General features: G+C 52.5%; 53 protein-coding genes, 2 tRNA genes and 1 pseudogene (1 of these 56 cut by a window edge). 35 read left to right on the top strand and 21 right to left on the bottom strand.

All coding sequences use genetic code 11. The features are described from left to right. Window positions 1–358, bottom strand: partial view of an AI-2E family transporter YdiK gene (gene ydiK / locus LA337_12820; protein UBI14086.1) — the 5' end (the start) only. The gene continues 752 nt to the left of window position 1, outside the view; 358 of the gene's 1,110 nt are visible here — the first part of the coding sequence; its start codon is at window positions 356–358; its stop codon lies beyond the left edge, outside the window. Window positions 359–571: 213 nt separating this feature from the next. On the opposite strand from ydiK, the gene LA337_12815 reads away from it, so the two are divergent. From LA337_12815 to LA337_12805, 3 genes are all read left to right on the top strand, one after another. Beyond that, window positions 572–3,628: an FAD-binding oxidoreductase gene (locus tag LA337_12815; protein UBI14085.1), complete on the top strand. Its 3,057-nt coding sequence runs from the start codon at window positions 572–574 to the stop codon at window positions 3,626–3,628. Next, window positions 3,625–4,035: a 1,4-dihydroxy-2-naphthoyl-CoA hydrolase gene (gene menI / locus LA337_12810; protein ID UBI14084.1), complete on the top strand. Its 411-nt coding sequence runs from the start codon at window positions 3,625–3,627 to the stop codon at window positions 4,033–4,035. Before LA337_12815 ends, menI begins: the two co-directional genes overlap by 4 nt. A gap of 76 nt (window positions 4,036–4,111) precedes the next feature. After that, the gene (locus LA337_12805; GenBank protein UBI14083.1) at window positions 4,112–4,300 is read left to right on the top strand and encodes a YdiH family protein; all 189 of its coding nucleotides are present in this window, start codon (window positions 4,112–4,114) and stop codon (window positions 4,298–4,300) included. A gap of 67 nt (window positions 4,301–4,367) precedes the next feature. Here the strand turns inward: LA337_12805 and LA337_12800 are convergent, their stop codons facing one another. Next, window positions 4,368–5,219: an MBL fold metallo-hydrolase gene (locus LA337_12800; protein ID UBI14082.1), complete on the bottom strand. Its 852-nt coding sequence runs from the start codon at window positions 5,217–5,219 to the stop codon at window positions 4,368–4,370. Between the two features lie 122 nt (window positions 5,220–5,341). Here LA337_12800 and LA337_12795 point away from each other — a divergent pair, with 122 nt between their 5' ends. The 8 genes from LA337_12795 (at window position 5,342) to LA337_12760 (ending at window position 13,351) form a co-directional block, all read left to right on the top strand. Beyond that, the gene (locus tag LA337_12795) at window positions 5,342–6,217 is read left to right on the top strand and encodes a LysR family transcriptional regulator (GenBank protein UBI14081.1); all 876 of its coding nucleotides are present in this window, start codon (window positions 5,342–5,344) and stop codon (window positions 6,215–6,217) included. Window positions 6,218–6,702: 485 nt separating this feature from the next. Then, entirely contained in the window at window positions 6,703–7,071 is a 369-nt protein-coding gene (gene sufA / locus LA337_12790; GenBank protein UBI14080.1) for a Fe-S cluster assembly scaffold SufA, read from the top strand. A gap of 8 nt (window positions 7,072–7,079) precedes the next feature. Then, window positions 7,080–8,567 carry a Fe-S cluster assembly protein SufB gene (gene sufB / locus LA337_12785; GenBank protein ID UBI14079.1) on the top strand — a complete coding sequence of 496 codons (1,488 nt, stop codon included), beginning with the start codon at window positions 7,080–7,082 and terminating at the stop codon, window positions 8,565–8,567. A gap of 17 nt (window positions 8,568–8,584) precedes the next feature. Then, complete coding sequence (gene sufC, locus LA337_12780; protein UBI14078.1) at window positions 8,585–9,331, top strand: Fe-S cluster assembly ATPase SufC; 747 nt, start codon at window positions 8,585–8,587, stop codon at window positions 9,329–9,331. Next, window positions 9,306–10,577, top strand: coding sequence for a Fe-S cluster assembly protein SufD (sufD, locus tag LA337_12775; protein ID UBI14077.1), 1,272 nt, complete (start codon window positions 9,306–9,308; stop codon window positions 10,575–10,577). Before sufC ends, sufD begins: the two co-directional genes overlap by 26 nt. Further along, complete coding sequence (gene sufS, locus LA337_12770) at window positions 10,574–11,794, top strand: cysteine desulfurase SufS (protein UBI14076.1); 1,221 nt, start codon at window positions 10,574–10,576, stop codon at window positions 11,792–11,794. Before sufD ends, sufS begins: the two co-directional genes overlap by 4 nt. 12 nt (window positions 11,795–11,806) lie before the next feature. Then, entirely contained in the window at window positions 11,807–12,223 is a 417-nt protein-coding gene (sufE, locus tag LA337_12765) for a cysteine desulfuration protein SufE (protein ID UBI14075.1), read from the top strand. Window positions 12,224–12,346: 123 nt separating this feature from the next. Continuing rightward, window positions 12,347–13,351 carry a L,D-transpeptidase family protein gene (locus LA337_12760; protein ID UBI18459.1) on the top strand — a complete coding sequence of 335 codons (1,005 nt, stop codon included), beginning with the start codon at window positions 12,347–12,349 and terminating at the stop codon, window positions 13,349–13,351. Window positions 13,352–13,418: 67 nt separating this feature from the next. Here the strand turns inward: LA337_12760 and lpp are convergent, their stop codons facing one another. Next, window positions 13,419–13,655: a murein lipoprotein Lpp gene (gene lpp / locus LA337_12755; protein UBI14074.1), complete on the bottom strand. Its 237-nt coding sequence runs from the start codon at window positions 13,653–13,655 to the stop codon at window positions 13,419–13,421. Window positions 13,656–13,964: 309 nt separating this feature from the next. Continuing rightward, window positions 13,965–15,377, bottom strand: a complete 1,413-nt coding sequence (gene pykF, locus LA337_12750) for a pyruvate kinase PykF (GenBank protein UBI14073.1) — start codon at window positions 15,375–15,377, stop codon at window positions 13,965–13,967. A gap of 578 nt (window positions 15,378–15,955) precedes the next feature. Here pykF and LA337_12745 point away from each other — a divergent pair. The 3 genes from LA337_12745 to LA337_12735 are packed head-to-tail and all read left to right on the top strand — an operon-like array spanning window position 15,956 to window position 18,473. Beyond that, entirely contained in the window at window positions 15,956–16,978 is a 1,023-nt protein-coding gene (locus LA337_12745) for an ATP-binding cassette domain-containing protein (protein UBI14072.1), read from the top strand. Then, the gene (locus LA337_12740; GenBank protein UBI14071.1) at window positions 16,971–17,639 is read left to right on the top strand and encodes an ABC transporter permease; all 669 of its coding nucleotides are present in this window, start codon (window positions 16,971–16,973) and stop codon (window positions 17,637–17,639) included. The genes LA337_12745 and LA337_12740 overlap by 8 nt, the downstream gene beginning before the upstream one ends. A 21-nt stretch (window positions 17,640–17,660) precedes the next feature. Next, window positions 17,661–18,473 (top strand): methionine ABC transporter substrate-binding protein, encoded by an 813-nt coding sequence (locus LA337_12735; GenBank protein ID UBI14070.1) that lies wholly within the window; start codon window positions 17,661–17,663, stop codon window positions 18,471–18,473. 94 nt (window positions 18,474–18,567) lie between these two features. Here LA337_12735 and ttrA read toward each other — a convergent pair whose 3' ends face one another. Genes ttrA through ttrB form a run of 3 tightly spaced genes read right to left on the bottom strand, consistent with a single transcriptional unit; the run spans window position 18,568 to window position 23,401 of the window. Continuing rightward, complete coding sequence (gene ttrA, locus LA337_12730) at window positions 18,568–21,633, bottom strand: tetrathionate reductase subunit TtrA (protein ID UBI14069.1); 3,066 nt, start codon at window positions 21,631–21,633, stop codon at window positions 18,568–18,570. Beyond that, window positions 21,626–22,648: a tetrathionate reductase subunit TtrC gene (gene ttrC, locus LA337_12725; protein UBI14068.1), complete on the bottom strand. Its 1,023-nt coding sequence runs from the start codon at window positions 22,646–22,648 to the stop codon at window positions 21,626–21,628. The genes ttrA and ttrC overlap by 8 nt, the downstream gene beginning before the upstream one ends. Next, the gene (gene ttrB, locus LA337_12720) at window positions 22,649–23,401 is read right to left on the bottom strand and encodes a tetrathionate reductase subunit TtrB (protein UBI18458.1); all 753 of its coding nucleotides are present in this window, start codon (window positions 23,399–23,401) and stop codon (window positions 22,649–22,651) included. Between the two features lie 208 nt (window positions 23,402–23,609). On the opposite strand from ttrB, the gene LA337_12715 reads away from it, so the two are divergent. The 9 genes from LA337_12715 (at window position 23,610) to ydhT (ending at window position 32,543) form a co-directional block, all read left to right on the top strand. Next, entirely contained in the window at window positions 23,610–25,343 is a 1,734-nt protein-coding gene (locus LA337_12715; GenBank protein UBI18457.1) for a sensor histidine kinase, read from the top strand. Beyond that, window positions 25,318–25,902 carry a two-component system response regulator TtrR gene (gene ttrR, locus LA337_12710; protein ID UBI14067.1) on the top strand — a complete coding sequence of 195 codons (585 nt, stop codon included), beginning with the start codon at window positions 25,318–25,320 and terminating at the stop codon, window positions 25,900–25,902. Before LA337_12715 ends, ttrR begins: the two co-directional genes overlap by 26 nt. A 92-nt stretch (window positions 25,903–25,994) precedes the next feature. Then, window positions 25,995–26,204 (top strand): fumarate hydratase FumD, encoded by a 210-nt coding sequence (gene fumD / locus LA337_12705; GenBank protein UBI14066.1) that lies wholly within the window; start codon window positions 25,995–25,997, stop codon window positions 26,202–26,204. 482 nt (window positions 26,205–26,686) lie between these two features. Further along, window positions 26,687–27,313, top strand: coding sequence for a ferredoxin-like protein (locus LA337_12700; protein UBI14065.1), 627 nt, complete (start codon window positions 26,687–26,689; stop codon window positions 27,311–27,313). A gap of 120 nt (window positions 27,314–27,433) precedes the next feature. Continuing rightward, entirely contained in the window at window positions 27,434–29,536 is a 2,103-nt protein-coding gene (locus LA337_12695) for an aldehyde ferredoxin oxidoreductase (protein ID UBI18456.1), read from the top strand. 10 nt (window positions 29,537–29,546) lie between these two features. Further along, window positions 29,547–30,212: a YdhW family putative oxidoreductase system protein gene (locus LA337_12690; protein UBI14064.1), complete on the top strand. Its 666-nt coding sequence runs from the start codon at window positions 29,547–29,549 to the stop codon at window positions 30,210–30,212. A gap of 64 nt (window positions 30,213–30,276) precedes the next feature. Next, the gene (locus LA337_12685; GenBank protein ID UBI14063.1) at window positions 30,277–30,945 is read left to right on the top strand and encodes a 4Fe-4S dicluster domain-containing protein; all 669 of its coding nucleotides are present in this window, start codon (window positions 30,277–30,279) and stop codon (window positions 30,943–30,945) included. After that, complete coding sequence (locus tag LA337_12680) at window positions 30,942–31,727, top strand: thiosulfate reductase cytochrome B subunit (protein UBI14062.1); 786 nt, start codon at window positions 30,942–30,944, stop codon at window positions 31,725–31,727. Before LA337_12685 ends, LA337_12680 begins: the two co-directional genes overlap by 4 nt. Window positions 31,728–31,730: 3 nt before the next feature. Next, complete coding sequence (ydhT, locus tag LA337_12675) at window positions 31,731–32,543, top strand: protein YdhT (GenBank protein UBI14061.1); 813 nt, start codon at window positions 31,731–31,733, stop codon at window positions 32,541–32,543. A 9-nt stretch (window positions 32,544–32,552) separates the two neighbouring features. Here ydhT and LA337_12670 read toward each other — a convergent pair whose 3' ends face one another. The 4 genes from LA337_12670 to LA337_12655 are packed head-to-tail and all read right to left on the bottom strand — an operon-like array spanning window position 32,553 to window position 35,658. Then, the gene (locus LA337_12670; protein ID UBI14060.1) at window positions 32,553–33,230 is read right to left on the bottom strand and encodes an amino acid ABC transporter permease; all 678 of its coding nucleotides are present in this window, start codon (window positions 33,228–33,230) and stop codon (window positions 32,553–32,555) included. Next, window positions 33,220–34,005: an amino acid ABC transporter permease gene (locus tag LA337_12665; GenBank protein ID UBI14059.1), complete on the bottom strand. Its 786-nt coding sequence runs from the start codon at window positions 34,003–34,005 to the stop codon at window positions 33,220–33,222. The genes LA337_12670 and LA337_12665 overlap by 11 nt, the downstream gene beginning before the upstream one ends. Continuing rightward, the gene (locus LA337_12660) at window positions 34,005–34,823 is read right to left on the bottom strand and encodes an amino acid ABC transporter ATP-binding protein (GenBank protein ID UBI14058.1); all 819 of its coding nucleotides are present in this window, start codon (window positions 34,821–34,823) and stop codon (window positions 34,005–34,007) included. Before LA337_12660 ends, LA337_12665 begins: the two co-directional genes overlap by 1 nt. Window position 34,824: 1 nt before the next feature. After that, complete coding sequence (locus LA337_12655; GenBank protein ID UBI14057.1) at window positions 34,825–35,658, bottom strand: ABC transporter substrate-binding protein; 834 nt, start codon at window positions 35,656–35,658, stop codon at window positions 34,825–34,827. Window positions 35,659–35,963: 305 nt separating this feature from the next. Between LA337_12655 and LA337_12650 the strand changes: the two genes are divergently transcribed. Next, window positions 35,964–36,872, top strand: coding sequence for a LysR family transcriptional regulator (locus tag LA337_12650; GenBank protein UBI14056.1), 909 nt, complete (start codon window positions 35,964–35,966; stop codon window positions 36,870–36,872). 37 nt (window positions 36,873–36,909) lie between these two features. On the opposite strand, the gene LA337_12645 is transcribed toward LA337_12650, so the two are convergent. After that, window positions 36,910–37,050: a hypothetical protein gene (locus LA337_12645; GenBank protein UBI18455.1), complete on the bottom strand. Its 141-nt coding sequence runs from the start codon at window positions 37,048–37,050 to the stop codon at window positions 36,910–36,912. Window positions 37,051–37,382: 332 nt separating this feature from the next. On the opposite strand from LA337_12645, the gene LA337_12640 reads away from it, so the two are divergent. Next, window positions 37,383–38,864: an APC family permease gene (locus LA337_12640; protein UBI14055.1), complete on the top strand. Its 1,482-nt coding sequence runs from the start codon at window positions 37,383–37,385 to the stop codon at window positions 38,862–38,864. Between the two features lie 21 nt (window positions 38,865–38,885). Here the strand turns inward: LA337_12640 and LA337_12635 are convergent, their stop codons facing one another. Together LA337_12635 and LA337_12630 are read right to left on the bottom strand one after the other, a co-directional pair. Further along, window positions 38,886–39,584 (bottom strand): hypothetical protein, encoded by a 699-nt coding sequence (locus LA337_12635; GenBank protein UBI14054.1) that lies wholly within the window; start codon window positions 39,582–39,584, stop codon window positions 38,886–38,888. Between the two features lie 24 nt (window positions 39,585–39,608). Further along, complete coding sequence (locus tag LA337_12630; GenBank protein ID UBI14053.1) at window positions 39,609–40,334, bottom strand: GntR family transcriptional regulator; 726 nt, start codon at window positions 40,332–40,334, stop codon at window positions 39,609–39,611. Between the two features lie 315 nt (window positions 40,335–40,649). On the opposite strand from LA337_12630, the gene LA337_12625 reads away from it, so the two are divergent. The 4 genes from LA337_12625 to LA337_12610 all read left to right on the top strand — a co-directional run bounded on the left by LA337_12625 (window position 40,650) and on the right by LA337_12610 (window position 45,755). Next, window positions 40,650–42,077 carry a gamma-aminobutyraldehyde dehydrogenase gene (locus LA337_12625; GenBank protein ID UBI14052.1) on the top strand — a complete coding sequence of 476 codons (1,428 nt, stop codon included), beginning with the start codon at window positions 40,650–40,652 and terminating at the stop codon, window positions 42,075–42,077. Window positions 42,078–42,088: 11 nt separating this feature from the next. After that, window positions 42,089–42,562, top strand: a complete 474-nt coding sequence (locus tag LA337_12620; GenBank protein UBI14051.1) for an ester cyclase — start codon at window positions 42,089–42,091, stop codon at window positions 42,560–42,562. Between the two features lie 88 nt (window positions 42,563–42,650). Continuing rightward, window positions 42,651–44,543: an NAD(P)/FAD-dependent oxidoreductase gene (locus LA337_12615; GenBank protein UBI14050.1), complete on the top strand. Its 1,893-nt coding sequence runs from the start codon at window positions 42,651–42,653 to the stop codon at window positions 44,541–44,543. Between the two features lie 3 nt (window positions 44,544–44,546). After that, window positions 44,547–45,755 carry a cytochrome c gene (locus LA337_12610; GenBank protein ID UBI14049.1) on the top strand — a complete coding sequence of 403 codons (1,209 nt, stop codon included), beginning with the start codon at window positions 44,547–44,549 and terminating at the stop codon, window positions 45,753–45,755. Window positions 45,756–45,798: 43 nt separating this feature from the next. Here the strand turns inward: LA337_12610 and LA337_12605 are convergent, their stop codons facing one another. Further along, the gene (locus tag LA337_12605) at window positions 45,799–47,274 is read right to left on the bottom strand and encodes a PLP-dependent aminotransferase family protein (GenBank protein UBI14048.1); all 1,476 of its coding nucleotides are present in this window, start codon (window positions 47,272–47,274) and stop codon (window positions 45,799–45,801) included. A gap of 105 nt (window positions 47,275–47,379) precedes the next feature. On the opposite strand from LA337_12605, the gene puuE reads away from it, so the two are divergent. From puuE to LA337_12575, 6 genes are all read left to right on the top strand, one after another. Then, complete coding sequence (puuE, locus tag LA337_12600) at window positions 47,380–48,642, top strand: 4-aminobutyrate transaminase (protein UBI14047.1); 1,263 nt, start codon at window positions 47,380–47,382, stop codon at window positions 48,640–48,642. 214 nt (window positions 48,643–48,856) lie between these two features. Further along, the gene (locus tag LA337_12595; protein UBI14046.1) at window positions 48,857–50,989 is read left to right on the top strand and encodes a TonB-dependent siderophore receptor; all 2,133 of its coding nucleotides are present in this window, start codon (window positions 48,857–48,859) and stop codon (window positions 50,987–50,989) included. A 9-nt stretch (window positions 50,990–50,998) separates the two neighbouring features. After that, window positions 50,999–52,009, top strand: coding sequence for an ABC transporter substrate-binding protein (locus tag LA337_12590; protein ID UBI14045.1), 1,011 nt, complete (start codon window positions 50,999–51,001; stop codon window positions 52,007–52,009). A gap of 158 nt (window positions 52,010–52,167) precedes the next feature. Continuing rightward, window positions 52,168–53,223: an ABC transporter substrate-binding protein gene (locus tag LA337_12585; GenBank protein ID UBI14044.1), complete on the top strand. Its 1,056-nt coding sequence runs from the start codon at window positions 52,168–52,170 to the stop codon at window positions 53,221–53,223. Beyond that, complete coding sequence (locus tag LA337_12580; protein ID UBI14043.1) at window positions 53,210–54,214, top strand: iron ABC transporter permease; 1,005 nt, start codon at window positions 53,210–53,212, stop codon at window positions 54,212–54,214. Before LA337_12585 ends, LA337_12580 begins: the two co-directional genes overlap by 14 nt. Continuing rightward, a complete protein-coding gene (locus LA337_12575; GenBank protein UBI14042.1) occupies window positions 54,211–54,963 on the top strand; it encodes an ABC transporter ATP-binding protein in 753 nt (250 codons plus the stop codon). The genes LA337_12580 and LA337_12575 overlap by 4 nt, the downstream gene beginning before the upstream one ends. Here the strand turns inward: LA337_12575 and LA337_12570 are convergent. The 6 genes and pseudogenes from LA337_12570 to LA337_12545 all read right to left on the bottom strand — a co-directional run bounded on the left by LA337_12570 (window position 54,950) and on the right by LA337_12545 (window position 57,489). Then, on the bottom strand, window positions 54,950–55,672 hold the full coding sequence (locus LA337_12570) for a substrate-binding domain-containing protein (protein ID UBI14041.1): 723 nt from the start codon (window positions 55,670–55,672) through the stop codon (window positions 54,950–54,952). The two genes, LA337_12575 and LA337_12570, sit on opposite strands and share 14 nt — an antisense overlap. Window positions 55,673–55,856: 184 nt before the next feature. Further along, window positions 55,857–55,933: transfer RNA gene (locus tag LA337_12565), tRNA-Val, on the bottom strand. Between the two features lie 4 nt (window positions 55,934–55,937). Continuing rightward, window positions 55,938–56,014 (bottom strand) — tRNA-Val (locus LA337_12560). Between the two features lie 199 nt (window positions 56,015–56,213). After that, on the bottom strand, window positions 56,214–56,696 hold the full coding sequence (locus LA337_12555; protein ID UBI14040.1) for a glutathione peroxidase: 483 nt from the start codon (window positions 56,694–56,696) through the stop codon (window positions 56,214–56,216). 168 nt (window positions 56,697–56,864) lie between these two features. Beyond that, window positions 56,865–57,123: pseudogene (locus LA337_12550) on the bottom strand (hypothetical protein). 33 nt (window positions 57,124–57,156) lie between these two features. Further along, entirely contained in the window at window positions 57,157–57,489 is a 333-nt protein-coding gene (locus LA337_12545) for an EmrE family multidrug efflux SMR transporter (GenBank protein UBI14039.1), read from the bottom strand. Between the last annotated feature and the right edge of the window lie 182 nt (window positions 57,490–57,671).

Here is a 57,671-nt window from a genome sequence, read left to right as displayed (position 1 = left end):
CGACCAACGGAATACTGTTCAACCACGCCAGATCCGGCAACGTCATATCGCCAGCGGTTACGGCATGGATCAACGGCCCGCTGCCATCAACAATGCTATTCACCAGCAGCGCGATAGGAATGATAAACAACAGCACCAGCAGCAGGGTCATTACCAGCACGGCCAGTGAGCGGCGTCCCCAAAGTAATTTTTGTAAGCGTAGCAGGATCGGCCAGGTTGCAATGACCACCGTACCTGCCCATGCAAAACCGAGGATAAAGGGTTGAACAATCCAGAGACAGGCCACAATCATGATGGCTAAAAACAGCACCGATAGCAGCACTTGTGCAATATCCCTGGGCTGACGGAAATTTACCATAAATACTTTTCACCTTTGTCTTTGCGCCAGAACGTTGACGCGACGTGAACACTTAAATGACACCCTGTAATGATGAGCAATTTCAGCGGTTTTGAACAGGCGGATTCTGCCTGTAAATCTGCTGAGCGTATTAGAAAAAAATGTGATACAACAAACAAAGCAACACGCAAACGATTAAATTCACAACACAGACCGCAGGAAAGGGTCACTATAATGATTCCACAAATTTCTCAGGCGCCAGGTGTCGTTCAACTGGTGCTCAATTTTTTGCAGGCGCTGGAGCAGCAAGGATTTACGGGCGATACGGCAACGAGCTATGCCGATCGCCTGACAATGTCGACGGATAACAGTATTTATCAGCTGCTTCCTGATGCTGTTGTTTTCCCGCGTTCAACCGCAGATGTGGCGCTGATCGCCCGTCTGGCGGCGGAACCTCTTTTCTCTTCGCTGATTTTTACCCCGCGCGGCGGCGGCACCGGGACCAACGGTCAGGCGCTGAATCAGGGCATTATTGTTGATATGTCCCGCTATATGAGCCGCATTATAGAAATCAATGTGCAGGAAGGCTGGGTGCGGGTCGAAGCCGGGGTGATTAAAGACCAGCTCAACCAGTTTCTGAAACCTTACGGCTATTTCTTTGCTCCCGAATTATCCACCAGTAACCGGGCAACGTTGGGGGGGATGATCAATACCGACGCATCCGGACAAGGTTCGTTGGTTTACGGTAAAACCTCCGATCACGTGCTGGGTATCCGCGCGGTGCTGATGGGCGGCGATATTCTTGATACTCAGCCAATGCCGGTCGAACTTGCCCAAACGCTGGGTAACAGCAATACCACTATTGGCCGCATCTACAAGACGGTTTATGAGCGTTGCCGCGATAACCGACAGTTGATCATTGATAAATTCCCCAAACTTAATCGCTTCCTGACCGGTTACGATCTACGGCACGTCTTTAACGATGAGATGACCGAATTTGATTTAACCCGCATTCTTACCGGCTCTGAAGGTACGCTGGCGTTTATCACCGAAGCCCGTCTGGACATCACGCCGCTGCCCAAAGTCAGACAACTGGTTAACGTTAAGTACGACTCTTTCGACTCGGCGTTGCGTAATGCCCCGGTGATGGTGGAAGCTCGCGCGCTGTCGGTAGAAACCGTCGACTCTAAAGTGCTTAATCTGGCGCGGGAAGATATCGTCTGGCACTCGGTAAGTGAATTGATTACCGATGTTCCTGATAAAGAGATGCTGGGTCTGAACATTGTGGAGTTTGCCGGTGACGACGAAGCATTGATTGATTCGCAGGTCAGCGCACTGTGTGAACGTCTGGATGGCTTAATCGCTCGTCAGGAAGCGGGCGTCATTGGCTGGCAGCTATGTACCGAACTGGCGGGTGTAGAACGAATTTACGCTATGCGTAAAAAAGCCGTTGGTTTGCTGGGGAATGCTAAAGGTGCCGCGAAGCCGATTCCGTTTGCCGAGGATACGTGCGTCCCGCCTGAACATCTGGCTGACTATATTGCCGAGTTCCGCGCGCTGCTCGACAGCCACAGTCTCAGTTACGGCATGTTTGGTCACGTAGACGCAGGCGTGCTGCACGTCAGACCCGCGCTGGATATGTGCGACCCGCAGCAGGAAGTGCTGATGAAACGCATTTCTGACGATGTCGTCGCGTTGACGGCAAAATATGGCGGACTGCTTTGGGGCGAGCATGGAAAAGGTTTTCGTGCAGAATACAGCCCGGCGTTCTTCGGTGAGGAGCTGTATAGCGAACTGCGTAAAGTAAAATCGGTCTTTGATCCGCAAAACCGACTGAATCCGGGGAAAATCTGTCCACCTGAAGGCGTAGATGCGCCGATGATGAAAGTGGACGCGGTGAAGCGCGGAACGTATGACCGTCAGATCCCGCTGGCCGTACGCCAGGAGTGGCGCGGGGCGATGGAGTGTAACGGTAACGGGTTGTGCTTTAACTTCGATGCGAAAAGCCCCATGTGTCCGTCGATGAAAATCAGCCTCAACCGTATTCATTCACCAAAGGGGCGGGCCACGCTGGTGCGTGAATGGCTGCGTCTGCTGGCCGATCGCGGGATTGACCCGGTACAGCTGGAGAAAGAGCTACCGGAAAAACGCGCCAGTTTACGTACGCTGATTGCCCGTACCCGCAACAGCTGGCATGCGCGCAAGGGGGAATACGATTTCTCGCACGAAGTAAAAGAGGCAATGACCGGCTGTCTGGCGTGTAAAGCCTGTTCCACACAGTGTCCGATTAAAATCGATGTCCCGGAATTCCGCTCGCGCTTCCTGCAAATGTACCACACGCGTTATCTGCGACCGTTGCGCGATCATATGGTGGCGACCGTTGAGAGTTATGCGCCGTTAATGGCGCGGGCGCCCAAAACGTTTAACTTTTTCATCAACCAGCCGCTGGTGCGGAATCTGGCTAAAAAGCACATCGGTATGGTCGATTTACCGCTGCTGTCTGCGCCATCGCTTCAACGTCAGATGGTTGGTCATCGTTCCGCCAATATGACGCTGGAACAGCTCGAGTTGCTCAGCATTGAGCAAAAAGCCCGTACGGTGCTGGTGGTGCAGGATCCATTTACCAGCTATTACGATGCGCAGGTGGTGGCTGATTTTATACGCCTGGTTGAAAAGTTGGGTCTGCAGCCGGTATTGCTGCCTTTCTCGCCAAACGGCAAAGCTCAGCATATTAAGGGTTTTTTAAACCGTTTTGCCAAAACAGCGAAAAAGACATCCGAGTTTCTCAACCGGGTGGCGAAGCTGAACATTCCGATGGTGGGGGTCGATCCGGCGCTGGTGCTCTGTTATCGCGATGAATACAAGCTGGCGCTCGGGGAAAAGCGGGGTGATTTCCATGTGCTGCTGGCTAACGAATGGTTATCGACAGTCCTCGAGTCACAGCCAGCAGTCACAATCGGCGGCGAACCGTGGTACTTCTTTGGACACTGTACTGAGGTGACGGCACTGCCGGGCGCGCCTGCGCAGTGGGCGGCTATCTTTGCACGCTTTGGCGCCAGACTGGAGAATGTCAGCGTGGGTTGCTGTGGAATGGCGGGCACTTATGGTCACGAAGTGAAGAATCATCAGAATTCACTGGGGATCTATGAGCTATCATGGCACCAGGCAATGCAACGATTGCCGCGTAACCGTTGCCTGGCTACTGGATACTCCTGTCGCAGCCAGGTCAAACGCGTTGAAGGCACGGGCGTTCGCCATCCATTACAGGCACTGCTGGAGATTATAGGATGATCTGGAAACGTGAAGTTACACTCGAGGCGCTCAATGCTATGGGTGAAGGAAACATGGTGGGGCTGCTCGATATTCGTTTTGTGCACATTGGCGATGATACGCTGGAGGCCACGATGCCGGTGGATCACCGTACCAAACAACCTTTTGGTTTGCTGCACGGCGGCGCGTCCGTAGTGCTGGCGGAAAGTATTGGTTCGGTGGCTGGCTACCTGTGTACCCAGGGGGAACAGAAAGTCGTGGGCCTGGAGGTTAACGCCAACCATATTCGCTCCGCGCGGGAAGGGCGCGTCAGAGGGGTATGTCGCGCGGTACATACCGGCTCTCGTCATCAGGTGTGGCAAATCGAAATCTTCGATGAGCAGGGACGATTGTGCTGCACGTCGCGTCTGACAACCGCAATTTTGTGATGCATATTGCTTTTGGTCATTATCTGCACAGGGAATGTGTTATACTGTGCAGGTTTTGAACACAAGCGAGGATGATATGTCTACCCAATTAGACCCGGCCCAACTGGCAATAGAATTTTTACGTCGTGATAAAACCGATCTTTCACCGGCTCAGTACCTGAAAAGACTGAAACAACTTGAGCTGGAGTTTGCTGATCTGTTGGCGCTCTCTTCAACTGAATTGAAAGAAGAGATCTATTTTGCCTGGCGCATGGGCGTTCATTGATTCCGGTATGCTTATCGTAATAAAACCCCGACACGCGTTCGGGGTTATTTTTTGCCTTAGATCTTAATTACCACTTCATCTCACCGCTATTAACCTTCGCACTTAGCTCCAGAGAACTTGCGTCCGCAAGACCCGGCCATGCTGCGGTCATGGTTTTAATCACATAGTCTGAACCTTTCTTCGCCCCCAACGCCTGCTCAAACGACTGTAAATAGTCATGTGTGAAGCGAATGGCCTTATCGCCCGCAGGGCGTTCGCCAATGTAATGGCCCGGAACTACCTGAGTAGGCTGTAAATTCTGCATTTCGCTCAGTACGCTACGCCATGCGCTACGTTGTTCTGCAGACTGTGTATCCGCCGTCCAGACGTGAATCCCGGAAGCCACGCCGGTCCCGCCAATAATGGCACGGTTCGCCGGGATCCAGACATAGGCTGCATAATCGTCAGGATGACGCAGTTCCAGCGTTTCGCCATCAATCGTGAAATGCGTTTGCGTGGTCGCCTGTGGAACGGTGAGCGATGTTGGCGCGCCGTCCTTCATTTGCGGACCCCAGAACTGCAGCTTAGCCTCTTTGGTGGCGCGGATATGGTCTACTACGTGCGGTGTTGCCAGAACTTTAACCTGCGGGAACGCGTTGACGATGGGCTGCAGACCGAAATAGAAATCCGGATCGCCGGAAGTGATCACGATAGCCTTCAGCGTTTTACCGCTGGCGCGAATCATCTGCACCAGTTGTTCGCCATCTTTGGTGCTGAACTGGGCGTCAAACAAAATCGCCTCTTTGGGGCCAGACACCAGCGTCGAAGAGACTGGGAAAATAGCCTTATCCTGCGGATTATAGACGTCGAGCTGTAGCGGTGCGGCAAAAGCTGAAGACGCAAACAGAGGTAATAACAGGGCCAGAGATTTAACTTTCATACCAGGTAACCTTATGCAGGGAATTGTCTTTTGATAGTTCCCGTATTTTAAGCATATTCGTATCTGTTAGAATTCCCTCATTAGGACATGCTGAGTTTCATAAAACGATCGGATGGGGTGCAATGGACAGAGTGATGGCGGCAACGGTATTCAACCATATCTGTGATTTGGGCAGTCTGAGTGCCGCCGCGCGCGCATTGGGGCTGTCACGCCCGATGGTCAGTCGATATCTCGACGAGATGGAGAAATGGGCGGGGACAAGGCTTATCCATCGTTCGTCGCGCCGTTTGACGATCACGCCAGCGGGTGAAGAGGCATTACTGAAAACACGTTCTCTGGCGCAACTTTCGCTGGATATTGGCGCCGCCAGCGCCGCACAAACGCCGTCCGGCACGTTACGTGTGGCCTGTGCACATTTTACTGCCTTGCATATCTTAGCGCCGGTTCTGCCCGCTTTTCTGGCGAGGTATCCGCAACTGCGTATCGAGGTGGAGATCAATAACCAACCGGTAAGCCTCGTGGGAGAACGTATCGATGTGGCGATCCGTATAACGGAAAACCCCGAGCCAGGGACTATCGCCCGTCGCCTTGGCGACTGTAAATCGGTGCTCTGTGCGTCTGTTGATTATCTGCATCAGCATGGCACTCCAGAGAATATCGATGATCTTACGCAGCATAATTGTCTCTACTACAGCGGTTTTGCTGGAAAATCCTGGCACTTTCTGGATGCCCAGGGCCAGGCTGTCTCTGCTGCAATCAGAGGTAATTTGAGCGCCGGGATCTCTTCGCTACTTTGTGAGTCGGCGTTGGCGGGAATAGGCGTTGCGTTGGTGCCTGAACTGGAGGCGCGGGAAGGGCTGGCACAGAGAAAACTGATTAGACTATTGCCCGAGCTTCAACCTAAATGCCTGCCGATATATGGTTTATACCTTTCTCGAGAGCATCAGCCAGCAGGGTTGCGCCTGTTGCTGGATGCGCTTAGTGAACCAGAGTGCTAACCGGGTGGCTAAACGTGCTTATAAAATAGTCAAACCGCCATTAGTGTTAAAAAAAACTGTTCAGTGTATGAGATTCTTCTTATCGCCCCTTCAAGAGCTAAGCCATCGTGAGTGCCGGAGATAAGCGCCGGATGGGGCCGGAACCCTTAAGCCTGCCAGCAAGCAGACTTAAGGGTTTTTTGTTTGTTCATTATTAGAATTGTATTTTCCTCCGGTCATCCCCACCTATCTCTTAAATAGACATTATCTATACATCTTTTAATATTTGACCTGCCTGAACGATTGGATTTTTATAATCCATTGTTAATCAATGTATTGAACAAAAAATTCCATCCCTGTAAACCCACGCTGCAGGGTCTATGCTTAGTAAAAGTAGTCAAAAAGGGCGATTAACCCGAATGCCCCTGCTGTTGAGGGGTTGAAGTGATAATCATTATCACTAACATGGTGTTATAGCTTCAAAGCTAGTGACTCGAGGTAACTCTATGGAATTGCATTCAGGAACATTTAACCCGGACGATTTTGCCTGGCGTGGACTGACGTTAACGCCAGCGGCTGCGGCGCATATCCGCGAGCTGGTAGCAAAGCAACCCGACATGTTGGGCGTGCGTTTAGGCGTGAAGCAAACGGGATGTGCGGGATTCGGCTACGTGCTGGACACCGTCCGCGAGGTCCAAAAAGACGATCTGTTGTTTGAAACGGATGGCGCCAGACTTTATGTGCCGTTACAGGCGATGCCGTTTATCGACGGTACAGAGGTCGATTTCGTTCGCGAAGGATTAAATCAGTTATTTAAATTTCATAACCCGAAAGCCCAGAACGAATGCGGCTGTGGCGAAAGTTTTGGGGTATAGGCGGTACTATGTCTCGTAATACTGAAGCAACTGACGATGTCAACACCTGGGCTGGCGGGCACCTTAATTATAAAGAGGGCTTCTTCACCCAACTGCAAACTGATGAGCTGGCGAAAGGGATCAACGAAGATGTCGTGCGTGCGATTTCGGCAAAACGAAATGAACCCGACTGGATGCTGGAATTTCGCCTGAATGCCTTTAACGCATGGCTCTCCATGGAAGAGCCGCACTGGCTGAAAGCGCATTACGACAAACTGAATTACCAGGAGTATAGCTATTACTCCGCGCCGTCCTGCGGCAATTGCGATGAAACCTGCGCATCTGAGCCGGGAGCGGTACAGCAAACGGGGGCGAATGCGTTTTTAAGCAAAGAGGTTGAGGACGCATTTGAACAGCTTGGCGTGCCGGTCCGCGAAGGCAAAGAGGTGGCGGTTGATGCCATTTTTGACTCGGTGTCGGTAGCGACCACCTATCGTGACAAACTGGCGGAACAGGGCATTATTTTCTGTTCGTTCGGTGAGGCGATTCACGATCACCCTGAGCTGGTAAAACAGTATCTGGGCACGGTCGTACCAGGTAATGACAATTTCTTTGCCGCGCTGAATGCGGCGGTGGCATCCGACGGTACGTTTATCTATGTACCGAAAGGTGTGCGTTGCCCAATGGAACTGTCGACCTATTTCCGTATCAATGCGGAAAAAACCGGGCAGTTTGAACGCACCATTCTGGTTGCGGATGAGGGCAGCTACGTCAGCTATATCGAAGGCTGTTCAGCCCCGGTGCGTGACAGCTACCAGCTGCATGCCGCGGTGGTGGAGGTCATCATCCACAAAGATGCCGAAGTGAAATACTCGACCGTACAAAACTGGTTCCCTGGCGATGGTAACACCGGCGGCATTTTAAACTTCGTTACCAAGCGCGCTCTGTGCGAAGGTGAAAACAGCAAAATGTCGTGGACGCAGTCGGAAACCGGCTCAGCCATTACGTGGAAATACCCAAGCTGCATTCTGCGTGGCGACAACTCTATCGGCGAATTCTATTCCGTTGCGCTAACCAGTGGTCACCAGCAGGCCGATACCGGCACCAAGATGATCCACATCGGCAAGAACACCAAATCGACCATTATCTCGAAAGGGATCTCCGCCGGACACAGCCAGAACAGCTATCGCGGTTTGGTGAAGATCATGCCGACCGCCACCAATGCCCGCAACTATACCCAATGCGATTCGATGCTGATCGGCGCGGATTGTGGGGCGCACACCTTCCCGTATGTCGAGTGTCGTAACAATAGCGCCCAGCTTGAGCACGAAGCCACAACGTCGCGTATTGGTGAAGACCAGCTGTTTTACTGCCTGCAGCGCGGCATCAGCGAAGAGGATGCCATTTCGATGATCGTGAATGGTTTCTGTAAAGACGTGTTCTCTGAACTGCCGCTGGAATTTGCCGTGGAAGCGCAAAAACTGCTCGCCATAAGCCTTGAACACAGCGTCGGTTAAAAATTTAAGGAAAGCACATGCTAAGCATCAAAGATTTACAGGTCAGTGTGGAAGATAAGACGATCCTGCGTGGTCTCAGCCTTGAGATTCGCCCCGGAGAAGTCCACGCCATTATGGGACCGAACGGTTCCGGGAAAAGTACGCTTTCCGCCACGCTGGCCGGACGTGATGACTACGAAGTCACCGGCGGGACGGTAGAATTCAACGGTAAAGATTTACTGGAACTGTCACCGGAAGACCGGGCCGGTGAAGGGATCTTTATGGCATTTCAGTATCCGGTGGAAATCCCCGGGGTCAGTAATCAGTTTTTCCTGCAAACGGCGCTGAATGCGGTGCGCAGCTACCGTGGCGAGGAGTCGCTGGACAGGTTTGACTTCCAGGATCTGATGGAAGAGAAAATCGCGTTGTTGAAGATGCCGGAAGATCTGCTGACGCGTTCGGTAAACGTCGGTTTCTCCGGCGGCGAGAAAAAGCGTAATGACATTTTGCAAATGGCGGTACTGGAGCCTCAACTGTGCATTCTTGACGAGTCGGACTCCGGGCTGGATATCGACGCGCTGAAAATCGTCGCCGATGGCGTGAACTCGCTGCGCGATGGGCAACGTTCATTCATTATCGTCACCCACTATCAGCGCATCCTGGACTATATCAAACCCGATTATGTTCACGTTCTCTACCAGGGGCGAATTGTGAAGTCTGGCGATTTCTCGCTGGTCAAACAACTGGAGGAGCAAGGTTATGGCTGGCTTAGCGAACAGCAGTAACGTGCTGCAACAGTGGCATCATCTGTTTGAGACGCAAGGGGAGACGCGCTCGCATCATGCCCAGCAGCATCTGCAACAGATGCTACGTCTGGGACTGCCAACGCGTAAGCATGAGGACTGGAAATACACGCCGCTGGAGGGATTAACCAACAGCCAGTTTGTCAGCCATGTCGCTGAAATAACGTCAGCCCAGTGTGAAGCGTTAGCGCCGGCTATTGATGCTGTCCGACTGGTGTTTGTCGACGGGCAATTCTCTCCGACGCTCAGCGACAGCGCGGAGGGTAGCGGTTTTGAGATTGTCGTTGACGATGTGCGCCAGACGCTGCCTGCGGCTGTACAACCGGAAGTCTTTCTGCACCTGACGGAAAGCCTGTCCCGCAGCGTGACGCACATTCAGGTGAAGCGTAACCAGCGCCCCGCGAAACCGTTGCTGCTGCTGCACATTACTCAGGGACTGACGGGCGATGAGGTAAATACGGCGCACTATCGCCACCATCTGGAGCTGGCGGAAGGCGCAGAAGCCACCGTTATTGAGCATTATGTCAGTCTCAGCGAGCTTCGTCATTTTACCGGTGCGCGCTTAACGATGAACGTCGCGGCGAATGCGCATTTGCGCCATATCAAACTGGCATTTGAGAATTCGCTCAGCCACCATTTCGCCCATAACGATATTCAATTGGGCGCAGATGCCACCGCCGCCAGCCACAGCTTTTTACTCGGTGCTGCGGTGTTGCGCCATAACACCAGCACCCAGCTTAATGGTGAAAACACCACGCTTCGGCTTAACAGCCTGGCGATGCCAGTGAAAAATGAAGTCTGCGATACACGGACCTGGCTTGCGCATAACAAAGGATATTGCAACAGCCGCCAGCTGCATAAAACGATTGTCAGCGATAAGGGCCGGGCGGTATTTAATGGCCTGATCAACGTCGCCCAGCACGCTATTAAAACCGATGGTCAGATGACCAACAATAATTTGCTGCTCGGTAGACTGGCAGAAGTGGACACCAAGCCACAGCTGGAAATCTATGCCGACGACGTGAAATGCAGTCACGGAGCGACGGTAGGGCGGATTGACGATGAGCAGATGTTCTATCTGCGTTCACGCGGGATCGGCCAGCAGGATGCTCAACAAATGATTCTCTATGCGTTTGCCGCTGAGCTAACGGAAGCCCTGGGCGAGGAAACGCTGAAACAATTGGTACTGGCGCGGATCGCCCAACGCTTGCCGGGAGGCGTAGCATGACATTTCCCATTGAAAAAGTGCGGGCCGATTTTCCGGTCCTGGCGCGTGAAGTGAACGGTTTACCGCTAGCCTATCTGGACAGCGCCGCCAGCGCGCAAAAGCCTAATCAGGTGATTGATGCCGAAGCCGAATTTTACCGTCATGGCTATGCAGCGGTCCACCGCGGGATCCATACGCTGAGCGCGCAGGCCACAGAAAAAATGGAGAATGTACGCAAGCTCGCCTCGCTGTTTATTAACGCCCGTTCAGCTGAAGAGCTGGTGTTCGTGCGTGGTACCACGGAAGGTATCAACCTGGTGGCGAACAGTTGGGGCAGCAGCAATGTGCGGGCGGGCGATAACATTATCATCAGCGAAATGGAGCATCACGCCAATATTGTACCCTGGCAGATGCTGTGTACCCGCGTAGGCGCAGAACTGCGCGTCATTCCACTCAATACAGACGGTACGTTGCAGCTGGAAACGCTACCGACGCTGTTTGACGATCGCACGCAACTGCTGGCGATTACCCACGTATCTAACGTGCTGGGCACGGAAAACCCGTTGGGTGAGATGATTGAGCTGGCGCATCAATACGGCGCAAAAGTGCTGGTGGATGGCGCACAGGCGGTTATGCATCATCAGGTGGATGTGCAGGCGCTGGATTGCGACTTCTATGTTTTCTCCGGGCACAAGCTTTACGGGCCAACCGGTATTGGCGTTCTGTATGCCAGAGAGTCGCTGCTGCAGGAAATGCCACCCTGGGAAGGCGGTGGTTCGATGATTGCGACAGTAAGCCTGAGCCAGGGGACGACGTGGGCCAAAGCCCCCTGGCGGTTTGAAGCCGGAACGCCAAACACCGGGGGCATTATCGGGCTTGGCGCGGCGATTGAGTACGTTTCAGCGCTGGGGCTTATTGAAATCAGCGAATATGAACAGTTCATGATGCGCTATGCGCTGGAACAACTGGCGGAAGTGCCGGATTTGACGCTTTACGGTCCGGATAACCGCCTGGGGGTGATTGCATTTAACCTCGGCAAACATCACGCCTATGACGTCGGGAGTTTTCTCGATAACTATGGGATCGCCGTGCGGACGGGACATCACTGTGCTATGCCGCTAATGGCCTACTACAACGTTCCCGCTATGTGTCGTGCGTCGATCGCCATGTACAACACCCACGAAGAAGTGGATCGCCTGGTAACGGGTCTCAAGCGTATTCATCACTTACTGGGATAACAGGGAGGCGTTATGGCTGCGCTACCGGACAAAGAAAAGTTGTTGCGTAATTTTCTGCGTTGCGCGAATTGGGAAGAGAAATACCTGTACATTATTGAACTGGGTCAGCGTCTGCCGGCATTAAACGACGACGATCGTAATGCGGAAAATAGCATCCAGGGATGTCAAAGTCAGGTATGGATTGTTATGCGTCAGAATGGCGAAGGTATTATTGAATTACAGGGCGACAGCGATGCGGCAATTGTGAAAGGGCTTATCGCTGTGGTATTCATTCTGTATGACCGCATGACGGCTCAGGATATTGTGAACTTTGATGTGCGTCCGTGGTTTGAAAAAATGGCGCTCGCACAGCATCTCACACCGTCCCGGTCACAGGGGCTGGAGGCGATGATTCGGGCGATTCGCGCCAAAGCTGAAACTCTTAGCTAAACTGATAAAACACGTCAACTTTCAGACCGTCTTGAAAGCGTTCGTGTAGGGCAACGCAGTGACTCGTAGGCCGGATCGGGCGCTTGTCGCCGTCCGGCAAGAACGCCAGGGGGGTGAGTGAGTATGAAACGCGCGTCTGTTATTACGTTAATGCTAATCGGCGCTTACAGCGCTATTCAGGCCGCATGGGCGGTCGATTATCCTTTGCCCCAGGCGAACAGCCGTCTTGTTGGGCAAAACCAAACCTACACCGTGCAGGAAGGCGATAAAAACCTCCAGGCGATAGCCCGTAAGTTTGATACCGCCGCAATGCTGATCCTTGAAGCCAACAATACCATTGCCCCCGTACCTAAACCTGGAACGCTGATTACTATTCCCTCGCAATTACTGCTGCCGGATGCGCCACGCGAAGGCATTATTGTGAATCTGGCGGAATTACGTCTGTATTACTTCCCGCCGGGAGAGAATATTGTTCAGGTATTCCCGATTGGTATCGGTTTGCAGGGGCTGGAAACGCCGGTAATGGAAACCCGGGTTGGGCAGAAAATCCCCAATCCGACCTGGACCCCTACAGCAGGCATCCGTAAACGCTCTCTGGAGCGCGGCATCACCTTACCGCCGGTAGTACCCGCCGGGCCAAATAACCCGTTAGGACGCTTTGCACTGCGTCTGGCGCATGGAAACGGTGAATACCTGATCCATGGCACCAGCGCGCCGGACAGCGTGGGCCTGCGCGTGAGTTCTGGTTGTATTCGTATGAACGCGCCGGATATCAAAGCACTGTTTGCCCAGGTCCGTACAGGTACGCCGGTCAGGGTGATTAATGAGCCGATAAAATATTCGATTGAGCCGAACGGCATGCGGTATGTCGAGGTGCACCGACCGCTGTCGCCGGAAGAGGAGCAAAACGTCCAGACCATGCCGTATGTGCTGCCAGCCGGTTTTACCCAGTTTAAAGACAGTAACGCCGTGGATAACAGCCTGGTGGAAAGAGCGTTGTACCGTCGCGCGGGCTATCCGGTCACCGTGACTGCCGGGCAAGCCTCGGTCGTTAACAATGGAGCGGAAGTGAAGTCTGCACAGAATGGCGCGCCGGGAGAGGGCGCAGAGGTGCGTATTACGCAATAACAGGGAAGGAAATTCGGGGCAAAAAAAATGGCGCACAATGTGCGCCATTTCTATTACACAGATACTATTACTTGCGGTATTTAGTAGCTGCGTTGTCCAGACGCTGGTTAGCGCGAGCTGCGTCATCTTTAGCAGCCTGAACGTCGGAACGCATTGCGTTCACGTCGTTGCTCAGCTGGTCAACTTTAGCGTTCAGAGTCTGAACGTCAGAAGACAGCTGATCGATTTTAGCGTTGCTGGAGCAACCTGCCAGCAGAGTAGAACCCAGGATTACCGCGCCCAGTACCAGTTTAGTACGATTCATTATTAATACCCTCTAGATTGAGTTAATCTCCATGTAGCGTTACAAGTATTACACAAAGTTTTTTATGTTGAGAATATTTTTTTGATGGGAATGCACTTATTTTTGATCGTTCGCTCAAAGAAGCATCGAATTGTGCAAAAACAGCTAAAAACCCGAGTGAAAACAGAAAGCTTCCATCGGATTCATCTTAGATAATCACGGATTAGATAGTGAAATCCGATTTGATTTTTTATTAATTGTGGCTATCGATAAAATAAAAAAAGCGCCACCAGGGCGCTTTTTTAAGCAAATTAATTCGTGTTGGAATTATTACAGTACGTGAACGGATGCGGTGTTAGTCGTGCCGCTCGGAACCAGTGCGCCGGAAACCATAACCACAACGTCACCTTTCTGAGCCAGACCGCTTTCCAGAGCGACTTCTTTACCCAGGCGATAGAAATCATCGGTAGAGCTGATTTCTTTAACCACTTGTGCAACAACGCCTTTGCTCAGCACCAGCTGACGCGCGGTCGTTTCGTTGGTGGTCAGCGCCAGGATGGTGGCATCCGGGAAGTATTTACGTACTGCGCGAGCAGATTTACCGCCCTGGGTAGCGACGACGATTAACGGCGCGTCCAGTTTTTCTGCAGTTTCAACCGCGCCACGGCAAACGGCTTCGGTGATGCGCAGTTTGCGGCTGTCGTTATTGAAGTCCAGACGACTGGTCATCACGCGGTCAGTACGCTCACAGATGGTCGCCATGATGGTGACGGCTTCCAGCGGGTATTTACCTTTTGCAGACTCGCCAGACAGCATTACTGCGTCGGTACCGTCGAGGATGGCGTTTGCTACGTCACCGGCTTCAGCGCGGGTAGGACGTGGGTTTTTGATCATGGAGTCCAGCATCTGGGTCGCAGTGATAACGACTTTACGTGCACGGATACATTTTTCGATGATCATCTTCTGCGCGAAGATAACTTCTTCTACCGGGATCTCAACGCCCATATCGCCACGCGCAACCATGATGCCGTCAGACGCTTCGAGGATTTCGTCGAAGTTGTTCAGGCCTTCCTGGTTTTCGATTTTGGAGATGATCTGGATGTTTTCGCCGCCGTGCGCTTTCAGGTGCTCACGGATTTCTACGACGTCAGAACGTTTACGGATAAAGGAGGCAGCAACGAAGTCAACGCCTTGCTCGCAACCGAAGATAAGGTCCTGTTTGTCTTTTTCAGCCAGGGCTGGCAGTGCGATGGAAACGCCCGGCAGGTTAACACCTTTGTTTTCGCCCAGGTCGCCGTTGTTCAGCACTTTACAGATAACTTTGTTACCTTCGATGGCGGTAACTTCCATGCCGATCAGACCATCGTCAACCAGAACGGTATTGCCGACGGACAGATCTTTAGTGAAGCCTTCATAAGTAACAGCAACGATTTCGTTGTTGCCTACGACAGATTTGTCGGTGGTGAACGTGAAGGTCTGGCCCGCTTTCAGGGAAACGTCGTTACCGCCTTCCAGTTTAATGGTACGGATTTCCGGACCTTTGGTGTCGAGCAGGATTGCGGCTTTCTTACCGGTTTTGCTCATGACGTTGCGCAAATTTTTGATGCGCTGACCGTGTTCTGCATAGTCGCCGTGGGAGAAGTTCAGACGCATGACGTTCATGCCCGCGTCCAGCATTTTGGTTAACATCTCTTCGGATTCGGTTTTCGGACCGATGGTGCAAACAATTTTCGTCTTTTTCATGACAGTCTTAGTCTTTAAGTTGAGAAGGATATGGAAATCTGGCTCCCGCCGCGCACGGACGGGAAGCTAAACCTGAGTTACGAAAGTTGTGATGCCTCGCTCTAAGGATAGGTGACATCGAAAGAGCGTGCAGAGGAATGTGTGCTTGTGTTTCAGCCCAACGGGATGGTGAGTTTTGTAGTCGTTGAGTTTTACAGGTCAATGTGCTGAAACCATTCAAGAGACAATTGGCGCGCATTATACGCTGAAAATTATCAAAAAGGAAAATGGAAACAGCGTTTCAAAACACATCTGTGCAGTTTTACAAAAATTATTCATTAATTTGTTCAGCTGTATGGATAAAGAAGCTGTTCGCAGCAGCGGTTTGTTGCGCAACAGGTCGTTATTGTCGTCCCACTGTCTGAATTTTTGGCATTTAACGCCGTCCAGGTAAGCATATTTCTAAAAGTTATATCAAATGCGTTTTAATTCATTTTAAAAGCCAATTCTACTGATTACACTCGTTTGGACATCCATACTGCTAAACAGCCAAAAGCGCTAGCAGAAGAACAATAAGCAGCAGCGGATACCCAAACGACATGATTGTCCTGAAAAATATTTCGAAAGTGTTTACGCCAGGCAGGCTTGCCATTACCGCTGTCGATAACGTCAACCTGACGGTTGAACAGGGACAGATTTACGGAATTATTGGTTACAGCGGGGCGGGGAAAAGCACCTTAATTCGTTTGCTCAATGGGCTGGAAAAACCGACCTCCGGCAGCGTAACGATCAACGGCCACGATATTTCTGCCGCCCGTGGGGAGTCATTACGCCAGGCGCGACTGAAAATCAGCATGGTGTTTCAGCATTTCAATTTACTGTGGTCACGAACCGTAAGCGAAAATATTGCGTTCTCAATGCAAATCGCCGGAGCGCCAAAAGCCTCTATTAAAGCGCGAGTTACTGAACTGATTGCGCTGGTTGGGCTGAGCGGTCGTGAAAACGCGTATCCGTCCCAACTGAGCGGTGGGCAAAAGCAGCGGGTAGGAATTGCCCGTGCGTTGGCGAACAATCCGGACGTCCTGCTGTGTGACGAAGCCACCTCGGCGCTGGATCCGCAAACCACCGATCAGATCCTCGATTTACTGCTCGATATTAACCGCCGCTTCAAATTGACCATTGTGCTGATCACCCATGAAATGCACGTGGTACGCAAAATCTGCGATCGCGTGGCGGTAATGGAAAATGGCAAAGTTGTTGAGGAGGGTGACGTGCTCAGCGTCTTTACCCATCCGCAGCAGCCGATCACCCGACAGTTTGTGCGTCAGGTGAGCCAGTACACCGAGGAAGACGAATTTAATCCGCAGTTGGCAAGCGAGCTTGGCGGCGTAGTTATCAAGCTTACGTTCACCGGGCAGCGTACGCATCGGCCTGTGGTTGGCGAATTGACCCTGCGCTATGGCCTGCCGTTTAACATTTTACACGGCAAGATGACGCAAACTGCGCACGGTGTGTTTGGTCAGCTCTGGGTTCACGTTGTGGCCTCTGAAGAACAATTGAACAATATTTTGGCCGACCTGCGCCAGAGCGACATTGAAGGCGAGGTGATTCAACATGGCTGAAGAACTGTTTCCCCATCTGAAGTGGGAGCAACTGCTGGCGGCAACCCAGGAAACGCTCTATATGACAGCCCTTTCTGGTGCGGCGACCTTTGTACTGGGGATCGCACTTGGTCTTGCGCTGTTCCTGACCGCACGCGGCGGACTGTTTCACAATCGCGCGGTATATAGCGTTATTTCGCTGGTGGTGAATATCTTCCGTTCCATCCCGTTCATCATATTGATCGTGCTGCTGATCCCGTTCACCAAAGCGATGGTTGGCACCATTCTCGGTGCCAATGCTGCGTTGCCTGCGCTGATCGTGGGGGCCGCGCCGTTTTACGCGCGTCTGGTCGAAATTGCCCTGCGTGAAGTGGATAAAGGCGTTATTGAAGCGACGCGTTCGATGGGCGCACGGCTGAGCACGCTTATTTTTCGAGTTTTATTGCCGGAATCTTCTCCTGCTCTGGTGTCCGGGATCACCGTGACGCTGATTGCGCTGGTTAGCTACAGCGCGATGGCAGGGGTAATTGGCGCCGGTGGATTAGGGAATTTGGCTTATCTGGAAGGATTCCAGCGCAACCACAGCGACGTCACGCTGGTGGCGACGGTGACGATTTTGCTCATTGTCTTCATCATCCAGCTTTGCGGCGATGTGATCACCTCTCTGTTAGATAAACGCTAATAAAATACGGAAACCATTATCATGAAAAAATCACTGACGTTACTCGCCGCAGCAACCTTGAGCGCCCTGAGCTTTGCCTCCTGGGCTGATACTCTGACCGTTGGCGCATCTAACGTGCCGCATGCGGAGATCCTTGAGCAGGCTAAGCCGATTCTGGCGAAGCAGGGGATCGATTTAGAGATTAAACCGTTCCAGGATTACATTCTGCCGAACACCGCGCTGGCTGGCCGTGAGATTGACGCGAACTACTTCCAGCATATTCCGTACCTGAACAGCGTGATTAAAGACCATGCGGGTGATAAAACCTATGATTTCGTCAGCGCCGGAGCGATTCACATCGAGCCGATTGGTATCTATTCGAAAAAGGTAAAATCGCTTAAAGATCTGCCGGAAGGTGGCAAGATCATCATGCGCGATGCGGTATCTGAAGAAGGCCGTATTCTGTCGATTTTCGAAAAAGAGGGTGTGATCAAGCTGAAGCCGGGTGTGGATAAAGTGACCGCTCGCATTAGCGATATCGTCGAAAACCCGAAAAAACTGAAGTTCCTGCCTAACGTCGAAGCGGCGCTGTTACCGCAGATGTATAACAACGACGAAGGGGATGCGGTGGTGATTAACGCCAACTACGCGATCGATGCCGGGCTGGATCCGGTGAAAGATCCTATCGCCGTCGAAAGTGGTGAAAACAACCCGTATGCCAACATCATTACCGTGCATCGTGGCGACGAGAAGAAAAAGGATATCGTGGCGCTGGTTGATGTCCTGCATTCAAAAGAGATCCAGGACTGGATCCGCACCAAATATAAAGGCGCGGTGATCCCGGTAAATAACTAATTTGCTTTTTGCCGGATGGCGACTGTGCCTTACCCTGCCTACGACGTCCTGTAGGCCGGATAAGGCGCGTTGCCGTTGCCATCCGGTGCGAGAATTACACTCGCTCAATTCTCGCGGGTAACCCCTGGCGCACCGCCGCGCCCGATACCCAGTCAAGCCAGGTATTCGCTACCTGCCGGGTAGGATCCGCAAAGCCTAAATCGTTGAGATTAATCCCCGACCTTATTTGTGCATCAAACGCCATCGGTTCGCCGTCGAGCGTATGCTGCGCAGCGCCCATTTCTTTATGCCCATAACCGTGTTCAATGGCGATTACGCCAGGCATGACCCCATGCAGCAGGCTTATCTGCGCCAGCGCCTGACCGCCAGGCGTGGTGATCCGTACCTTATCGCCGTGCGCTAAGCCATACCGCTGACCGTCCTGCGGATTGAGCGCCACCAGATTTACCGGCTTCAGATGCTGCAGACGCGGGATCACCGCCGTGGCGCTGGACATTGTATTTGATTTAAAGGAAATCAGTTTCAGCGGCCACTCTTGTTCCGGGAACAACTCCTCGACAGCACGGCCATCTGACAGGCGCGAAGGATACCAGGCCGGGCAGCCGCTGAAGCGCTCGCCGGTAATCGCATGGCGGTGCGCGGCGACGTTCGCATTCCAGATTTGTAGCGGTTTTTCCCACGCATTGCCTACCCGATTCTCAACCCGCCCGCTGATGTCCGGCGCAAAGCGTCCGCCCCGGGAGTAGATAAATGCCACCCGGCTGATTTCATCGGCTTTCAGCGTTTGGGTCATCACAGGCACTATCCGCTGTACGCCGGTCAGTGCAATGTCTTCCGGCTGTGCTTCGGCGACCGGCGCTTTGCCCATAAACGCAATATTAGCGGCGAGTCGCAGGTAGTAATCTTCCGCACGGTTCAGTGGATAGCGGTTGCCTTGCGGATCGGTGATCGCATTGTCGCCGAATCCGGGTAGCCCGATGCGTTTTGCTACAGCGATACAGAAAGACTCCATCGAGGCCGGTTGACCGTTGGCGGTAGTGCTGGTCGCGGCTCTGACTACCGGCCAACGCGCGGTTGTGGCTTTACTGGCCACGCCCGCCCATGGGGCGCTGAATCCCCAACTTTCGAAGTTATGGGTATCTGGCACGATGTAATCTGCCAACGCCGTGGTTTCATTCATAAAGGCGTCAATCGCGATAAATAGCGGCAGACGCGCAGGATCCTTGAGTTTTTCTTCCGCCACGCCGCGCAACCCTGCAATGCCGTAGAACGGGTTGGTCATGTTGGAGATCCAGGCTTTCAGCGGATAAGGGTAACCTTCAAGCGCTGAGACGAGAAGTTCGGTTAGCTGACCGGCGACAAACGGATACCACGGGGCTTTGGCCGGGAAGGGGGATTGTCTGGCAGCCACCTTATTGCGGTACTCTTCGGAAGACTCATAAGCCGTTTTGCTGCGCGCGATGCTTAACCCTTTCGGTTTTACCTTCCCGGCGAAGCTGTCCATGTTGTAGCGCGGACCGTCGGTGGCGCCATTAAACTTGCCGCCGCCGACGAACACGCCGCCTTCAAGGCTGAGGTTGCCAATCAGTGCATTGAGCATCATCACCGACCAGGCATTATAAAATCCATTGCCTGCCATCATGCCACCGTGGGCGATCACCGCCGCTTTGCGTCCATGACGGGTAAACGCATCGGCCAGTGCGCTAATGTCTGCTTCAGACACGCCGCACTGCTGGCTGTATTGCGTGAGTGTTAGTTTCCCGGCGGACTCTTTCAGGCACTGGAGGCTGCTTTTGACCGTCACCGTCTGGCCGTCTGCCAGCATGACTTCGCGGCTGACAAACAACTGCGCACGCGGGCAACCGCTGGCGGCGACAATTTCGCCGGCCTCGTTAACGACTGCTGGCTCCTCGGCGGCATTTGCGTTCAAATGTGCGAGGGTTAAATGCTGTCCGGCAAGGGTTGGAAGCTCATCGGTAATTACCAGATGCGTGGCGTTAGTCCAGCTTTTTTCTTCGGCCTGCTGCATGGCCTGTACGCCGGGAATAGCGAGGTAATCGGCGTTGTAACGCTGTTTATCGATAATCCAGCGGATCATCGCCATCGCCAGCGCAGAGTCGCTTCCCGGACGTACGGGCTGCCAATGGCCGCGCTCGTCAGCCAGCACCGTAGTCAATGGCAGGGCGGGCGCCACCACCACATAACGGAAGTCGTCGCGTAACCGGGCGCTGGCCAGTTGCCGGGCCTGGCGCTTAAATGGATTACCGGATTGCGCCGGCGAAGTGCCCATAAACAGCGCGAATTCGACGTTATCCCAGTCGGGTTTCACGTGGGTGTTTTTATCCAGATCGCCCATTAGCGCACCGGATCCGGCCCGATAGGCCAGACCGCAATAAGCGCCATGAGCACCGAAATTTTTACTGCCGAAACTGTTCAGCGCGAAGCGGCGTAAAAAGGTATCACGTCCTTCATCGCTGGTATTCGTGACCAGCAGTTGATTGGATTTCGGGCCAAAGCCGGGATGCCCGGCATCAAGCGGCGTGTTGGTATCATGGATTGCCCGCAGACCGTCAACGTGGCCTTCACCAAACAGATCGCCGCCTTCCACCACTTCTTCGATCAACTGTTCGAAGCTGATGCGCTGCCATTTCCCCTCACCGCGTTTACCGACGCGCTTCATAGGTTCCAGAATACGTAGCGGGCTGTACAGCCCTTCCAGTAAGGTTGCACCACGGGCGCAAGCGGTGGAACGCGCGTCAAGACCCGATTCGCCCGCCAGTTGTTCCATTGCGGTGGCAAAGGGGACGGCGGAGTCAATATGATGCTCCTGAGACAATGGATGATAGGGGTTGCCCGCAATGCGCAGCACCTTGCCTTGTTCATTGTCGACGCGTACCCGCACGCCACACTGCGTCCAGCAGCCAAAGCACTGCGTCATGGAGATAACCTGCTGCGGGTTCTGCTGCCAGCGCGGCTGGGCATTGGCTTCGGGAATGAGGGCGTTACCAAAGATGCGATCACGGGTAATTTTGCCCGAGGTTCCGTCCAATAAACCGTCTATTGCGCGCTTTGCCACATCCCGATAACTCAGGCCAAAAGTCACCATGCCACCTACGGCAAGGCCTACTTTAAGCCACTGACGACGGGTTAAATTAGCCATGTTGCATTCTCCTTGCGATCGCGTTCAGGGCTTCACGAACAATAATGATCAGTGCAATCCACAGTCCAAAGGTGCCCAAAATGGCCAGCCAGCCATCGGTACCCCCAGGCAGGGTGTAAGGGTTAAACTGCGCGTTAAATTTTGGGATGGTCTGTACCTGGATGAGTAACGTCCAGCGCATCAGCCAGCACAGCGCCATCGCGCTAAATGCGAGTATTATGCGCAGCGGCAGCGACAGGGGGTTACGTAGCACCAGCCCACAAAGAGCAAGCGATGCAAGCCATAGCGCAACCCAGCCGATGGCGTAGTGTCGTGCCGAAGAGGCAACGTCGAGCCACTGGCGAATAGCTGAACCGGAAAGCGAATTGCCGCTCACCCATATCACCACCACTCCAGCCAGCGCGATCAGGGTAATTGTCTGCCCCCATGCCAGTTTGCGTGCTAATGTTTCCTGGTTTTTGGTCGTTGCGATGAGCAGGGCGAGAAACGTTTGCAGCGCGCTGAGAAACATTGCAATCGGAAAGGCGTAGCTGAACCAGACCGGACGCGCCTGCACCACTGACACTTCTTGACCGGTGTAAACCAGCAATCCGATGGCCGACAGGGCGCTACCTATGGCCAACCATTTGGTGACGCTGTAACTTTTGAGCGTTAACCGTTTAACGTGCTGCGCCAAAAACCACAGACCTAAGAAGCCGGTGAATAGAGGTAAAAACAGCGCGCCCCATGGCATCCACGACCATGGCGTTGGCCAGGCGTAGAAATGCCAGACGCGGGCGGTTTGGTGTAAGTCAGCGGTCAGCGCCAGCGGCGCGGTAATCGCGCAGGTCAGGGCGATTAACAGCGTCAGGTTTTCCAGTTCCGCCGTCTCTTGTTTGCGCCAGTGAAGCAGACAGGCGAACAGCGCGGCGCAGGCGGCAATGCCGATGAAAAAGAAATATTGTACGGCCCAGGGTAACCAGCTTACGTCCTGGGGATGGGCCAGAACCTCTTCAATAACCAGTGAATGGTTCATTTAAACCTCCTGCCAGAGAGCGGGTTGAGCACGTCCCATCAACGGGGTGACAAACGCCTCGTCCAGACCCATATAGAACACGTGCGGTGCTGTTCCATTTTCCGGTTTCAGGACTTTGATGGCGTCATGGTGTTCACGCAGCATTTGCGAGATTCGACTGTGCGGATCTTTGATATCGCCTATGATGCGTGCGCCACCGACGCAGGATTCCACGCAGGCCGGGAGCAGGCCCGCTTCGAGACGGTGAACGCAAAAGGTGCATTTATCAGCGGTTTGCGTTTCATGGTTGATGAATCGCGCATCATAAGGACAGGCCTGCACGCAGTAGGCGCAGCCCACGCAGCGCGTGTTGTCGACTACCACAATGCCGTCTTCGCGTTGGAAAGTGGCCTGTACCGGGCAAACGGGGACGCAGGGGGGATTATCACAATGGTTGCACAGCCGCGGCAGCAGGACGTTGGTGACGCTCTGCTGGCCCTCAATCTGCACCTGATACTGGTTAACGAGGGTACGAAATTCGCCCTGCGGCGTCTGGTTTTCAATGGCGCAACTGACGGTACACGCCTGGCAGCCAATACAGCGACGCAGGTCAACCAGCATGGCGTAGCGGTGTTGAAGTGAGCCTTCATGGCGTTCAGGCGAGAAGGGGAATTGCGCCTGAGCTAAAGGTACCAGCGATGCGCCGGCGGTCAGGACGCCCAGTTGCTGGAGAAACTGCCGTTTACTGCTGTCCATATTTTCTCCCGTCACGATGCAACAACGAAACATTGGTCACGCCGTTGATTTGCTTGTGATGAATAAAGAATCTCGATGATTTACAGTGTAAAAATCGTGATGGGGGTACTCTATTGTGGTTAACCACATACCCGGCTTGTTGTTGATCTAAAACAACATAATTGACAGGGATAATTGAGTGGGACGAAACGTAGTAAAATGTCTGGTGGTGCTGGCGTCGCTATGGATGCTAAGCGGGGTGGTCAGGGCACAGACATGGAATATCGGCGTTTTGGCGATGCGTGGGGAGGTCTCCACACGTAATCACTGGCAGCCGCTGGAAACCTTGTTGAATCAGCAAATCCCCGGCGAACAGTTTCATATTCAACCGCTGGACCTGCACCAGATGCAGGAGGCGGTGAATCGTGGCACGGTACAATTTGTGGTCACCAATCCGGCGCAGTTTGTGCAGCTAAACAGCAGCGCTGCACTACGTTGGCTGGCGTCGCTACGTTCTACTCGCGGGGGGAAAGCCACCAGTAACGTGATTGGCAGCGCGATCCTCGTCAGACGCGACAGCGGGATAACCTCCGCACACGATCTGATCGGCAAAACGGTTGGCGCCATTGACGCACAGGCATTTGGCGGTTATTTGCTGGGATATAAAGCGCTCAGCGATGCCGGTTTGCGCCCGGAGCGCGATTTGCATCTGATGTTCACTGGATTTCCCGCCGATGCCTTACTCTATTTATTACGCGAAAAAGCCGTGCAGGCAGTGATTGTACCGGTGTGTCTGCTGGAAAAAATGGATGAAGAAGGGCTTATTCGTAAAACAGATTTTATGGCCGTACTTAACCATCCAACGTCGATTCCCTGTTTAACCAGTACGCCGCTCTATCCTGACTGGTCGTTTGCGGCACTGCCTGCAGTAAGCGACGAGCTGGCCGATCGCGTCACGCGGGCACTGTTCAATGCGCCGCAGAATGCGACGTTTCGCTGGGGGGCGCCCGCCTCGACTCGCGAAGTCGAAGCGTTGCTACGCGACGTCCGCCAACATCCGCAGCAGCGCCAGCTGTGGCTGGATGTCAAAAGCTGGTTTATTCAACATCGGCTGGCGATGGGAGGCGCGGCTCTCGTACTGCTGTTGCTGACGCTCAATTATATCTGGGTGATGCTGCTGGTTCGTCGACGCGGCAGGCAGTTGGAGCGAAACAACGTACTGTTGCGCAAACAGGAACAGGAACTGGAAACCGCTCGCCAAATGAGCGTGCTTGGCGAGATGACTTCAGGTTTTGCTCATGAGCTCAATCAGCCTTTGTCGGCTATCCGACATTATGCGCAAGGCTGTCTGATCCGCCTGCGCGGTCAGGATCAGCAGCACCCGCTGCTGCCCGCGCTGGAGCACATTGATAACCAGGCACAGCGAGGCGCTGATACGCTGCGTAATCTTCGCCAGTGGGTTAGCCAGGCGCAGGGCAATCCGGTAATTACCGACGACTGGCAAGTCGTCAATATTCACGATGCCATCCATCATGTCTGGCAATTATTGCGCATGCCTCAGCAATTCCCGGCGGTGGCGCTGCAAACGCAGATTGGTAAGGCGTTAACATTAACGCTGCCAGCCGTTCTCCTCGAACAGGTTCTGGCCAATCTGGTGCTCAATGCGGCCCAGGCAGGGGCAACTACAGTGTGGTTTAGCGCCGAGCGTGAGGATGGCGATGTGTGTATTCAGGTGCAGGATAACGCCGGAGGTATTGATGAGGCACAATTGTATCAGGCTTTTCAGCCGTTTATGACCACCCGTAAAGAGGGGATGGGGCTGGGATTAGCCATTTGTCAGCGGCTGGTGCGCTACGCGAATGGAGACATTGAGATCAATAATCATCAGGCTCCTGATGAAAAAGCGGGTGCGATGGTGACATTACATTTTAAGCAAAACCTGGAGGGAGGCCGTAGTGGCAATCATTCATCTGCTGGATGACGATATTGCCGTCACCCAGGCCTGCGCGTTTTTACTGGAAAGTCTGGGATATGAGGTGTGTTGCTGGGATCAGGGCGAAACATTCCTCGCCGAGGCAAATCTGCACCAGGTGGGCGTACTTTTGCTGGACATGCGTATGCCGGTTCTGGATGGGCACGCTGTCCATGAAGCCATGCGTCAGCAAGAAAGTACGCTAGCGGTGGTATTCCTCACCGGGCATGGCGATGTTCCGATGGCGGTTGAGCAAATGAAGCGCGGAGCGGTCGATTTTTTGCAAAAGCCAGTCTCCGCTGTGCCTTTACAAGCGGCGTTAGAGCATGCTTTGCAGGTTTCTCTCGCCGCCTTCTCGCGACAAGAGATCGTCGTCTGTTATCAGCAGCTCACGCCAAAGGAGCGAGAGCTGGCACAGCTGGTAGCAAAAGGGTTGATGAATCGGGAAATTGCTGACGCAATGAATATCGCCGTGCGCACGGTAGAGGTTCATCGGGCGCGGGTGATGGAAAAAATGCAGGCGGGAAGTCTTGCGGAGCTGGTAAATCGACTCCAGAAGATTCAGTAGAGTTATGACATTTGTTTGATTTTCATTGAATTTTGTCTAAACCGTCAGACTGATATATGCTGTTGGTTTGAGTTAATGACGAGCGGGCAAAAATGGGAAATCAGACCAAAGACGATGAGCTGTACCGTGAAATGTGCAGAGTAGTCGGTAAAGTAGTGCTGGAAATGCGCGATCTGGGACAAGAGCCTAAGCATATCGTCATTGCGGGAGTACTGAGAACCACCCTCGCCAACCAACGTGTGAAGCGCAGCGAGCTAGAAAAACAAGCCATTGAGACCGTGATTAAAGCATTGGCCGGATAATCCGCAAAAAAGAGGGCGGTAGTTTCTCTCGCCGTCCTCTTATTCTCATTACGTTAATCTATCAATAATTATAATTTAGTGCTGCAATTAGCGTCATCAAACTCGCTGTATATTTAATTATATATCGCATGCGATATAAAAATATATATGAGAGTGGAGTCACAAATATTTGCACAGCATATGAAGTGCTATTTTAATTTATCTAAATGATAATAAATCTCACTCCGCATTAATTATTTCCCTTCCGTTTTTTAATTGATGACGATCAAGACTATGTATGCTGAATAACCACATTATTTCTACGCCTAACCCTAAAGAATTAGATTCATTCAGTTTAACCACCGTCATTTACGCGATCAGGTTAGGGCAAAATTTTACGTGTTGTTGGCAACATAAACCGCCCGAAATGGCTTGAGCTGGACTGGTTTAATTTAGCCTGGAGGTGTTGCTACCACAGCGTTTGCGAAGAGGATGCGAAATAAATGAACCAGGTTGATCGTCCATTTTTAGATTGTGGTTTAACGCGGCTTGAATTTCTGCGGATATCAGCAAAAGGTCTGGCGGGATTAACCATTGCCCCCGCACTGTTATCCCTTTTGGGCTGTAAGCAGGAAGATGTCGACAGCGGCACAGTGGGGCTTATCAATACGCCAAAAGGGGTGCTGGTAACCCAGCGAGCGCGCTGTACGGGCTGTCACCGCTGTGAAATTTCCTGTACTAATTATAACGATGGCGCCGTGGGCACTTTCTTTTCCCGTATAAAAATCCATCGTAATTACTTCTTTGGCGATGATGGCGTTGGTTCCGGCGGCGGACTGTATGGCGATTTAAACTATACCGCTGATACTTGCCGTCAGTGCAAAGATCCGCAATGCATGAAGGTCTGCCCCATCGGCGCTATTACCTGGAAACAGGAAGAGGGTTGTATTGTGGTGGATCACAAACGTTGTATTGGCTGCAGCGCGTGTACTACCGCCTGTCCGTGGATGATGGCGACCGTAAATACCGAAACCAAAAAATCCTCAAAATGTGTGTTATGCGGGGAATGCGCCAATGCTTGTCCGACTGGAGCATTAAAAATTATCGAGTGGAAAGATATTACTGTTTGATAGATAGCAGGTATGCCTGGTACGCGTCATTAATTGCCAAAAATATCGCAGTTTTGCAGATAAAAGCTACCTGGAAAATGGCGGGTATATCTATTAAACCTTCTTGCAAAGGAAAACATGATGGCTAATGGTTGGACAGGTAATATTTTACGGGTCAATCTCACCACGGGTAATATCACCCTGGAAGATTCCAGTAAATTTAAAAAATTTGTCGGCGGGATGGGCTTTGGTTATAAAATTATGTACGACGAAGTCCCGCCTGGCACCATGCCTTTTGATGAAGGGAATAAACTGGTTTTCGCCACCGGACCATTAACGGGTTCTGGTGCCCCTTGTAGCTCCCGCGTCAATATCACCTCCTTATCGACGTTCACCAAAGGCAATTTAGTGGTGGATGCCCACATGGGCGGCTTCTTCGCCGCGCAAATGAAATTCGCCGGTTACGATGCCATTGTTATCGAAGGAAAGTCCGCATCTCCGGTCTGGATCAACATCAAAGACGATAAGGTGAGCATCGAAAAAGCCGATTTCCTGTGGGGCAAGGGAACGCGCGCCACAACCGAGGAAATTTGCCGTATTACCAGCCCGGAAACCTGCGTCGCGGCTATTGGCCAGGCGGGTGAGAATCTGGTGCCGCTCTCCTGCATGATCAACAGCCGTAACCATAGCGGCGGCGCCGGTACTGGCGCGGTGATGGGCTCGAAAAACCTGAAGGCCATTGCGGTAGAAGGGACCAGAGGGGTCAATATTGCCGATCGCAAAGAGATGAAGCGGCTCAATGACTACATGATGACCGAGCTTATCGGCGCCAACAACAACCACGTTGTGCCAAGCACCCCGCAGGCCTGGGCAGAATATTCTTCGCCAAACTCGCGCTGGACAGCCCGTAAGGGACTTTTCTGGGGCGCGGCAGAAGGTGGGCCAATCGAAACCGGCGAAATCCCGCCGGGTAACCAGAATACCGTGGGTTTCCGTACCTATAAATCCGTGTTCGATCTGGGGCCAGCCGCTGAGAAATACACGGTCAAAATGAGCGGCTGCCATTCATGTCCCATTCGTTGTATGTCGCAGCTTAATGTCCCGCGAGTGAAAGATTTTGGCGTGCCGAGTACCGGTGGTAACACCTGCGTAGCGAACTTCGTTCACACCACCATTTTCCCTAATGGCCCGAAAGATTTCGACGATAAAGACGACGGGCGCGTGGTGGGAAATCTGATAGGTCTGAACCTGTTCGACGATTATGGCATCTGGTGTAACTACGGGCAGTTGCACCGTGATTTTACTTATTGCTATTCGAAAGGCGTCTTTAAGCGCGTACTGCCCGCTGAAGAGTATGCGGAGATCCGCTGGGATCAGCTGGAAGCGGGCGATCCTCATTTTATTAAAGACTTCTACTACCGCCTGGCGCATCGCGTGGGTGAACTCAGCCATCTTGCGGACGGCTCGTATGCCATTGCTGAACGCTGGGATTTGGGCGAAGAGTACTGGGGTTATGCCAAAAATAAACTGTGGTCACCGTTCGGTTTTCCAGTCCACCATGCAAACGAGGCCTCCGCACAGGTGGGAGCGATCACCAACTGTATGTTTAACCGTGACTGTATGACGCATACCCATATCAACTTCATCGGTTCCGGATTACCGCTGAAATTACAGCGCGAAGTGGCGGGCGAGTTATTTGGTTCGCAGGATGCCTACGATGAAACCAAAAACTACACCCCGATCAATGCCGCCAAGATTAAATATGCCAAATGGACGCTGCTGAAAGTCTGTCTGCATAACGCGGTTACGCTGTGTAACTGGGTTTGGCCGATGACGGTTTCACCACTCAAGAGCCGTAACTATCGCGGGGATTTGGATCTGGAAGCGAAGTTCTTCCAGGCGGTCACCGGTGATGAAACCACGCAGGCGAGTCTGGACCTGGCCGCTGAACGCATCTTTACCCTGCATCGTGCTTATACGGTCAAACTGATGCAAACCAAAGATATGCGCAATGAGCACGATCTCATCTGTTCCTGGGTGTTTGATAAAGATCCGAAGATCCCGGTTTTCACTGAAGGAACCGACAAGATGGACAGGGAGGATATGCGTCAGTCCCTGACGATGTTCTATCAGGAAATGGGCTGGGATCCAGAGCTGGGTTGCCCAACGCGTGAAACCCTGAACCGACTCGGACTTGAAGACGTAGCCGCTGATTTGGCTGCACAGGATCTGTTGCCGGCGTAAGGAAAGCAAGATGACTAACGTGAGCGACGTTCTGATACCCGTTGAGGCGTTTCCTGACGAGGTTGACAGTCAAAAGAGACAGTGGCTGCAGGCGTTTCACCCTCCTGTAGAGCAGGTGACTGCACCTCAGGTTCAGGAACCCGTCAGCCCGGAGTCGATTGTGGCAGATTTTATTCGTCAGCATTCAGCGTCAGGACAAGTTGTGGCGCGCAGCGTGTTTCTGCAGCCACCTTATTCGGTCCCTGAAACCGAGCTTTCTACGCTGTTGGATGCGCTGTGTCAGGACGCGAATGACGCGGATATTAGCCGTGTGCAGGGCGCGGAAGATGCGTATTTCTATTCGACGCAAACCATGAGCGCAAATTACGCCGATATGTGTGTGCAGGTGATGGAAAACGACATCTGCCGTGCGATTGCCGAAGCGGTACGCTTCGACTGTCGCACGTATCCTCGCCCCTATAAGGTCGCCATGCTGACGCAACCGCCGTATAGCTTTGAGTCTCAACAGCTTGCAGCTGCGCTCACAGCCATGGAAACGCATCCTGATTACGCAGATATACGGCCTGTGGAATCGTCAAATGCGGAGCCTTATTTGTTCAGCGAACGTTTTATGAGTTATGGCAAAGCGTACGGCCTGTGTGAATGGCTTGAGGTTGAGCAGTATCAGAACCCCTGAATTATTCAGGTTGATGTCATGGAATGTGTGGACGACCACTGTCACAGTATTAGAGGATAACCCGATGTCCTTCACCCGACGAAAATTTGTCATTGGCATGGGGACGGTGATTTTTTTTACCGGCCCAGGTCAAAATCTGTTAGCGAGTACCAGAAGCCCTAAAGACGTTCATTACGTCATGATTCACGACGAATCACTGTGTAACGGATGTAATCTCTGCGCCCGCGCATGCAGGAAAACCAACCATGTTCCTCCCCAGGGCAGCCGTTTGTCGATAGCGCATATTCCGGTCTCTGACAACGACAACGAAACACTGTATCACTACTTCCGTCAGTCCTGTCAGCATTGCGACGATGCGCCTTGTATTGAGGTGTGCCCGACCGGCGCCTCCTGGCGAGATGAAAACGGTATTGTGCGGGTAGACACGTCTTCCTGTATCGGCTGCAGCTACTGTATTGGCGCGTGTCCTTATCAGGTACGTTATCTCAACCCGCAAACCAAAGTGGCGGATAAATGCGACTTCTGTGCTGAAACACGTCTGGCGAAAGGTTTTCCGCCGATCTGTGTTAACGCCTGCCCGGAACATGCGCTGATTTTTGGTCGTGAAGATAGCCCAGAAATTCAGAGCTGGTTGCGAGAAAATAAGTATTACGAACATCAACTTGCAGGCGCCGGAAAACCCCATCTGTATCGTCGGTTCGGTCAACATTTGATTAAAAAGGATAATGTATGAACGCGTCGCAGAATGCCGAACAGTTTCACGCCCAGCTTGCGCAGTATGTTCCCCTGTTTTCACCGGACTACTGGCCTGTGTGGCTGGTTATCGCTGGGTTAATGCTGGTGGGAATGTGGCTGGTGCTGGCGCTACACGCCATGCTGCGCTTTCGAGCGGCGCATAAAGCGTCGGCAGGGCACGGTGAGAAAGTCTATTTATACTCGAAGGCTGTACGTTTATGGCACTGGTCAAATGCGCTGCTTTTTTTACTACTTCTGGCTAGTGGTCTGGTCAATCACTTCTCCGCCGTCAGCGCATCGGTGATGAAAAGCCTGCTTACCGTACATGAGATCTGCGGCTTTTTATTGCTTGCCTGCTGGATTGGTTTTGTCCTGATCAACCTGATTGGCGGCAACGGACATCATTATATTATTCAACGTCAAGGATGGATCGCACGCGCGCAAAGACAAACGCGATTTTACCTGTTCGGCATTATGCAGGGTGAATCACACCCATTCCCGGCATCAAAGCGTTCTAAGTTCAATCCGCTACAGCAGGCGGCCTATGTGGGCGTGATGTATGGTTTGCTGCCATTACTGCTAATCTCAGGGCTGTTATCGCTCTATCCGACGGTTGTCGGCGATCTGTTCCCTGGCGTGCGTTACTGGCTGCTGCAGGCGCACTTCGCGCTGGCGATTGTCAGTCTGTTTTTCATTTTTGGGCATCTTTATCTCTGCACGACAGGTCGCACGCCGGGCGAAACCTTCAAGTGTATGGTGGATGGCTATCACCGACATTAAGCGATGATGATTACGCGAAGTGATTTACGGGCCTGGCGCGTTGGGCCCGTTATGTATCGCTGGTTTTTACGTACTTTTCCCGCTGGTGGAAGCTATGCCGATGTCCATCGTGCGCTCCAGCGAGAAGGGTATACAGACTGGGCAGACAGCCTGGTGGAATACGGCTGGTCAAAATGGCGGGAAGAGGCGAGTTTTGTCCAGCAGGATATTCGCGCGATGGGGAGTATTTCCCGTGTGCAAACGGCGGGGGAAACCCGCCGTCCGCTGGCGGATGCGGAAGATAATGCCCGGTTTAGTAGCGCTAGCGATAACGTTAAAATCGCCAGCGCAGGGTATGCCGCCCAGATTGCCAGCGCAGGTTATAGCGCACGCATTGGTAGCGTAGGCTACAACGTGCATATCGGCAGCTCAGGCGATCGCGGGCGAATTGCGGTTGCGGGAAATTCGGCACGTATCAGTAGCGTGGGTGACGGGACGCGTATCGCCAGTACCGGCATGCGCGTACGCATCAGCTCGCTCGGTGACCGAAACCGGATTGCCTGCAGTGGCGATTTAACCCAGTTGGCCTGTTTTGGCGCAGAGTCCAAAATCGCCAACTGCGCGGATAACATCCACATTATTGCCAGCGGAGAGAACGCCGTCGTTGCCAGTACAGGCGTTGTCGATTCGATAACGCTCGGTCCCGGCGGCTGCGCGGCGCTGGCCTACCACGATGGCGAGAGGATGCGTTTTGCGCTTGCCGTTGAAGGGGAAAATAACATTCGGGCAGGGGTGAAATATCGGCTCAACGAAGACCATCAGTTCGTGGAATGTTGAGCCGTGGTGTCATTTTAGCGCGAAGCGGCGTTGGGTGATTTTCTCCAGGCTCAGGCACAGCAGGTAATAGACCAGTCCGGTAAAGATAAAAATAGCTGCCGGGTAGATTTGCACCCGGCTGTTAACCTGACCGGCAACCGTCGTGAGTTCCGGCACGTTAACGATAAATGCCAGCGATGTATCCTTCAGTAATCCAATAAAGATCCCCGTGAGCGACGGCAGCACGTTACGCAGCACCTGTGGCAATAAGATAAGCCACAGTGCCTGATAAGGGCGAAAACCCTGAACCACTGCTGCATCATATTGCCCGCCAGGCAGTGCGCTGATTCCTGCGTACACTGAGTGCATCACCGAGGCGGCGGTGAACCATGCCAACGCCAGCGTCACGGTAACGGCGCCGGGAAGATCGCTTCCGGTCAGCATGGGGAGCAAATACCACATCCAGAAAATCACAAAGATGAGCGGAATGCCGCGAATAAACTCCGCCCAGATGAACAATAGATTGCGAACCGCGCCAGGAAACCGCCAGGCGCAGCAGGCAAGAACTATTCCGCCCGGCAGGGCCAGCAGCGCCGCGCCGAAAGCCATCAGCAAAGTGAGCAGAACGCCGCCGGGTTGCCCCTGCGCCATTCGTCCCCACAGGAGATAGTCAAGATTGTCGGTAATGACCGAAATATTAGCGATCACGCGGTATGCTCCTGACGCAGAAAATGCGCGTTCTTACCTTTGACGATTTACCCGACGCTGGCTGCGGGCCAAGACGCGTAAGCAGCATACCCAGAACGATGCCGGTGAACAGGTAAAGCGCCGTGCCAACGGCAAAGGCTTCCAGCGCGTGCGCGTTGTAGCTTTCAATTTGCCGTACCTGGTAGGTGAGCTCGGCAAAACCAATACCGCTGGCGAGCGAGGAGAGCTTCATCAGGTTGAGATACTGCCCAACAATGGGTTGCCAGGCGTTTGCCAGCCCCTGAGGCAGCAGAATGTGAAGGAACGTCGTCCAGGATGAAAAACCCTGCGCCACGGCAGCCTCGCGTTGTCCGGCAGAAACCGCTTGTAAACCAGAGGCGATCTCCTCGACCAAAAATGCCGAGGTAAATACGCCCAGCCCCCATGCTGAACAGATAAATTCTGGTGTTAACCACCAGACATCCCCCGGCAGAATAGACCATGGATGCTCAGCATTGATAAAGGTAATGATGTCGCGGGGCAGCCAGTTCCATGCGGCAAAATACCAGAACATCAGTTGCACCAGTAACGGTGTGTTGCGAAACACCGAGACCCACGCGCCGACTACCGCTTTGGCGAGGCGATTGCCCGTCAGGCGCAGGCCGATCAGCGCGATGGCAATAAGCGTGGCGAGCACGATACCTGCCAGCGTCACCCAGAGCGTGGTGAGAAAGCCGGAAATTATCCATTGCAGAGGTAGCCCGCTCAGCACCCCCTGCCAGTCCATTGCAAGCATTATAGCGATGACTCCTGGTGTAACGGATCGAGCACTTTTTTCAGGAAACGCTGGGTTCTCGGGTGCTGTGGTCGGGTGAAAAAATCTTCTGGTGCGGCTACTTCAAGAATATCGCCGCCATCAATGAATACCACCCGATCGGCAATTTCACGGGCGAAATGCATTTCATGGGTCACGACGATCATGGTGATGCCGCTGTGGGCCAGGTTTTTCATCACTTGTAATACCTCGCCGATCATTTCCGGATCCAGCGCAGAGGTTGGCTCATCAAACAGAATGATTTGTGGCGACGAGGCCAGCGCACGGGCGATGGCCACGCGCTGCTGCTGCCCACCGGACAACTGCGCGGCATAGGCGTTGGCTTTTTCTGCCAGTCCCACCTTTTCCAGCAACTCGAATGCCCGACGCTCCGCTTCCGCCTTGTTCCAGCCATGAACATATTCCAGCGCCAGCGCGATGTTCGAAAGCGCTGTCAGATGCGCATAGAGATTGAATTGCTGAAATACGAAACCGATACGGCTGCGTAACTGGCGTAATGCAGCCCCGCGCAACTGACTAATCGGTTTGTCATCAATGAAGATTTCACCTCCGCTCAGCGACTCAAGCTGGTTGATAAGACGTATAAGAGTGGACTTTCCGGAGCCAGAAGGGCCCAGAATAGTCACCACTTCACCGGGTTCAACTGAGAGGCTGACGCCGTTAAGTACGGTGTGAGCGTCATACTGTTTGATGACATTGCGCAGTTCGACGCTCGCCTGACGCAAATGGGTAAAATCCGCAGCAGAAGCTGCGGACCGATGAAAAAGGGCTGAGAGCATATTATCTGGCTTCTATTTTAAAGGCGCGGGGTTGGGGATTCTGGGTTTCAGGACCAAACCAGACATCATAAATTTTGGCCGCCTGCCCGGTAGATTCCAGCTTCAAAAGCTCATCGTTGACGGCTTTTAACAGCGCAGGTTCACCTTTTTTCACCCCCACGCCGATCTCTTCTTTGCTCAGCAGATCCGGCAGAATTTTGAAATCTGCTTTATCCGGCGCGCCGCCTAATAAACCGGCCAGAATCGTACTGTCCTGGGTAATCGCCTGGACATTGCCGTTGCGTAGCGCGGTTAACGCCAGTGGAATATCGTCGTAGGCCAGCACACGCGACTGCGGAAAGCGCTGATGTAGCGCCTGCTCGCCGGTGGTACCTTTTACCGCGCCGATTCGCGCTTTACTGTATTCCTCGAGCTTGTCCGGAGATTTTGCTGGCACAAGGAACTGCTGACCGGTAACAAAATAAGGGACGGAGAAGTCAATCACCTGCGCCCGTTCAGGCGTGATCGTGATATCCGCGACGATTAAATCGGCTTTACCGGATTGTAATAACGGAATGCGGTTTGCCGGATTGGTCGCGACCAGTTCCAGTTTTACGCCAAGGGATTTGGCCAGCGCTTCGGCAAAATCAACGTCGTAGCCGACAATCTTATGCGTTTTCGCATCGATGGAGCCAAACGGCGGATTCGCGTCGAATGTCGCGACTTTTACTACGCCAGCGGCCTTGATATCAGCCAGTTGGTCGGCCTGTGCCTGCGAGACGGTAAGACCTGAAGCCAGCAGCACGCCGAGCGCCAGCAGTGTTTTTTTAGCGCGGTATTTTTTCGTTGCCATCATTGTATGAAATCCCTGTAGTTTTTGGTTTGTGCTTTTTACGCTCCCATAACTTACGGTTGGGACAAAATAAGAAAAAATTCTTATCTATATACAAAATGTTATTAGTGAAAAGGGTGTTAATTACGGGTGAAAATATTGCAATGGCGGAAGGCAAAATAGTGCATAACCCCGGCAGTAATTCACGTTTGGTTTTTGTATGAGGGTGCGCGTGAATATGACTGAAGTGTGCTAATGTCCAGAAACGCTACTGGAATATCCTCCTGACCTGTACCATGTGTCACAACAGGTCTGGATTGGGGAAATGCATGCTGCGTGATAATTTTAACGATCTCTATTATCTCATTATCGTGGCCCGCGAGCGGAGTTTTACCAGGGCAGCGGCAAAGCTTGGGGTTTCGCAATCCGCGCTAAGCCATGCGATTCGTGGGCTTGAGGAACGTCTGGATGTACGACTTCTGACACGCACCACGCGCAGCGTTGCGCCGACCGAAGCCGGAGAACGGCTCATCAACAGTATCAGCCCGCGTTTTGATGACATTGAATCGGAGCTGCTGGCATTAACCGATGTCCGCCAGCGTGTGGCCGGTAACATCCGTCTGACGCTGGGCGAGCACGCGTTGCAATCTACCGTCTGGCCCGCGCTGGAGCCTTTTTTACAGACTTACCCTGATGTGAATGTTGAAATGACCATCGACAATAGCCTGACGGATATTGTAACCGGCCGCTATGATGCGGGTATTCGGCTTGGCGAGCAGGTGGCGAAAGACATGGTCGCCGTCAGGATTGGCCCAGACTGGCGCATGGTAGTGGTGGGTTCACCGGCATATTTTGCCCGTCATGGCAAACCCCATACTCCGCACGACCTGCAAAATCATAACTGTATTAACATGCGCATGCCGACGTTGGGCGGTCTGTATGCCTGGGAGTTTACCAAAGACGGTCAAGATTTGCGCGTGCGGGTGGAGGGACAGCTTATTTTTAACAATCTGCCCCCGCGGATCGGCGCGGCGATTACCGGAATGGGGCTGGCATTTGTGCCGGAAGATACCGTAGAACGGGCCGTTGCGGACGGCGCGCTGGAAAAAGTGCTGGAGGACTGGTGCGAACCGTTTCCTGGCTATTATATGTACTACCCCAGTCGCAAACAGCATACCGCCGCTTTTGCGCAACTGATTGAGGCGTTGCGATATACGGGCTCAAGCAGGAAGGGGTAGCAGGCGATAAAAAACCGGCATTGCGCCGGTTTAGAAATCAGATTTTGCAGGCGTCGCCGCAGTCATTATCAGCAATAATTTCCTGCGCTTTCTTGTCTGCATCTTCCAGACGTTCAGCATTACGCTCTTGCGCTTCTTCCAGTCCATCAAAGACCAGATTATCGAGATCAATTTCCATCATTCACCTGCTCAGGTTCAGCGTTTAACATCACGTTATTATATTGCAAAAATGTTGCTTAATAGCAGCGATTCTTGCTACTTAGCATCGAACGCAATCCGCTGTGCGTATTTATCCGCCAAAGTGGCCCACGGTTCGCAATTGCTAAAGAATCGTTGGTCGTAAATACCGCAAAATCCTCACACTCTCTACCGTTTTGCCTTCATTTTTTCATTAACGTGATACGCGATCATTTTTAACAAATGCGCGACAAAACCACTATACATATAACTTAATATCTTTTATACATTAATTGTTCAACCCTGCGACTATTCCACAAAAGAGAAAGCTATATGGAACAGACTACTGATAAGAAAAACGATAATTTTCAGAAAGATGGCAAAGAACAGTTCAATCGCTCGATCGGTCTTATTTCAAACTTTGCGCTGGGTTTTACCTACCTGTCGCCGCTTACCGCCGTCTATTCACTGTTTGCGTTGGCCGTAACGCTGGCGGGGCCGCCTGCAGTTTGGTGGATTTTAATCGTCGCATGTGGACAACTTTTAGTGGCGTTAGTGTTTGGTGAGGTCGCTTCCCAGTATCCAATAACCGGCGGGCTTTATCCCTGGGCCAGAAGGTTGTGGGGCAAGAAGTATGCGTGGATCGCCGCCTGGATTTACCTGTGGGCGCTGGTGGTCACCATTACGTCAATCGCGGAATATACGTCTACGTTTGTTGAATCGCTCTTCCACTATGGTCAGACGCCAGCCACCATGTTGGTGACTTCCGTCCTGCTGCTGCTGTTGATGATGGCGGTTAATATGTCCGGGACTAAGAATCTGGCCCGTGTTGCGAAAATTGGCTTCTGGTGTGAAATCGTCAGCGTGATTGCGCTGGGGATTTATCTGCTGATTTTCCACCGTTCGCAGCCGTTCTCTGTCATCTTCGATTCGATGGGCGTGCTAGCTCATGACGGCAGCTATTCCACCGCATTTATGTCCGCCGCACTGATGGGGCTGTTTATGTTCTTTGGCTTTGAGGCCTGCGGTAACGTTGCGGAAGAGGTGCAGAATCCGAGTAAAAAGATCCCGGTCGCGATGATTTTAAGCATCGTATTTGGTGCGATTTCTGCGATTATTTCCGTAATGGGTTATTTGCTGGCTTCACCGAATCTGGTCAGTATCGTGAATGGCAAAACGTCCGATCCGATCCCGGCTATCCTGAACGAAGCACTTGGCGAAACCGGCGCAACCGTCTTTATCATCGTCGCGATTGTGGCGATGCTGTCTTGCATTCTGTCTCTGCAGGCTGCCTTAAGCCGCCTTATCTTTTCCTTCTCCCGCGACAGAATGCTGCCGGGTAGTGAATGGATGTCAAAGATATCTAAAAATGGCGTTCCGGATAATGCCATGGTCGTCAGTTGCTTGCTGCCGGTCATCATCTGTGTTTGGGTCTATTTTCAGCCAGATAATCTGTCGCGTATTACCGCGTTTGCCGTCATCGGGATTTACATTTCGTTCCAGATGGTTGTGCTTGCCGCACTGCGCCAGCGCCTGAAAGGCTGGAAACCGGCCGGGGAGTGGACTATTGGCGGTTGGGGCACAATTGTGAACGTGCTGGCGCTGGCCTATGGATTATGTGGGATTTGGTTGTTGGCGCAACCGGCAGACAGCAGCGACTTCATCGATCGTTGGACGGTATTGTTCGGCCTGGCGATTGTTGTTGGCTCGGGGCTTATCTATATGTTCCTGACCCGACCGTTTGGTCGTTCTGCGGCACCGGAAAATGATGCTATTGCTTACGCTAACAAGCTGAATATAGGCCAGGATAACTAGAAACTAAGGGCCTTCGGGCCCTTAGTTTTGATAGTGATAAAGGATAAAGTAGTCGCTCTGATAAACCACACTACTGTTTGCTGGAGCGAGTAATTCACCCACGCGAAAGCGCGGCCAACTGGAGAAGATTATCCTGTTTTCCAGATTGGTCAGAATCACATAATCAGGGTGAGCGCAGGAGAGCAGTTCGGCTTCTGTCTGACTAACCAGCAGGTCGACGGCAGCGACACCAAGAAACTGATCGTTGTAGTAGACCGGTACTGCCGAGGTCAGGGTATAGGAGATATTGCAGATATAGTCGACGTAGGGACCGTGGATATAGGCTTTTCCTGCCGGAGGTGAGTGTTTAAACCACTCGAAGGTTCTGAAATCCAGTCGTTGTTGTGTGGCCTGATCCAAATCGAGGTGCGCCTGACTCAAACCATTATCCTTTTTATACCACCATTCCAGCAGCCAATACTCTTTTGTTGTTGCGGTACTCTCAATATGGCTGGCAAACCCGGCTCCTGAACAGTAATGATTGTCGTTGAGCGTGCGCTTGATGTGTTGCTGAACGGTCGATCTCACCGAGGGATCGAGGACAACCTCTGCCGAGGGCTTTTGCACCCCGGAAATCGCCTCATGGATGCTCCTCGCCAGCGCAACGGTAGAATCTACGGTAGAGGCGGTAATATCATCAATTTTACGAATTAATGCGCTTAAGGATGTCGAAGAGCTCATTATCTGTCCTGCCTTCACTGATTGTCAGTTCGCGTTATATTTCAGCTTTTTTTCAATAAGGTAATAGGTAAACGTGTCGATGATCCGTGTGGCAAGCTGCACAGATTCCGCCTCGTTGTGCGCCGCCAGCGCATCGGCCAACGCCGAATAAAGCGCGATAATTTCGGCATGAATGTTGTCTGCACGATAAAGTATCGCCACCAGCGATGCCCATTCAGCCTGCACCTGCAGCTCCTGGTTGGCCAGCCGCGCCGAATGCGAACTGGCGGCTATCGCCAGCAGGCAACGCATATCGGCCTGGGTCATCAGTTCAGGTGAGTTTGCTTTACTGAGTACTTCAACAAACTCGCGAAATTTGGCGATATCCGCGCTTGTCATCCGTCTGGAGGCCAGCCTTGCGCTATGGCTGATAATGGCGCAATGCATTTCACCCAGATCAGAAAGGTAATCCGTACTGATCGCTTTGAACGGATGCAGAGCGCTGTTTTTGCCATCGATGTTTTCGCATACGAAGCTTCCGCCATTACGCCCACGAACCGTATGGATAAGATTATTAGCCCGAAGCGTGTTTAGCGCTTCTCTGATGGTGATATGTGAGACACCCATCATCTTTGCCAAATCAGTTTCGTTGGGGAGCTGTTCTTTTGGCTCCAGCAATCCCGTGATAATGGCGTTTGAAAGGCGCTGCACTATCTGGTCTGAACGACTGACCTGCCCGATAGGCGCAAATATGACCGCGTGAGTAATCATAATCTTTTCTGTACTCAATTCCCTGAAACAACGACCATTTTTAACACATGCCCGTCGGGCAAGGAAGGTAAGAATGGCCGAGTCATTTTACATGCCTGGGCGCAACATAACTGCACAGGCGAATGTGTGTCCCGATAACCTCATGATGAGCCGGGCATAACGCGTTGACTCACGAAGAAAAACCTTACCTTGTAAATGTGAAAATTAAGTTAAAAATGCGAGGCTTATCATAGTGTCAATGTTGCGCATTTGAAAATGTTTTACAATATATATATTACATAAGATTCTTTATGTATTAACTGGCAGGAGACAGGTATGAAAACCCTGAAGCATTTTATTAATGGGCAATATGTAGCAGGCAGCAGCGAAGACACCTTCGAGCTGGTGAGTCCGGTTGACGGCGAAACGTACGCATTATCTCCTAACGCCAGCGCGGCAGAGGTGGAGCAGGCATATTCGGCAGCGGAGGCGGCGTTTAGCATCTGGAGAAAATCGACGCCGGCACAGCGGCAAAAGGCGTTATTGCGCCTGGCTGATGAGATTGAACGCAACGTTGAGCGGTTAGTAAACGCGCAGAGCCAGGAAACCGGTCAGCTTCGCCATTTTATTGAGAAAGAAGAGATCGCGGCATCCTGCGATGCCATCCGCTTTTTTGCCGGCGCGGCGCGCTGTCTTGAAGGGAAGGCGGCAGGAGAATATTCCGCCGGGTTTACCTCAACTATCCGCCGCGAACCGCTGGGTATTGTTGGTCAGGTTACGCCATGGAACTACCCGTTCATGATGGCGGTATGGAAGATTGCGCCAGCGCTGGCGGCAGGCAACACGGTTGTATTAAAGCCAAGCGACACCACACCGATCAGCACGCTGCTGTTGGCCGAACTGGCTGCCCCGTTGTTCCCGAGAGGAGCATTTAACGTCGTGTTGGGCAAAGCCAGCACCGGTTCGCTGGTGGTTTCAAACCCGAAAGCCTCGCTGGTTTCGATTACCGGTTCGGTCCGTGCGGGTCTGCAGGTTGCGGCTTCGGCTGCGGCAAACCTGACCAGGGCGCATCTGGAATTGGGCGGGAAAGCGCCCGCGGTGGTTTTTGCCGATGCGGATATGGACAAGGCGATTGCGACAATCGCCACGGCAGGCTTTTTCAATGCCGGGCAGGACTGCACGGCGGCTACGCGTATCCTGGTCGAACAGTCCATTTACGCTGAGTTTCTGGAAAAGCTGATCCAGAAAACGAAGAGTATTAAATTTGGACCGCCAGAGGACCAGGAGGCGCTGTATGGCGCATTAAATAGCAAAAATCAGTTGGAGCAGGTGAAAGGCTTTATTGAACGTTTACCAGCACATGCAAAAATTGAAACCGGTGGGCGCGCAGGATCTGGGCCTGGCTTCTATTTTGAACCGACGATCGTCTCCGGATTGCATCAAAATGATGAAGCTATTCAGCATGAAGTATTTGGTCCGGTAATGACTATTCAATCGTTTTCTACTGACGAAGAAGTACTACACAAAGCGAATGATGTGGAGTATGGTCTTGCCGCCAGCGTCTGGACCAGTAACCATGGTCGCGCGCAGCGCTTCAGCATTGACCTCGATTTTGGCACGGTGTGGATTAACAATCACATTCCTCTGTGCGCCGAAATGCCGCACGGCGGGTTCAAAAAATCGGGTTATGGCAAAGATCTCTCATCCTATTCGCTCGAAGAATACACTCGGGTGAAACATATCATGTGTGACATTTCTGAATAGAGAGGATGACGATGAAAACCATAAAAATAGCGGTGCTTTCATTAGTGATGTTCTCGGGCTTTAGCCTGGCGGAAAGCACCTCGCTGAATACCGTGAAAGAGTATATGGCGGCGTGGAATGCGCACGATGCTTCGCGAGCCGCTCAATATCTTGCTGATGATGCGGTCTATTATGATGCCGCTGCGGGCGAACCAATAAACGGCAGAGAAAAAGCGGAAAAAGAGGTCATCGGTGCTTTTATTAAGGCGGTGCCAGACCTGAGCTGGAAAATGGTGGGTAAACCCGTCTACGACGAAGATACCGTGGCATTCCGTTGGGAATTTTCAGGAAAAAATAGTGGTGAATGGGCAGGGAGTCCGCCGACAAATAATCCGATCAAATTTGAAGGCGTCAGCTATATTCATGTTAAAGCAGGAAAAATCACCTGGCAGGGTGACTATTATGATTCTAAAAAACTGGACGAAGAGTTAAAGCCAGTGAAGTAGTCGGCTGTACCCCTTTAATAATTTGAAGGGGTATATCTCTTATTTGTGTCGTATTAAGGGCAGTGTGTAGCAATAAGGAAAAAAGTTAATGGCAATTACCAGACGTGATTTTCTCAACGGCGTCGCGGTGACTATTGCGGCGGGGCTTACTCCGCTGGAATGGGTCAGGGCGGCAGGAAAGGGAAACGCATTTATAGATGGACACTATTATCCGCCCGCGCTGACGGGGCTGCGGGGTAATCATCCTGGATCGTTTGAAATGGCGCATGCGCTAGGCCGCGAGCATAAGCATTTTGATCTAAACGCTCTGCCCGTTGAGGAAGAGTACGATCTGGTGATAGTGGGGGGCGGGATTAGCGGGCTGGCTGCCGGATGTTTCTGGCGACAACTTGCCGGACAAAATAGCCGGGTCCTGATCCTCGATAACCATGATGATTTTGGCGGGCATGCCAAACGTAATGAATTTACCAGCTCGGGCAAGAAACTACTCGGTTATGGCGGCAGCGAAGCATTCCAGTCACCCGCGCATAATTTCAGTCCTGAGGTACAAAAACTGATGGAAACCGTGGGCGTCAGCGTCACGCGGTTAAAAGAGAGTTTTGACGTAAACTTCTACCCCGACTGGCAGCTCAGTCGCGGCGTTTTCTTCGACAAAAAGAATTTTGGCGAAACAAAAATCGTCAGCGGCGATCCGGGCCGCGCGGTATCTGATGATATCCCGCCGGACAGGCTCAATGGGCGTAAAATTGAAGACTTTATCAATGATTTCCCGCTAAGTGAGAACGACAGAAAAGCGCTGATCGACCTGCACGTACGTCCTGGCGATTACCTTCCGGGGATGACGGTCGATGAGAAAATGGAATGGCTGGATACCCACAGCTACAGTGAATTTTTAGCAACAAAAGTTGGTTTGAGTAAAATGGCGCTGCTCTATTTTCAGCAGCGTTCCAATGACTTCTTTGCCATCGGCATTGAAGGCATCTCCTGCAGCGATGCCAGGGCGTGCGCCTTACCCGGCATGGAAGGGATGGGGTTACCGCCGTTGGACGGAGAGTCGCTGGCCGACCTCGAAGAGCCGTATGTTTACCATTTCCCGGACGGTAACGCCGGTCTGGCCCGACTGTTAGTCAGGTATATGCTGCCGGATGCGCTACCGGGTAACACTATGGAAGACTCTGTTCTCGCCAGACTGCATTACGAAAAGCTGGATCTACCAGAAAACACCACGCGTCTGCGCCTGAACAGCACGGTGATAAATGCGGCCAACGTACAGGATGGCGTGGCGGTGACCTATCTGCGTGACGGCAAAATGCACCGTGTGCGCGGTAAGAACACCATCATGGCAGGCTATAACATGATGATCCCGTATCTGGTGCCTGAGATGCCGGAACAGCAGCAGGCGGATCTCAAACTGAACGTGAAAGCACCGCTGGTGTACACCAACGTGGTGGTCAAAAACTGGCAGGCGTTCAAACAGCTTGGCGTACATGAATTTTACTCTCCGGCTGCTCCCTATAGCAGGGTTAAGCTCGACTATCCGGTCAGCATCGGCGGGTACCAACATCCGGCCTCACCGGACGATCCGATGGTCATTCACATGGTCTATGTGCCTACCTATCCTGGCAGTAACCTGTCGGCCAGAGAGCAGTTCCGTCTGGGACGAGCCTATTTACTGGGGACCACATTTGCGGCGCATGAGGAGATGATTCGTTCCCAGCTGCAGGAAATGTTTGGCTCAACGGGCTTTGATAATCAACGCGATATCGCCGCCATTACCGTTAACCGCTGGGCGCATGGCTATGCGTATTACGCCAACTCGCTGTTCGATGATATGGATAAAATGCCAGAAATTATCGAGCGGGCGCGTCAGCCAGTCGGTCGCATCGCCATCGCTAACTCCGATTCTGACTGGAGTGCTTATGCCCATACGGCGATCGACCAGGCATGGCGTGCGGTTAATGAACTCAAGGATATGGGGTGATCTATGCGTAATGTAACCGTTCTTGCCGCCTGTTTATTTACCGCCTCTGTTAGCGCTGCGGAGTCTAATGGCGAATATATCGCGCGAATCTCAGACTGTGTGGCCTGCCATACCACTGAAGGTGGTGCTGCGATGGCGGGTGGCAAAAAGTTTCCTACCCCGGTAGGGGATATTTATTCGACCAACATTACCCCAGACAAGACGCAGGGTATTGGTAATTACTCATACGAGGATTTTGAAAAGGCGGTACGTCAGGGAATTGCCAAAGACGGTCATCCGCTCTATCCGGCTATGCCTTATCCCTCTTATGCAAAACTTTCTGACGCGGATGTTCAGGCGTTGTATCGCTATTTTATGCATGATGTCAGGCCGTCTGCGCAACCCAATAAAGAGAATGCTATTCCGTGGCTACTCTCCGCCCGCTGGCCACTGCATATCTGGAACTGGTTGTTTACCGACGCGCCAACAACGACAGCAGTGAATGCGAAACCAGATGACAACGCTGCCCTGGTAAAACGGGGCGCTTATCTGGTGGAAGGTCCTGGGCACTGCGGTTCATGTCATACACCGAGAGGCATGGCGATGAACGAAAAAGCGTATACCAATGCTGATGCCGAGTACCTGAGCGGCGCGATGATCGACGGCTGGTATGCGCCTTCGCTGCGGGGCAGCGGAATGTCAGAGCAGGCGTTAAAATCGCTGCTGCTGACCGGTAAAAGCAAACATGCCGCGGTTTCTGGTTCGATGGCTGAAGTCGTTACGCAGAGTACGCAGTATCTGACTGATGAAGATGCCACGGCGATCGCGCAATATCTGCTGAGCCTGAAAAGCGCGAAGCCTGAAGCGGGGCGTACCGCATCGACTACTGCATCCTGGTCGAATTCACCCGAGGCGGGCAAAGTGACCTATAACCGCTACTGCTCCACCTGTCACGGACTGGAAGGGAAAGGTACGGATGATAACGCGCCTTCTTTGATCAATAACCCGTTGGTCATGGTTGATGACCCGACGCCACTGTTCAGAGTGATTGCCCACGGCGCAGAAACACCGACTACGCGTGGCAACGTCTCCTTTAAGATGCCTGCGTACGGTGGCCTGTTAAACGACACCGAAATGCGCGACGTGATTAACTACGTGCGTAAGAGTTGGGGAGAAGGGAATGGCGAAGTAAGCCAGGAAGACCTGGCTGGCGTTAAAAAAGCGTCACATTAAACAGCATGCCGGATAAGGCGCTTACGCCGCTATCCGGCAGTGCTTATACGGCGTTTACTCTGATAATACCCACCAGTCGTGTAAACGCCGCCGCCATTTCATGCTCTTCGATACTGGCAAATCCCAGCAGCAGTCCGCTGCGCTTCTCTTCATTCACGTAGTAGCGAGACAGCGGGCGCACCAGCAGCCCTTGTGTGTTCGCCTGTTGGGCAATAACAACGTCATCGCTCCCGGCGGGCAACTGTAGAATCATGTGTAGCCCGGCGTTGCTGCTGAAAGAGCCAAGATAATGCTCACCAAGCTGGCGGCTGATAAGCTCCACCAGTGTCTGACGACGACGACTGTACAGCTGGCGCATTTTACGTATGTGCGCCGCGTAGTAACCCTCACGGATAAACTCTGCCAGCGCGGCCTGAATCAGCAAATGTCCGCCGCGATAGAGGTCGTTATGAACTTTCTTCAGCGGTGCGGCTAGCGGTTTGGGCAGCACCACATACCCGAGACGTAGCGCAGGATAGAGTGTCTTACTGAATGTCCCGATATAGATGACCGGCGTCTCTTCTTCCAGTCCCTGCAAAGAGGGGATCGGCTGACCTGAAAAGCGGAACTCGCTGTCATAGTCATCTTCCACTATCCAGCTTCGCGTTTCGCGTGCGCGAAACAGAAGTTGCTGACGGCGACTGAGGCTCATCACCGAACCGAGAGGATATTGATGTGACGGTGTCACAAAAATAAGTTTTGGCGCAGGCTCTCCAGCTTCCGGAGGGACCATGCCTTGTTCATCAACCGGGATAGCCGAAAAATTTACCGCATTGATGCGCAGAATATTTTTGATTCCCCAGTAGCCCGGCTCCTCAATCCAGGCATTATCACCGGGGTTGCATAATGTTCGGGTCACCAGATCCAGCGCCTGGTGAATACCTTCAGTAATCAGAATTTGCTCCGGCGAACACCGCACGCCACGCGCGGTTCGCAGATAGTCTGCCAGCGCTTCTTTTAGCTCATTCACGCCGCCTGCGGCATCGTAAGTAAGAAACTCCGGACGCAGGCGTCTCGCCAGCCTGTCCTGAATTTTTTTGAGTACCCGGTGAGGGAAATGCTCTACATCAGGTACGCCTGGAATAAATGCCCCCCACTGACGGGGACTGGCGCTGGCATGACCCAACAGCTCAAGGCAGCGGGCAGATAAGCGGGTGTGATCCTCCAGAGTGGCAGCAACAGGTTCTTTATTGGGACGCAGGTTGAGATTGTCCAGCACGCTGTCAGTGACAAATGTGCCGCTGCTGGTACGCGCAGAAATATAGCCTTCGGCCTGCAACTGCTCGTAAACCCGCAGGACGGTATTGCGCGATAGCGTCAGCTCTCCTGCCAGGTCACGTGAAGGAGGCATTCGGGTAGCCGGTTTCAGGCTACCTTCGAGGATGCAACTACAAATGGCGGCATACAGACGACGATGCAGTTTTTCATCTGGCTGCTGGCTAAATGCCTGCTTGATCACATCTCCGGCAAGTGAACGCATTTGGATCCTTAAAATAAAACGATTTGGCTCTCGATTAAAGTACCAGACGGCGTCTAAATTTAAAGGGTAATTCAACCTAAATGTATTAATGGACAAGGTGTAAGAATGAACAATAAAAACCTGCAACAACGTCGTCTGGATGCCACCCCGCGTGGCGTGGGTGTAATGTGTGATTTTTATGCCCAGTCGGCAGAAAACAGCACGATTACCGATATCGAAGGCAATCAGTACATTGATTTTGCCGCCGGGATTGCCGTGCTGAACACCGGACACCGTCATCCTCGCCTGGTGCAGGCAGTCGAAGCACAGCTTCAGGCTTTTACCCATACTGCTTATCAGATTGTCCCGTATGAAAGCTATGTGTCTTTGGCTGAGAAAATCAACGCCGTTGCGCCAATCGACGGTAAGCGGAAAACCACGTTCTTCACCACCGGGGCTGAAGCGGTAGAAAACGCAGTGAAAATCGCCCGCGCGCATACCGGCCGTCCTGGCGTTATCGCGTTTGGCGGCGGTTTTCATGGGCGTACTTACATGACGATGGCGTTAACCGGCAAAGTAGCGCCCTATAAAAAAGGATTCGGCCCGTTCCCTGGCTCCATTTACCATGCGCCGTATCCTTCTGAATTGCAGGGGATTTCTACGGCAGACTCCATAAAAGCGATCGAGCGCCTGTTTAAAGCCGATATCGATCCAACCCAGGTTGCGGCGATTATTTTCGAACCCGTCCAGGGAGAAGGAGGCTTCGTAGTAGCGCCGCCGGAATTTGTGACCGCCATCCGCCGTATTTGCGACGAGCATGGCATTGTGATGATCGCTGATGAGGTGCAAAGCGGGTTTGCCCGTACGGGCCAGCTGTTTGCGATGGATCATTACGCTGATAAAGCGGATCTGATGACCATGGCAAAAAGCCTTGCGGGCGGCATGCCGCTGTCAGGCGTCGTGGGCAAAGCCGAAATCATGGACGCGCCAGCGCCGGGTGGTCTGGGCGGAACTTACGCCGGGAACCCGCTGTCGATTGCGGCGGCTCATGCGGTGCTGGATATCATTCGTGATGAACAGTTGTGCCAGCGTGCGGCGGCCCTCGGTGAACAACTGCGCGCCACTCTGACCGAGGCGCAAACAGGGTGTCCTGAACTGGCCGAAGTGCGTGGCTTAGGCTCTATGATTGCCGCTGAATTCTGTGATGCAACGACGGGAGAACCCAACGCCGCCGCCGCACAGCGCGTGCAGAAGAAAGCCCTTGAGCAAGGATTGCTACTGCTGACCTGTGGTCAATATGGCAACGTTATTCGTTTCCTTTACCCGCTGACGATTCCGCAGGATCAGTTCGCCAAAGCGCTTGATATCATCAAAGCGGCAACCAAATAACCCATAAGTCAAAAGGATACTCATAGCCGACGGTCGTCATCACCGTCGGCTTTTTTGTTGCTATAAATTGACCAATTACACGTCGTTATATATTTACATACATATCGATTGGGTCTATCCTATTCATCATACAAATATAACAACTGTACTCTTCAAGAGAAGGCGCTTGCGTTAGTGGCCTCCAGTCTTTCTACCTAACAAACTGAATTAACGAATGTTAAATAACAAAATTACCCCAGTAGCCTCTGGGTTATTGACCTTTGCCTGTCTTTCCACCGCCGTAACCGCGCATGCTGAAGATACCGTCATCGTTTCGGCGCCCGCCTCGTCACAATCCTCGTTTTCGAAACATGAACCGCCGGCGAGTGAAAAAAAAGCAATGTTAGGTAGCCTTGGCGAGCGTGAGCTGATTGATGTTCCCTGGTCGGTACAGACCTTGTCGAAAAGAGTGCTGGATCAGCAACAGATCAAAGACGTGAAAGATGCCTATCGTTACCTACCTTCCGTTCAGGGGGACGGCGTCCGCCCGCAAACCCGCGGCATGCAGGGGAGTGTGGTACAGAACCATATGATTGATGGCCTGAACGCCGTCTCCACGACGGAATATTCGACTGAACAGTTCCAGAGCATAGACGTGTTGAATGGAATAGCCGGATCATTGTACGGCCCAGCCAATCCGGCGGGGATGTTTAATCTGGTGTCTAAACGACCTGTCGATACGCCGTTACATCGCGTAACCGTAGGGCAAGGTACAGGGTCGGGAACGCTGACGTCGATGGATTTCAGCGGCCCAATCGATGCGGGAGACCGGGTGAAATATCGCCTTAACTTGCTAAATGATGAGGGCCGTAGTTACACCACCGATAGCCATGTCCGTCGACAGTACGCAGGATTAGGGCTGGATTTTCAACTGACAGATCAAACGGTGCTGGAGAGTAATTTCAGCTATTACCATTACTATGAAAAAGGCATGCCAGGGAGTTTTGCCCTGGCGAAGGGCGTTCACTTCCCCACGGCATTTGATCCTACGAACAGTAAATATGGTCAGTCTTATGCGGGTCATGATGACGAAACGACCACCGCCGATATGCATATTAAGCATGATTTTGACGGTAACTGGATGCTGGATCTGGGGGTGCTACACCAGGTCGCAGATCGAGAATCGACGGCAGTGACCAACACTCTGACGAATAATCGGGGAGATTACACCACCACAACCGCCAATTCGGCGGCCAGTCGCTTTACCATCAACAGTTATTTAGCGAACCTGACCGGTAGCATTGATACCGGCTGGCTGACGCAGGACATTTCTACCGGAATGCGTGGATTTGTATGGAAAAACTATAATCCCAGAAACGGGGGAACCTTCACCCTTGGGCATTCTTCTCTTGATCAACATCCCGACTACCCACGACCACCATATCCGGACTTTAACGATCGCTATCATTCAGCAACGACCACTCAGCATGCGTTTTTGCTAAGCGATACGCTGCATTTTTCCCCGCAGTGGAGCTTGCTGCTTTCCGGTAGTGAGAACCTGTTTACCGTCAGTAACTACAACAAAACTGGGCATGAAAGTAGCCGGCAGAAAGACAATGGCATGAGCGGTTCTACCAGCCTGATGTATAAACCGGTGGAGAGCGTCACGCTGTATACCACCTGGGCGGACAGCTTGCAGCAGGGCGATACCGCACCCGCTGGGGCGCGCAATGCCGGGCAGGTATTAGATCCCTACCGTAGTCGCCAGGTTGAAGTGGGCGCAAAATATGCGCCAGTAAAGGATCTGCTGCTTACCGCTGCGCTGTTTGAAGCTAAACGCCCCTTTGCCTATACCAACGACAACGGTGATTTTGCCCAGGACGGAACGCAGAAAAACCGAGGACTGGAACTGATGGCTGATGGGCATATTACCCGAAATTTGCGCGTGTTAGGCGGCGGAGCCTGGCTTGATCCGGTGCTACATAATACCGCGGCCAGCAATGCGGATGGTAAGCAAGTTGTTGGTTTACCACGCTTCGCCTCGAATATCCTCGCGATCTACACCATTGAACGGGTTCCAGGACTGGATGTCGACACGAACGTGCATTATGTCGGGCGTCGGGCTACTGATAACGCCAATGACAGCTGGGTCGGGAGTTACACCACGGTGGATATCGGCACGCGTTATGCCACCAGGCTATGGAACACGCCAACCACCTTCCGGTTTGATATCACCAACCTCACCGATCGTCACTACTGGACCAATATTGTTCCCGGCGCATTGACCGGTTACACGGGGGCAGGGGCTGCCAGCGCGCAACTTGGCGCACCGCGTCAGGCTCAGATTTCTGTTCAGGTTGATTTTTAGAGGTTACTCATGAAAACGTGCCACACATGGCTGCTTTGTGTGTGGCTGGCGTTTCCTGCCCTGGCAACACGCCAGGTTGTGGATGATGCTGGTCACACGGTTACCGTTCCCATGCAAGTTGAGCGTATTGCGGATGGCTGGTTTGCTCATCATTCGATACTGATGACGCTGGGTGCTGGCCGTAACATTATTGCGACGGTGAACCATGAGGAGAACCAGCCCTGGATGTTCAAAATCAATCCTTCCCTGAGACAAGCCTTACAGATACGGGGAACATCATTCAATAGTGAGGATTTGCTTGCCCGGCACGTCGATGTGCTGTTTGTGGCAAAAGGAAAAGGGGATGCTCAAAGTTACAGCCAGGCGGGCATCCCGACTCTTGAAATGGCATTTACTGACTATGCTTCGATGGAAAAATCGGTCACTACAACTGCAGAAGTGCTGGGTACCGGGCAAGCGCGCGCCCGGGCGACGGCTTACAATCAGTATCTAAACCGTGTACTCGCTGACGTGCAGGCTAAAACGGCGGGATTAACGGCAAACCATCGCCCACGGGTACTCCATATTCAATCGCTGAATCCGCTTAAAGTCGACGGCAGGCACACGTTGATCGATACCTGGATTACGCTTGCGGGCGGATTGAACGCGGCAGGAGAAGTGAACGGCAATATGAAAGAGGTATCGCCTGAGCGGGTGCTTTACTGGCAACCGCAGGTCATTATTCTCGGGGCGGGTTGCGGTGATATCGGCAATTCACCCTACGCGGCATTGTTCAAAGAACTTGACGCGGTTAAGCAGGGTAACGTTTGGCGTAATCCGGCGGGCGTGTTCCCTTGGGATCGTTACGGTACTGAAAGTGCGCTGCAGCTGCAGTGGGCTGCATCAAAACTGCATCCTGCGCTGTTTAGCGGTTTGGATATGGTCAGCGTGACGCGAGATTTTTATCGCCAGTTCTTCGATTATTCGCTTACTCAGGAGCAGGCGATGCGAATTTTAAATGCGTTACCTCCACAGGAGTAGCGTCCACGTGTAAAGACTGGCGCGCTAGGGATTGCACGCCATATTTACCCCTTTTAAATGTGGGATTTGATGCGACGCATGATGATAATGGGTTGCCAGCTATCACGTTATATAATTTAATGCATATCGATTTTACTCCTCTATCCAGATGGTATCCCATGTTTACTTTCCGTTCTTTTGTGCTGGTATGCGCCAGCATGTTGTTTGCATTTTCTGCCCAGGCCGACCGTACGATCACCGATCAGCTTGGTCGTCAGGTCACGATAGCGGACCACATCGACAAAGTGGTCGTGCTGCAACACCAGACCTTAAATATTCTGGTTCAGCTCGATGCGCAGCAGGACATTGTTGGCGTGATGTCGAGCTGGAAAAAACAGCTCGGGCCTGAGTTTGAACGCTTTATGCCGACAATTTCCACATTGCCGACACCGGGCGACCTCACCAGCGTGAATATCGAAAGCCTGCTGGCGATTCATCCACAGGTGGTGTTTGTCGCTAACTATGCGCCTGCGGAGATGATCCAGCAGATTCAAAACGCCGGTATTCCGGTCGTGGCTATCTCGTTACGTAAGGACGCCGCAGGGCAACAGAATAAAATGAACCCGACCATGGCCGATGAAGAGCAGGTTTACAACGAAGGGTTAAAGCAAGGGATTCGCCTGATTGCGGACGTGGTTGGGCGTAAACCGCAGGCCGAGACATTAATCGACTACGTTTTTGCGGCACGGGCAAAATTTAATGCGCCGGTTGCAAAAATCCCGGATGCGCAAAAAGTCCGTATTTATATGGCTAACCCCGACCTGATGACTTACGGCTCCGGGAAGTACACAGGACTGATGATGCAGCACGCGGGGGGATTAAACGTGGCGGCTGCCAGTGTGAAAGGTGCCCGTCAGGTTGAGCTGGAGCAGGTACTGGCGTGGAATCCGCAGGTGATTTTTGTGCAGGATCGCTATCCGCAGGTGGTGACTGAGATCCAAAATGATCCTAACTGGCAGGGGATTGATGCGGTGAAAAATCATCGCGTCTGGCTGATGCCTGAATACGCTAAAGCCTGGGGCTATCCGATGCCGGAAGCGTTGGCGATCGGTGAGCTATGGATGGCCAAGAAACTGTATCCGGATGTTTATAAAGACGTGGATGTTGATGCGCAGGCGCAAGACTATTATCAGCGTTTTTATCGCGTGAACTGGCAGTCTGATGCAGCTAAGTAACCGCTTTTTACCCCAGCAGCCGATTTTGATCGCGGCGGTCCTGTTGCTAGGCGTCAGTTCGCTGTGCCTCGGGCAGTATCCGCTTTCGTTGCGCGAGGTATTTTATCACCTGACGCACTTTAGCGATGCCGAAGGGATTGCCGGCCAGGTCATCTGGACGGTCAGGCTACCGCGTATTCTGATGGCGCTGCTGGCGGGTGGCGCGCTGGGTTTATGCGGCGCGACGCTGCAAGGAGTATTTCATAATCCGCTGGTCGACCCGCATATAATCGGCGTGACGTCCGGGGCCGCTTTTGGCGGCACGCTGGCTATTTTGCTCGGTCTGTCGCCGTGGTTGATGATGGGTTCAACGTTTTTCTTCGGCCTGACGGCGTTGATCCTTGTATATGCCATTGCTGCGCTGCAGGGGCTGGAAAATACGCTGGTGCTGATCCTGTCGGGTATCATTTTGAGCGGCTTTTTTTCCGCGCTGGTGAGCTTGATTCAGTATCAGGCTGATACTGAAGAGACGTTACCCAATATCGTGTTCTGGCTGCTTGGCAGCTTTGCGACGGCCAACTGGCATAAAGTACTGCTGCTGGCGATTCCGGTCGGTATTGCCGCGACGGTTTTGTACCAGCTACGCTGGCGGATAAACCTGTTATCGCTTAATGACAAAGATGCCAGAGCGCTGGGCGTTGCGGTTGTTCCTTTGCGACGCAGCGTTTTGGTGTGCTGCGCATTTTTAGTCGCCGCTCAGGTGGCGGTTAGCGGCAGTATTGCCTGGGTTGGGTTGGTTATTCCTCATCTGGCGCGTTTGCTGGTGGGCGTTGATCACCGTCGTCTACTGCCGTGCGCCTTCTGGCTGGGGGGCGGTTTTATGATTGTAGTGGATGATATTGCACGCACCCTGATGCATGCGGAGATACCGTTGGGGATTATCACCGCATTATTCGGCGCGCCGCTGTTTGCTTTTTTACTCATCCGCTCCAGCCGTCGGGAGAAATCATGAAACCTGCCGCACTGCGTGTAAATCAGCTGACTTATGGGTATCGCGCGCCGCTATTTGACCCGCTTACGTTCTGCTGCCAAAAAGGCGAGATCTGGGCTGTGCTGGGACGTAACGGTCTGGGTAAAAGTACGCTGCTCGATACGCTAACCGGCACGCTGCCTGCTTTGGGAGGCAGTATTGAAAATAACGGTGGGATAGGGATTGTGGCACAGCATAGCCATCTGCCGTTTCCTTATACGGTCAGCGATGTGGTGTTGATGGGGCGAGCACAGCACGTGAAGCTTTTTGCGCAACCGAGCCAGCAGGATCAACAAAGAGCAACGCAGGCGCTGGAGCAGTTAAATATTGCGCAGCTTGCTTCCAGCTCGTTTAGCTCACTTTCCGGCGGGCAACAACAACTGGTGATGATAGCCCGGGCACTGGTGACTGAGTGTCAGACGCTTTTGCTTGATGAACCATGTTCCGCGCTGGATCTTGCTAATCAGCAGGTGGTGCTTCAACTCATCAGCGATCTGGCCCATCATCAGGGATGCAGCATTCTCTTTTCAACCCACGATCCGCTGCATGCGTTACAGATAGCCACCCATACTTTGCTGCTGCTCCCCGAAGGCAAATGGCGGGCAGGACCTACGGACAGCATTGTGACGGAAGAAAATTTGTTCCTGGCCTATGGCTTACCACTGCGAAAACTTAGCGTGGAGAACCACCACACGCCGTTTATCGCGCCGTTGTTTTCTATTCGTCGTTAAGCGGTAAGAATCCTGCGGCGGTAAGAAACGCCTGCCCGTCGCGGGAAAGTATGAATTCAACCAGCGCCATCACTTCTTTGGACGCATCAAGCACCGCCAGTTGGTATTCGCAGTGAATATTGTGCTCATCAGGGATAGCCACGTAATGTACGTCGGGCAGCGCGCGCAGCGTGTGTGCGTAATGCGCGTAACCGATAAACAGATCGGCCAGCCCCTGGCGCAGGATCCAGGCGCTTGCTATTTCTCCTTGCGGGATTTTTACCGTATCACGACCACCAACCAGCGGGATGGCGCGCGTTCGAAGCTGTTGCCCGAGTCCCGGCTCCAGTACATCCATGTTGTCGAAAAATGCCCAGGTATAGTCTCCGGAAGGGTCACAGCCGGGCGTTGATGTACCTGGTCGCAGCGTTGGGTCGCGCAGCAAATCCAGCCAGGCGCCGGTTCGATTGCTGACCAGACTCAGTTGATTCCAGCTAAAGGTCTGCGTGAAAACCGCTTTCTTCTGAGCCAGCAGACGTTGCGGATGCTCCCGATTGGCCGAGGCAAAGAGCGCACAGGGTTCACCTGCTTCAATCCGCTCGCGCAATAAACCGGCCGGACCATATTCAACCTTAACGTCTATTCCGCTCTGGTGTGTGAACTGGCTTATCAGTGGAGTAAATGCCGGGCGTAAACTGCCTGCGGCGAACAGGAGGATGGAAGAGGGCATGGTATCCGTTCTCTGGCGAAAGACATTATGCGAAGAAGATGAATGATACGCGTTGATCATGGAACTTAGAATGATTTAGCGCAGTGCTATTGAATCATCATGGAAAAGGATAAAACTGAAGGATATAAACCTGAGATAAAAAGAGAGTTTTGAAGGGAAATAGCACCAAATCAAAGAGATGATTTGGTGCGTCCGAGTGGACTCGAACCACCGACCCCCACCATGTCAAGGTGGTGCTCTAACCAACTGAGCTACGGACGCAAGATGGTGCGTTCAATTGGACTCGAACCAACGACCCCCACCATGTCAAGGTGGTGCTCTAACCAACTGAGCTATGAACGCAACGTTGTAGGTGACAACGGGGACGAATATTAGCGGCACAGACCGAATGAGGCAAGAGGGAAATAGCATTTTTCTTCCTGATCTCACGCGATTGCAGAGTAATTAAGCAAGTTGATTATATTTTGTTGATTTTGCAGCGTGTTTTTTATTCAGACAGCGAACTGGAGCATACCAGGGGCGGTTTGCATTACAGGGGCGCTCAGACTTTAAGCGCTGTAAGGATCGTGGCTTCTATTTTTTCTGGGGTAGTGAAGGGGGCAAAACGCTTGAGCGGCTTGCCGTCACGCCCGATCAGGAACTTAGTAAAATTCCACTTGATCCGCCCACCCAGCACGCCGGGTAATTCGTCTTTCAGGTAACGAAACACCGGGTGTGTAGCGGCACCGTTGACTTCCACTTTCTCAAACATCGGGAAGCTCACACCGTAGTTGATGTGACAGGTTTGCGCGATTTCGTCTGCTCCACCGGGCTCCTGATTACCGAACTGGTTGCAGGGAAAACCAAGCACTACCAGACCCTGCGCGGCGTACTTCTTGTAAAGCGCTTCAAGGCCTGCATATTGTGGCGTGAAACCACAATGGCTGGCGGTATTAACCACCAGAACCAGTTTGCCAGCGTAGTCGGCCATAGAGATGGGCTGGCCGTGCAAACTGGTGGCAGTTAGTTGATGAAAGGGGGTCATGCCGGATTCCTCAAATAAGATAGCATTACTCATGTTGCCCGCGAGTGACAGGCTTCGCTGCGTATCTATTTATTATGATCGCAACTGCAGGATTAATAAACTTGCCATTGGTGCAGGGCAAAAATAGAAATTCTCTGCGGTTCAGTTATGGACATTCCATAATTTATATTAACCAGGCTGACGAGCGTTCCATTCGTCGCGCGTGATTTCCCAGAGTTCAGAATCCAGCAAACCGCTGACATACTCTTTCTTTTCTGTCCTGATAAGCCGCATGCCGCTACTGTCTGAAATACGTCTGGAACGGATATGAGGATACTATATAGCGAACTATCTCCCAGCGTGGATAAAGCACCTGAATCTGCGAGGCATCTTCGGCTTCTAATGGTTTTAACAGCAAACGTTTCGTATGGAGTTTTGGTATTTTCATACTCACTTTTCCTGCTCAAGCAAGAGAAAAGAATCAATGTGGGGAGGATTTTGAAAAAATATTAATAACCAGAACCCCAGCACAAATAAGAAGCATGCCTGCGATCGCCGGAAAATCTAGCTTTTGCCCACTTACCAACCAGCCCAAAAGGCTGATTAATACGATTCCAGCACCTGACCAAATTGCGTACGCAATACCCGTTGGAATGGTCGACAGGGTCTGGGAGAGAAGATAAAAGGCTGTGCAGTAGCACACAATAGTTGCTACAGATGGCCATAAGCGTGTAAATCCGTCAGAGAACTTCATCAGGGTTGTTCCTATGACTTCCGCTACGATGGCCCCGGCAAGGAAAATGTATGAATTCAAAATCTGATCCCATGTAACAATCTAAAACAATTATCGTATCACATAGGGTGAGATGCGTTTGAACGCAACGCTAACTACTTTAGTTTAGTTTAAAAAATGTCATCTTCGTGGCACGTAACGGATCGTCTGAAGCGCCGTGAGGTGTTCTATCAGCAAGAAGCGGACGTGTACGTGTTTTCTGA

Source organism: Citrobacter europaeus, from assembly GCA_020099315.1.
GTDB lineage: Bacteria > Pseudomonadota > Gammaproteobacteria > Enterobacterales > Enterobacteriaceae > Citrobacter > Citrobacter europaeus.
Note: the sequence above shows the minus strand (reverse complement) of the source record. Positions and strands in the feature narration are given on the sequence as shown.

Coding starts and splice junctions, on each gene's coding strand:
- LA337_12815 (UBI14085.1), top strand. CDS start 572: ATGATTCCACAAATTTCTCAGGCGCCAGGTGTCGTTCAACTGGTGCTC.
- menI (UBI14084.1), top strand. CDS start 3,625: ATGATCTGGAAACGTGAAGTTACACTCGAGGCGCTCAATGCTATGGGT.
- LA337_12805 (UBI14083.1), top strand. CDS start 4,112: ATGTCTACCCAATTAGACCCGGCCCAACTGGCAATAGAATTTTTACGT.
- LA337_12800 (UBI14082.1), bottom strand. CDS start 5,219: ATGAAAGTTAAATCTCTGGCCCTGTTATTACCTCTGTTTGCGTCTTCA.
- LA337_12795 (UBI14081.1), top strand. CDS start 5,342: ATGGACAGAGTGATGGCGGCAACGGTATTCAACCATATCTGTGATTTG.
- sufA (UBI14080.1), top strand. CDS start 6,703: ATGGAATTGCATTCAGGAACATTTAACCCGGACGATTTTGCCTGGCGT.
- sufB (UBI14079.1), top strand. CDS start 7,080: ATGTCTCGTAATACTGAAGCAACTGACGATGTCAACACCTGGGCTGGC.
- sufC (UBI14078.1), top strand. CDS start 8,585: ATGCTAAGCATCAAAGATTTACAGGTCAGTGTGGAAGATAAGACGATC.
- sufD (UBI14077.1), top strand. CDS start 9,306: ATGGCTGGCTTAGCGAACAGCAGTAACGTGCTGCAACAGTGGCATCAT.
- sufS (UBI14076.1), top strand. CDS start 10,574: ATGACATTTCCCATTGAAAAAGTGCGGGCCGATTTTCCGGTCCTGGCG.
- sufE (UBI14075.1), top strand. CDS start 11,807: ATGGCTGCGCTACCGGACAAAGAAAAGTTGTTGCGTAATTTTCTGCGT.
- LA337_12760 (UBI18459.1), top strand. CDS start 12,347: ATGAAACGCGCGTCTGTTATTACGTTAATGCTAATCGGCGCTTACAGC.
- lpp (UBI14074.1), bottom strand. CDS start 13,655: ATGAATCGTACTAAACTGGTACTGGGCGCGGTAATCCTGGGTTCTACT.
- pykF (UBI14073.1), bottom strand. CDS start 15,377: ATGAAAAAGACGAAAATTGTTTGCACCATCGGTCCGAAAACCGAATCC.
- LA337_12745 (UBI14072.1), top strand. CDS start 15,956: ATGATTGTCCTGAAAAATATTTCGAAAGTGTTTACGCCAGGCAGGCTT.
- LA337_12740 (UBI14071.1), top strand. CDS start 16,971: ATGGCTGAAGAACTGTTTCCCCATCTGAAGTGGGAGCAACTGCTGGCG.
- LA337_12735 (UBI14070.1), top strand. CDS start 17,661: ATGAAAAAATCACTGACGTTACTCGCCGCAGCAACCTTGAGCGCCCTG.
- ttrA (UBI14069.1), bottom strand. CDS start 21,633: ATGGCTAATTTAACCCGTCGTCAGTGGCTTAAAGTAGGCCTTGCCGTA.
- ttrC (UBI14068.1), bottom strand. CDS start 22,648: ATGAACCATTCACTGGTTATTGAAGAGGTTCTGGCCCATCCCCAGGAC.
- LA337_12715 (UBI18457.1), top strand. CDS start 23,610: ATGCTAAGCGGGGTGGTCAGGGCACAGACATGGAATATCGGCGTTTTG.
- fumD (UBI14066.1), top strand. CDS start 25,995: ATGGGAAATCAGACCAAAGACGATGAGCTGTACCGTGAAATGTGCAGA.
- LA337_12700 (UBI14065.1), top strand. CDS start 26,687: ATGAACCAGGTTGATCGTCCATTTTTAGATTGTGGTTTAACGCGGCTT.
- LA337_12695 (UBI18456.1), top strand. CDS start 27,434: ATGGCTAATGGTTGGACAGGTAATATTTTACGGGTCAATCTCACCACG.
- LA337_12690 (UBI14064.1), top strand. CDS start 29,547: ATGACTAACGTGAGCGACGTTCTGATACCCGTTGAGGCGTTTCCTGAC.
- LA337_12685 (UBI14063.1), top strand. CDS start 30,277: ATGTCCTTCACCCGACGAAAATTTGTCATTGGCATGGGGACGGTGATT.
- LA337_12680 (UBI14062.1), top strand. CDS start 30,942: ATGAACGCGTCGCAGAATGCCGAACAGTTTCACGCCCAGCTTGCGCAG.
- ydhT (UBI14061.1), top strand. CDS start 31,731: ATGATGATTACGCGAAGTGATTTACGGGCCTGGCGCGTTGGGCCCGTT.
- LA337_12665 (UBI14059.1), bottom strand. CDS start 34,005: ATGCTTGCAATGGACTGGCAGGGGGTGCTGAGCGGGCTACCTCTGCAA.
- LA337_12660 (UBI14058.1), bottom strand. CDS start 34,823: ATGCTCTCAGCCCTTTTTCATCGGTCCGCAGCTTCTGCTGCGGATTTT.
- LA337_12655 (UBI14057.1), bottom strand. CDS start 35,658: ATGATGGCAACGAAAAAATACCGCGCTAAAAAAACACTGCTGGCGCTC.
- LA337_12650 (UBI14056.1), top strand. CDS start 35,964: ATGCTGCGTGATAATTTTAACGATCTCTATTATCTCATTATCGTGGCC.
- LA337_12645 (UBI18455.1), bottom strand. CDS start 37,050: ATGGAAATTGATCTCGATAATCTGGTCTTTGATGGACTGGAAGAAGCG.
- LA337_12640 (UBI14055.1), top strand. CDS start 37,383: ATGGAACAGACTACTGATAAGAAAAACGATAATTTTCAGAAAGATGGC.
- LA337_12635 (UBI14054.1), bottom strand. CDS start 39,584: ATGAGCTCTTCGACATCCTTAAGCGCATTAATTCGTAAAATTGATGAT.
- LA337_12630 (UBI14053.1), bottom strand. CDS start 40,334: ATGATTACTCACGCGGTCATATTTGCGCCTATCGGGCAGGTCAGTCGT.
- LA337_12625 (UBI14052.1), top strand. CDS start 40,650: ATGAAAACCCTGAAGCATTTTATTAATGGGCAATATGTAGCAGGCAGC.
- LA337_12620 (UBI14051.1), top strand. CDS start 42,089: ATGAAAACCATAAAAATAGCGGTGCTTTCATTAGTGATGTTCTCGGGC.
- LA337_12615 (UBI14050.1), top strand. CDS start 42,651: ATGGCAATTACCAGACGTGATTTTCTCAACGGCGTCGCGGTGACTATT.
- LA337_12610 (UBI14049.1), top strand. CDS start 44,547: ATGCGTAATGTAACCGTTCTTGCCGCCTGTTTATTTACCGCCTCTGTT.
- LA337_12605 (UBI14048.1), bottom strand. CDS start 47,274: ATGCGTTCACTTGCCGGAGATGTGATCAAGCAGGCATTTAGCCAGCAG.
- puuE (UBI14047.1), top strand. CDS start 47,380: ATGAACAATAAAAACCTGCAACAACGTCGTCTGGATGCCACCCCGCGT.
- LA337_12595 (UBI14046.1), top strand. CDS start 48,857: ATGTTAAATAACAAAATTACCCCAGTAGCCTCTGGGTTATTGACCTTT.
- LA337_12590 (UBI14045.1), top strand. CDS start 50,999: ATGAAAACGTGCCACACATGGCTGCTTTGTGTGTGGCTGGCGTTTCCT.
- LA337_12585 (UBI14044.1), top strand. CDS start 52,168: ATGTTTACTTTCCGTTCTTTTGTGCTGGTATGCGCCAGCATGTTGTTT.
- LA337_12580 (UBI14043.1), top strand. CDS start 53,210: ATGCAGCTAAGTAACCGCTTTTTACCCCAGCAGCCGATTTTGATCGCG.
- LA337_12575 (UBI14042.1), top strand. CDS start 54,211: ATGAAACCTGCCGCACTGCGTGTAAATCAGCTGACTTATGGGTATCGC.
- LA337_12570 (UBI14041.1), bottom strand. CDS start 55,672: ATGCCCTCTTCCATCCTCCTGTTCGCCGCAGGCAGTTTACGCCCGGCA.
- LA337_12555 (UBI14040.1), bottom strand. CDS start 56,696: ATGACCCCCTTTCATCAACTAACTGCCACCAGTTTGCACGGCCAGCCC.